Origin of the sequence: Massilia sp. Root335, from assembly GCF_001425685.1 — a bacterium.
GTDB classification, from domain to species: domain Bacteria; phylum Pseudomonadota; class Gammaproteobacteria; order Burkholderiales; family Burkholderiaceae_D; genus Telluria; species Telluria luteola.
Genome location: NZ_LMCY01000015.1, coordinates 57,978 through 102,403, shown reverse-complemented (window position 1 = coordinate 102,403; position 44,426 = coordinate 57,978). Strand labels below are relative to the sequence as shown.

Below are 44,426 nucleotides of genomic sequence, written 5' to 3'. Positions count from 1 at the left end.
GGCGGTGGCGCCGTACGGCGCGAGCCATTCCAGGCGCTCGATGTACGTGCTGGGGCGGAAATTGCCTTCGGCATCGAAGTCGGTGATGGGGAAGGACAGCAGGCCCGACGACATGACTTGCTTGAGTTCTTGCGGATTCATGGTAGCTCCAGTGGCGGATGAGGGAGAGTGGCTTTACTTGTCAGTCATCGTACAACTAAAGACGAGGCATCGCAAGAATTTTTTCGACGTCGATGCGCCGCCGTGGCCGTTCGGCCCGGATCTACGGGGAGGCATGCGAATCCGGGCAACCTGGGGCTGCCCGGAAATGGATGTCAAAAAGGCATGATGTCGTACAACTAGCCGCCAAACGTCGCCGGCAGGCGTGCCGCCGCGCGCCGGGCGGCAGGCACGTGCGGCGCGGTCGCGGCAGCCGGCGGCAGCTTGAACAGGCTGACGGTCGTGAGCAGGTTGCCGGCCTCGACGTTCAGTGCCTCGGCGGCGGCGGCCGACTCCTCGACGAGCGCCGCGTTACGCTGCGTCATCTCGTCCATCTGCGCGATGGCGCCGTTGATCTGCTCGATGCCCAGGCTCTGCTCGCGGCTCGCTTCCGCGATCTCGCCGACGATGCCGGACACGCGCTGCACGCTGTCGACCATCGCCTGCATCGAATCGCCCGCTTCCCTGACGAGGTGCGTGCCCGACACGACCTTGTCGGCCGAGTCGGTGATCAAGGCCTTGATTTCGCGCGCCGCCGTGGCGCTGCGCTGGGCGAGGGTGCGCACTTCGCCGGCGACGACGGCGAAACCGCGTCCCTGTTCGCCGGCGCGCGCCGCTTCGACGGCGGCGTTCAGGGCCAGGATGTTCGTCTGGAACGCGATGCCGTCGATCACGGCGATGATGTCGACGACGCGGCGCGACGAGCTGTCGATGGCGGCCATCGTCTCGACCATCCGGTCCATCACGACGGCGCCCGTCGTCGCCATCGTGGACGTCGTCTGCACGAGCTCGCGCGCCTGCGCCGCGTTGCCGGCCGTCTGCTGGACGGTGCTCGTGAGCTCTTCCATCGACGATGCCGTTTCTTCCAGCGAGCCCGCCTGCTGCTCGGTGCGCGCCGACAGGTCGGCATTCCCGAGCGACACTTCATGCGCCGTCGCGCCGATCGCCTGGGCGCCGCTGCGCACGGTGCACACCATCGCGGTCAGGCTCTCCTGCATGCGCGCGATCCCGCCCATCAGGCGGCCGATTTCGTTGTCGCCCGTCGCGGCCGCGTGCGCGGTCAGGTCGCCCTGGGCGACGCGGTCGAGGAGTGCCACGGCCTCGCCGATGGGCGCGATCACGACGCGCTTGAGGAAGAGGTGCACGGCGGCGACGAGCGCCAGCGCCGCCGCGATGCCGGCCGCGACGAGCCACAGCACCGTCGTGTATTCGCGCGCGCGCTCCGCCATCAGCCGCTCGCTGAGCGCCGTCTGCTGCTTCTGGAATTTCTCGAGCAGCGCGGAGAAGGCGGCGCCCTGCGACGTCAGCTGCTCGACGTTGATCTTCGTGTATTGCACTGCGTCGTCGTGGCGCAGCGCGTCGATGGCGCGGTCGAGCGTGCCGACGAGGCGCGCCGCGGCGTCGCCCAGTTCCTTGCGCAATTGCACGTCGGTGGCGGCGGGAGGCAGGCGCGCGACGAACGCCTGCAAGGCCGCGGCCGAGCGGCCCTGGCTCGTGGCCGCGCTGTCCAGACCGCTGCTGGCGGACGTGGCCTTGCCGTTTTCCTTGAAGTCGGTGTAGGCGCGCACCAGCGCCGAGCGGGTGCGCGTCGTGTCCTTGTAGATGTCGTTGATCGCCTGCGTGTCGGTATTCAGGCCGTAGGCGAGCGCGAGCGCGTTGTTCGAGCGTTGCAGGGTGAATACGCCCAGGCCGGCGCCGATCACGAGCATGACGGCGAACAGGCCCAGCGACGCCATCAGGCTGAAGCGGATCGTAATGTTTTTCATGGTTGAGTTTGCAAAAGGGGGAACGCTGCAGGCCGGAATCGACCTTGCGGCGGGGCGATCATCGCACGGCTGGTTGGTGCTGACTATTTCTTATTGGAAATTTTGTGAAAAACGTTGCGTCGATGCCGCTTCGTCAGCCGACGGTCCGCGTCGTCGCCCGCTCGACCAGCTCGAAACCCACGTCGACGACGTTGCCCGCCAGCGGCCGGCCTTCGATCCTGGCGATCAGCGCTTTCGCGGCCTGCGCGCCGATGGCCCGCTTGTCGATGTGGACGGAGGAGATGGGGGGATGGGTGAACGCGGCGAAATCGAAGTCGCCGAAGCCCATGATGCCGAGCGAATCGGGCACGGCGATGCCTTGCGCGGCCGCCTCGATCAGGGCGCCCTGGGCCAGCACGTCGGAGCTGCACACGACGACTTCCGGATCGTGGCCGGCGGCCAGGATCGCGCGCAGGCCCTCGCGGCCGAGATTGAGGACGGTCGGCGGCGTCGCCATGTGCGTGGCGACGGGCACCACGCCGTGGCGCCGCAGCTCCGCCTCGAGCGCCTGGCGGCGCCGGTTGGCGCGTTCGTCGCGGGCGCAGATCGATGCAAACCGTTTATACCCTTTGCCCAGCAAATACTGCGCGACCTTTTCGCCGATCCGTTCCTGCGAAAAGCCGATGGCGATGTCGATGGGGGAGGGCGTCAGGTCCCAGGCCTCCACCACGGGCACGCCGGTGGCGAGCAGCTTCTTGCGCACGCTGGCGTGGTGCTGGATGCCGGTGAGGACGATGCCGTCGGGCTGGCGCGACAGGATCGCCGTCAGCAGGTCTTCTTCCTTCTGCTGCGAATAGTTCGAGACGGACAGCAGCAACTGGTAGCCGTGCGCCGACAATTCGTCGTTCAGGCCCTGCACCATCTCGGCGAACATCGAATTGGACAGCTGCGGCACGATGGCCGCGATGAGCTGGCTGCGCTTCGTCGTCAGGCTGCCCGCCAGCATGTTCGGGATATAGCCCATCGCGGCCGCCGCTTCCTTCACGCGCGCGATCGTGTCCGGCTTCACGAGCTTGGGGTTGTGCAGCGCGCGCGACACGGTGATGGGCGACAGGCCCGCCAGCCGCGCGACGTCCTTGAGCGTGATGCTTTTCGGCCGTTCCGGGTACGTGTCGTCGTCGTTGTTGCGGTCGTGGTCGAGCGGCTCGGTCATGCGCGGGTCTGTTGGGTAAATGATCAGTTGTACGACATCCGACCACAAAACGCTTGCGTTCATGGATGATTGCGGTATCATACCAAACGTCGGTCAAGGATGGTGATTTTGCTCACTCTTGCGCGACTGGAAAAACGATGGCCGAAGAATGACCGGCCATATTTTTAAGATAAAAATGATTGCGGTGTCATTTGTGCGTGATGCACATGCGGCGCCGGTCCCGAACGTCAGGAAATGCAATGGCGGTTTTTTCGGGAGCGAAATGATTGCGCAATCATGAAGAATGCAGCGCCCGTAGATATGGAGACGATGATGACCATCCCCCGCACCATCCGCATGCACGAGAACGACAACGTCGCCATCGTCGTCAACGCCGGCGGCCTGCCGGAAGGCACCGTCTTTCCCGATGGGCTGACATTGAAGACGCGCGTGCCGGAAGGGCACAAGGTCGCCCTGCGCGACATCGCCCAGGGCGAGCCGATCATCCGCTACGACGTGACGATCGGCCATGCGCTTGCCCCGATCGCGCGCGGCACGTGGATCGAGGAATCGCTGGTCGGCATGCCGGCCGCGCGCGGCCTGGACGACCTGCCGCAACCGGTCCGCGACCGCGCGCCGCTCGCGCCGCTGGAAGGTTTCACGTTCGAGGGCTTCCGCAATCCGGACGGCTCGGTGGGCACGCGCAACATCCTCGCCATCAGCGAGACGGTGCAGTGCGTGTCCGGCGTCGTCGAATTCGCCGTCGAGCGCATCAAGAAGGAATTGCTGCCCAAGTACCCGAACGTGGACGACGTCGTCGCCATCGAGCACACGTACGGCTGCGGCGTCGCCATCGACGCGCCCGGCGCCGAGATCCCGATCCGCACCCTGCGCAACATCGCCCGGAACCCGAACTTCGGCGGGCGCGTGATGGTCGTCAGCCTCGGCTGCGAAAAGCTGCAGCCGGCGCGCATGTTCCCGCAAGGTTCGATCGCGATCCGGAACGCGCAGCAGGAACCGGACGTCGTATGCCTGCAGGACGCGGCGCACGTCGGCTTCGGCGACATGATCGAGTCCATCATGCGCACGGCCGAGACGCACCTGGCCGTACTGGACCTGCGCCGGCGCGAGACCGTGCCGGCGTCGGAACTGGTCGTCGGCGTGCAGTGCGGCGGCAGCGACGCGTTCTCCGGCGTGACCGCCAATCCGGCCGTCGGCTATGCGAGCGACCTGCTCGTGCGGGCCGGCGCCGCCGTCATGTTTTCCGAAACGACGGAAGTCCGCGACGGCATCGACCAGTTGACGGCGCGCGCCGCCGACGACGGCGTCGCGCAGGCGATGATCCGCGAAATGGCCTGGTACGACGAGTACCTCAAGCGCGGCGGCGTGGACCGCAGCGCGAACACGACGCCCGGCAACAAGAAGGGCGGCCTCGCCAACATCACCGAGAAGGCGATGGGTTCCATCATCAAGTCCGGCACGGCGCCCATCGCGGGCGTGCTGGCGCCGGGCGAAAAACTGCAGCGGAAGGGCCTGATCTACGCGGCCACGCCGGCCAGCGATTTCATCTGCGGCACGCTGCAACTGGCGGCCGGCATGAACATGCACGTGTTCACGACGGGCCGCGGCACGCCGTACGGCCTGGCCGCCGTGCCGGTCGTGAAGGTGGCGACGCGCGACGACCTGGCGCGCCGCTGGCACGACCTCATGGACATCAACGCCGGCCGCATCGCGACCGGCGACGCGACGATCGCGGACGTCGGCTGGGAGCTGTTCCACTTCCTGCTCGACGTGGCGAGCGGCCGCAAAAAGACGTGGGCCGAGCAGTGGAAACTGCACAACGCGCTCACGCTGTTCAACCCGGCGCCGGTGACCTGACCTCCGCGCGACCAAAAAAACACCGACAAACCAAGGAGACACCTTGAAAAAAGCAGCACTGATCGCCCTCGGCCTGGCCGCGGGCGCGGGCGCGCACGCCCAGACGAACGTCACCATCTACGGCATCGTCGACGCCGCCCTCGTGGGCGAAAACGGCGGCAGCGCCGGCCATGTCACGAAGGTGACGAGCGGCGCCGCCTCGGCGTCGCGCATCGGCTTCCGCGGCACCGAGGAGCTGGGCGACGGCCTGGCCGCGTTCTTCACGCTGGAGACGGGCGCCAGGATCGATACCGGCGAAGTCGACGCGGCCGGCACGATCTTCAACCGCCAGGCGTTCGTCGGCCTCAGGACGAAGGCCGGATCGGTCGCCCTCGGCCGCCAGTACACGCCTTACCACACGACCCTGACCGCGGTGGCCGATCCGTTCGGCACCGGTTACGCGGGCACGTCGAAGAACCTCTTCCCCGACAACGGCACCAACGTCCGCGCCAGCAATACGATCACGTACGCGTCGCCCAGGGTGAACGGCGTGAACGTCGACCTCGCGTACAGCGCGGGCGAGCAGACGGCATTGGCGGCGGGACGCCAGTTCGGCGGCGCGATCGGCTATGCCGCGGGACCGCTGACGGTGCGCCTCGCGTACAACAGCAAGAACACGGACGTCGCGGCGACGGGCACGAACCACGACCTGGGCCGCAACACGCTGCTGGGCGCGAACTACGACTTCAAATGGGTCAGGCTGTATGCGGCGTACGGTATCGACAAGGGCTTCAACAGCGCCACGCTGGGCAACGCCAACAATCCGTACGGCGGCGTGAAGCCGACGCCGTCCATCGACGGCCGCGACATGCTGCTGGGCTTCCGGGCGCCGGTCGGTCCGGGCACGCTGATGTTCTCGACGATGCACAAGGACGACCGCACCCACTTCAACCAGGACGCCACCTCGTGGGGCATCGGCTACCTGTACGAGCTGACGAAACGGACTGGCCTGTACGCGGCCTACGCGCACATCAATAACAAGAACGGCGCCGGCTACACCGTCGCCAACAATTCGGAGTCGGGCTCGGGCAACACCGGCTACGACCTGGGCATCCGCCACACGTTCTGACCGCGGCGGACGCACCCCACAACCTTGGAGGAAACATGGAGCACACAACGACCGCCGCCATGCCGGCGCTTGCTTCGAAACTCGCGTCGCGCACGCGCTGGAGCATTCTCGCGATCCTGTTCATCGTCACGACGATCAATTACGCGGACCGCGCCTCGATCTCGATCGCGGGACCCGAGATCCGCAAGGCCCTCGGCCTGTCGCCCGTCGAAATGGGCTTCGTGTTTTCCGCGTTCGCCTGGTCGTACGTGATGGCGCAGCTGCCGGGCGGCTGGCTGCTCGACCGCTTCGGCTCGAAGATCACGTACTTCTTCAGCATCTTCCTGTGGTCGCTGTTCACGATGCTGACGGGCGCCGTCGGCTTCATGACGGGCGCCGCCGCCGTGGCCACCCTGTTCGCGCTGCGCTTCGTCGTCGGCGCGGCCGAGGCGCCTTCGTTCCCCGGCAACAGCCGCATCACGTCGGCCTGGTTCCCCACGCACGAACGGGGGCTCGCGTCGGCGCTGTTCAACTCGGCCCAGTATTTCGCGACCGTGCTGTTCGCGCCGATCATGGGCTGGCTGGTCCACAGCTACGGCTGGCAAAGCGTGTTCGTCGTGATGGGGAGCCTGGGTATCGCGATGGCCTTCGTCTGGCTCAAGACCATCTACGGCCCCAAGGACCACCCGTCCGTGAGCGCCGGCGAACTGAAATACATCGAGGAGGGCGGGGCGCTCGTCGACCTGGACGGCGCGCAGCGCAGCACCCAGCCGCCGGCCGTCGACACGTTCGCCTGCGTCAAGGAACTGCTGGGCAACCGCATGCTGCTGGGCGTGTACATCGGCCAGTACTGCATCAACACGCTGACCTACTTCTTCCTCACGTGGTTCCCGGTGTACCTCGTGCAGGAGCGCCACATGACGATCCTGAAGGCGGGCTTCGTCGCCTCGGTGCCCGCCATCGCCGGCTTCCTCGGCGGCGTCGTGGGCGGCACCATCTCGGACCGCCTCGCGAAGGCCGGCTTCTCGCTGTCGATGTCGCGCAAGGTGCCGATCGTGGCGGGCATGCTGCTGTCGATGAGCATGATCGCCTGTAACTACATCGAGCAGGACATGTTCGTCGTGGCCGTGATGGCCCTGGCCTTCTTCGGCAAGGGCGTCGGCGCGCTGGGCTGGGCGGTCGTGGCCGACACGTCGCCGAAGGAAGCGGGCGGCCTCTCGGGCGCGCTGTTCAACACCTTCGGCAACATCGCCGGCATCACGACGCCGATCGTCATCGGCTACATCCTGCAGGGCACCGGTTCGTTCGCGGGCGCGCTCGTGTACGTGGGCGCGAACGCGGCCGTCACGATCTTCAGCTACGTCTTCATCGTGGGCGAGATCAAGCGCGTGAAGCTGGTGAAGTCGCTGGTTGCGCACTGACGCATCCGGCCAGGAAGCGCAGCAGGTGGTCGGTGAACGCCGGCGCCGCTTCCAGGTTCGAGATGTGCGACGCCGGCACGACGGCCAGCTGCGCCCCGGCGATCGCCGCCGCGAGCCGTTCGCCGTCGGCGACCGTCGTCACCGGGTCGGCGGCACCCGCGATGACGAGCGTCGGCGCGCGCACCCGGGCGACGTCCATCCGCAGGTCGGCCTGGGCCAGCGCGTCGCAGCAGGCCGCGTAGCCTTCGGCATCCTGTGCGCGCAGGGCCGCGACGAGGCGGTCCACCAGCGGGCGCTCGCGGTCGATGAAGCCTTGCGTGAACCAGCGCGCGGCCGCGCCGTCGGCGACCCCGTCCATTCCTGCGCGCCGCACCTGTTCGGCGCGCGCCGTCCAGCTTGAGGCCGTGTCGATGCGGGCCGCCGTATTCGCGAGCACCAGGCTGGCGATCCGGTGCGGCTGGTGGATGGCGAGCCACTGGCCCGTCATGCCGCCCATCGAGATCCCGCAGAAGTGCGCCCGCGCGATGCCCAGCGCGTCGAGCAGGCCGGTCACGTCGAGCCCCAGGCGTTCCAGCGTCACGCTCGCCGTGCCGCGTCCCGACCGGCCGTGGCCGCGCGCGTCGTAGCGCAGCACGTAAAAATCGCGGGCCAGGCGGGCCGCCTGCGGCTCCCACATGGCGAGGTCGGTGCCGAGGGAATTCGAGAGCACGATGCAGGGCCGCGCCGGATCGCCGTCGGCCCGGTAATGCAGGCGCACGTCATCCACTTGTACGAAGCGCATGGCGTCACCCCTGGTCGCCGCCGCCCACCGGCAGCACGGTGCCGGTGACGTACGACGCTTCGCTTGACGCGAGGAACAGGATCGCCGCGACCTGCTCGTCGACGGTGCCGTAGCGGTGCATGAAGCTCGATGCCAGGGTCTGGTCGACGATGCCCTGGTACCACGCCTGTTCCCGTGCGTTCAAAGGTTGCGGATTGCGCGGCACCCTGCGCGGCGGGGCGTCCGTCCCGCCCGTGGCGACGGCGTTGACGAGGATGCCGTCCTGCGCATGTTCGAACGCGAGGCTCGCCGTCAGCGCGTTGACGCCGCCTTTCGCCGCCGAATAGGGCACGCGGTAGATGCCGCGCGTGGCCACCGACGACACGTTGACGATGGCGCCGGCCCTGGCTGCGATCATGGCCGGCAGCACGGCGCGGCAGCACCACAGGGTCGGGAACAGCGAACGGCGGATTTCGGCTTCGATCTGCGCCTCCTCGTATTCCTGGTAGGGCTTGGCCCAGATCGTGCCGCCGACGTTGTTGACGAGGATGTCGATGCGGCCATGGTCGGCAAGGGCGCGGGCCGCCAGCGCGGCGGCGCCGGCCCACGTTTCGAGATCGGCCTCGATGGCGACGACCTGCGCGCCGCAGGCGGCAGCTTCCTGCGCCACCTCGTGCACGAGCGGCGCGCGGTCCGCCAGCACGAGCCGGGCGCCTTCGCGCGCGGCCGCCAGCGCCACGCCGCGTCCGATGCCCTGGGCTGCGCCGGTGACGATCATGACCTGATCCTTGAAGCGGTCGGGATGGATCATGCCGCACCTCCGGTCGTGCTGGCCGCGGCGAACTTCTCGAAGTAGAAGCCGTGCGGCGCGATGCCGACGCCGTCCAGCCAGGCGCGCACGGCGTCGACCATCGCGACGGGGCCGCACAGGTAGACGTCGACGTCGCCGCCGTGCATCCAGCCCGGTTCGACGTGCGCGGTGGCGTAACCCTTGCGCGGATGGCTGCTGGCCGCATGCGCCACGCACGTCACGTACTGGAACTGGGGATGCGCGGCCGCGATGCGGTCCAGCCGGTCCAGTTCGACGAGGTCGTGGTCGTGGGTGACCGCGTACACGAGGCGGACCGGGTGCGCGAAGCCGTGCGCGGCGAGGACGTCGAGCATGGACAGGAACGGCGCGATGCCGGTGCCGCCCGCCAGCATCAGCACGGGTCGTTGCACCGGGCGCAGGTAGAAGCTGCCGTACGGGCCGGAGAACGCGACCGGCTGCCCCGGCTGCGCGTGCTCCGTGAGCCAGGTGCTCATCACGCCGTCCGGCACGTTGCGCACGACGAAGCCGGCGTGCGCTGCGCCGGGGGCGGAGCTGAACGAGTACGAGCGGGTCTGGTCCGTGCCCGGCACGCGCACGTTGACGTACTGGCCGGGAAGGAAGTCCAGTTGCGCCGGCGCGTCGAGCGCGACGGAGAACGCGATCGTCGACGGCGACAGCTGCGCGACCGCGGCGACCTTGCCTGCGAAGTCGCCGACGCCCGTCTTGCATGCGGCCGACGTGGCCGGGATGCGCACGACGCAGTCGGAGGTCGGGCGCATCTGGCAGGCCAGCACGTGGCCGGCCGCGGCGTCGCGCGCGTCGAGGGCGTCCTCGATATAGCCGTCGGCGGGCATGTCGTAGCTGCCGGACTCGCACAGCCCGCGGCACGTGCCGCAGGCGCCGTCGCGGCAATCGAGGGGGATGTTGACCTTCTGGCGATAGGCCGCGTCGGACAGTTTTTCGTTGGGGTTGCAGCCGATGAAGCGCGTGACGCCGTCCTCGAACTGCAGTGCGATCGTATGGCTCATGACCGGCTCCTTTAGATGTGATAAATGTCGATCACCTGGCTGATGTAGTCGTTCTTCAGGACGACGTATTTGTCCAGGATGCGGGGCGCCGGACCGGAAAAGTCGATCACGTAGCGCGACATGCCGAAATAGCTGTGGGTCGTGTGGTAGCGGTGGCTCAGCGTGTGCCAGTTGAAGCGCACGGTGTGCAGCGCGCCGTCGACCCGTTCCAGTTCCACGTTGGCGATGTTGTGGCTCGTGCGCGTGTCCGGAATGGTCGCGCTGGAGCGCTCCGTCCTGATGCGGAACACGCGGTCTTCCAGGCCCTGGCGGCTCGCGTAATAGATCAGCGAGATCTCGCGCTCCGGGTCCGCGACCAGCGTGCCGTCGTCGTCCCAGGACGGCATCCAGAACCGCGCGGCCACGTCGTAGCAGGCGAGCCAGTCGTCCCACCGTTCGTCGTCGAGCAGGCGCGCTTCGCGGTACAGGAAGGCCTGGATGTCCTGCATCGTCACCGCGCTCATGTCGCGTCTCCCGGCGCGGCCAGCGCCCGCTGCATCACGTCGAGCCAGTAGCGGTGCTGGATGGTGTACAGGCCCTCGTCCTCGGTGCGCACGCCGCTCAGCACGGGGGCGAGGCCGATGGCCTGCGCCGCCGCGTCCGCGCCCTTCACCCAGTGCCTGGCGCCGCGGCACATGTCGTTCCACTGCATGGCCGCGCCGTTGTAGCCCTGCTGGCAGGCGCGGAATTCTTCCAGGTCGTCCGGCGTCGCCATGCCGCTGACGTTGAAAAAATCTTCGTACTGGCGGATGCGGTGGGCGCGCGCCTCGGCCGATTCGTCCCTGGGCGCGATGCAGTAGATCGTCACCTCGGTCTTGTCCACGGCGAGCGGGCGCAGCACGCGGATCTGGGAGCTGAACTGGTCCATCAGGTACACGTTCGGATACAGGCACAGGTTGCGCGAGCGGCCCACCATCCAGTCGGCCGTCGCGCGGCCGTATTTGTCCGCGTACTCCGCGTGGCGGGCAAAGTTCGGGCGGTCCTCGGGATTGGCCCACTCCGACCACAGCAGCATGTGCCCGTGCTCGAAGGCGTAGAAACCGCCGCCCTGGCGGCCCCAGTTGCCGGCGTCCATCGCGCGGATGTCGTCCGCGCCGGCCGCCTGCTCCTCCTTGCGGCGGTTCGTCGTGGCCGCGTAATTCCAGTGCACGGCCGTCACGTGGTAGCCGTCGGCGCCGTTCTCGGCCTGCAGCTTCCAGTTGCCGTCGAACGTATAGGTCGACGCGCCGCGCAGCACTTCCAGGCCGCCCGGGGACTGGTCGACGATCATGTCGATGATCTTGCCGGCCTCGCCGAGGAAGGCTTCCAGCGGTTCGACGTCCGGATTCAGGCTGCCGAACAGGAAGCCGCGGTAGCTGCCGAAGCGCGCCAGTTTCTTGAGGTCGTGCGAGCCTTCCTTGTTGAAGCAGTCCGGATAGCCCGCGCCTTCCGGGTCCTTCACCTTCAGCAGCTTGCCGCTGTTGTTGAAGGTCCAGCCGTGGAACGGGCAGGTATAGGTGGCCTTGTTGCCGCGCTTGTGGCGGCACAGCTGGGCGCCGCGGTGGCTGCACGCGTTGATGAACGCGTTCAGTTCACCGTTGCGGTTGCGGGCGATGAACACCGGCTGGCGGCCGATGTGCGTCGTGTAGTAGTCGTTGACGTTGGCGACCTGGCTCTCGTGCGCCAGGTAGACCCAGTTGCCTTCGAAGATATGCTTCATCTCGAGGTCGAACAGGGCCTCGTCGGTGAAGGCGCTGCGGTGCAGGCGATAGTCGCCCGTCGCGGCGTCCTCGATCAGGTAGCCGTCGAGGCTCGTCGGCGTGAATGCGTCGACCGGAACGATGGGAATCATGGCGTGTCCTCAGGCGGCGGCACGGGGACGGTCGACCAGCGTGGCCGGGGCGGCGTCGGTGTCGCGGTACAGGTGGAAGTCGAAGTCGATCGACGCGTACGGCTTGTCCAGGCGCAGGGCGTCGAGGCGGGCCGGGTCGTCGATGCGCTGCACGGGCGGCACGAGGCCGGCGCGGCTGGCGAACGCGAAGTCGTCCCACAGGTATTCGTCGCCGTCGATATTGATCTGCGTGGTCAGCTTGCGCCGGCCGGGGTGGCTCACGAAGAAGTGGATGTGCGCGGGGCGGCGGCCGTGGCGGCCCAGCAGGTCGAGCAGCTGCTGCGTCGTGCCGTCCGGCGGGCAGCCGTAGCCGACCGGGATGATCGAGCGGAAGCGGTAGCGGCCGTTGTCGTCGGCGACGATCGTGCGGCGCAGGTTGAAGTCCGGCTGGGTGCGGTCGAAGAACGAGTAGTTGCCGAGCAGGTTCGCGTGCCACACCTCGACCTTCGCGCCCGGCAGCGGGCGGCCGTCCTGGTCGAACACGGTGCCCTGCATGAACAGGACCTCGCCGCGCTCCGTTTCGGTGCCGTCGTCCAGGCGGGCGAAGCCGACGCTTTCCGGCGCGCCCGCCACGTACAGCGGGCCTTCGATGGCGCGCGGCGTGCCGCCCGCCAGGCCGGCTTTCTGTTCGGCTTCGTCGGCGCGGATGTCGAGGAAGCGCTCCAGGCCGAGGCCCGCGGCCAGCAGGCCCAGTTCGCCCGCGGCACCGGCGGCCGCCAGGTACGACACGCCGTGCCAGAATTCGGTCGGGGTGACGTCGAGGTCCTCGATGGCCTTGCACAAATCGCCCAGCAGGCGCAGCACGACCTGCTGCACGCGCGGGTCGGCGGGGCGGTCGGCGGCGTCCACGACCCAGCTCCGGGCCAGTCGTTCGATGTCTGCGTGGTTCATTTCTGTCTCCTTGTGGTGGATGGTTAGCGGTCGTCGTCGCGGACGGACGACGGGTGGCGGCACAGCGGCATCACGTCGATCTGCATGTAGGGGAACAGCGGCAGCGATGTGAGCAGCGCATGCAGCTCCTCGGCGTCGGCGACGTCGAAGATGCTGACGTTGGCGTACTGGCCGGCGATGCGCCACAGGTGGCGCCATTTGCCTTCGCGCTGCAGGCGCTGGGCGAGGTCTTTCTCGGCCTGCCTGAGCGCCGCCGCGTCGGCGCTCGCCAGCGACGCGGGCAGGTGGACGTTCATTCGTACGTGGAACAGCATGGTGGTCTCCGTGGTGTCATTGGCGCCGCAGGCGGCGCAACTTGTCGGTGTCGATGTCGACGCCCAGGCCCGGACCGGTCGGCACCTGCAGCGCGAAGTCGCGGTACACGAGCGGCTCGCTCAGCACTTCCTCGGTCAGCAGCAGGGGGCCGAACAATTCGGTGTCCCATGCGAGGTCGGCGAACGTCGAGCACACGTGGGCCGTGGCCGCCGTGCCGATGCCGCCTTCCAGCATCGTGCCGCCGTACAGGCCGATGCCGGCCAGCCGCGCGACGGCGGCCACGTCGAGGGCCGGCAGCAGGCCGCCGGACTGTGTGATCTTGACGGCGTACACACCGGCGGCGTCCATGCGGGCGAGCAGCATGGCGTCGTCCGGGCCGTGCAGCGCCTCGTCGGCCATGATGGCGACGTCGAAGCGGCGCGTGAGCCGCGCCAGCGCGGCCGTGTTGCGGGCCTTGACGGGTTGCTCGACCAGGTCGATGGCGCCGTCCTGCAGCCTGGCGATGGCGCGCACGGCGTCGGCCTCGCTCCAGGCCTGGTTGACGTCCACGCGCACGCTGGCCCGGTCGCCCAGGGCGCGCTTGATCGCGAGGACGTGCGCGACGTCGGCGTCGACCTCGCGCAGGCCGATCTTGAGCTTGAAGATGCGGTGGCGGCGGATGTCCAGCATGTGCTCCGCTTCCGCGATGTCGCGCGCCGTGTCGCCGCTGGCCAGCGTCCAGGCCACGGGCAGCGTGTCGCGCACGCGCCCGCCGAGCAGCTCGGACAGCGGCACGTCCAGGCGGCGCGCCTGCGCGTCCAGCAGGGCCGTCTCGAGCGCGCACTTGGCGAAGCGGTTGCCCTGGATGGTCCGGCGCACCTTCGCCATCGCTTTCGCCGGCGCGCCGGCGTCCATGCCGAGCAGCAGCGGGGCGATGTGGGTGTCGATATTGACCTTGATGCTTTCCGGGCTCTCGTCGCCGTAATTCAGGCCGCCGATGGTCGTGGCCTCGCCCCAGCCCTGAATGCCGTCGGCGCAGCGGATGCGCACCAGGACCAGGGTTTGCGTGTTCATCGTCGCGACGGACAGCTTGTGGGGCCGGATCGTCGGGACGTCGAGCAAGAAGGTGTCGATAGTTTGGATCATATTCGGTGCGTATAATTCGGTGGAGTGATGCCACGATATTCCTGCGAATAACGGGCGTCCAACACTGTTGTGGTATCAAGTCCATACCTGAGAGGTATTGAAATGGAATTGCGGCACCTGCGTTACTTCGTCGCCGTGGCGGAAGAGCGGAATTTCACCCGGGCGGCCGAGCGCCTCCACATCGCCCAGCCGCCGCTGAGCCGGCAGATCCAGCAGCTGGAGGAAGACCTGGGCGTGGTCCTGATCGAAAAAGGCGTGCGGCCGCTGCGCCTGACCGAGGCCGGCGCCTTTTTCCTCGCCCACGCCAGGACGCTGCTCGACCAGGTGCGCGACTTGCGCACGATGACCCAGCGCATCGGCAAGCTGGAACGCACGCTGTCCGTCGGCTTCGTCGCCTCGACCCTGTACGGCCTGCTGCCCGACATCATCCGCCGCTACCGCGAGCGCCATCCCGAGGTCGACATCGCGCTGCACGAGATGACGACGGTGGAACAGCTCAAGGCCCTCAAGGAAGGCCGCATCGACGTGGGCTTCGGGCGCCTCAAGAGCGCGGACCCGAGCATCCGCCGCATCCGGCTGCGCGAGGAGCCGATGGTCGTGGCGCTGTTCCCCGGCCACCGCCTCGCCGGCGGCGCGGGCGGCCTGCGCCTGACGGAACTGGTCCACGAAGCGCTGCTCGTGTACCCGAAAGCGCCGCGCCCGAGCTTTGCCGACCAGGTGCTGGCCGCCTTCAGCGAAGCGAACCTGACGCCGGAACACGTGACCGAGGTGCGCGAACTGCAGATCGCGATGGGACTCGTCGCGGCCGGGCAGGGCATCGCCATCGTGCCGGAAAGCGTGCAGGGCATGCATCACCGGAACGTCGTGTACCGCCCGCTGGACGAGCCGCACGCGGTGTCGCCGATCTTCTTTTCCGTGCGCCACATGGACCGGTCGCCCGAGCTGGAAAACATCCTGGCGGCCGTGTACGCGGTCTACGACGACCACGGGATCGCGCACGGCGGCGAAAAACTGTGAATCGCTGAATCCGGTGCCGCCGCGGCCGCGTATATGAGGGCATGGACGGGGCATGGCGACCGCACGCTTGCAATCGGCACCCCGCCAGTGGCTTGTCGCGCTACAATGTTTTCATTAAATCAATGAAAAGGGCGCCGTGAGCGAGGAGACCGACCAGGACGACCGCCTGTACCACCTGCTTGCCGCCGTGGCCCTGCAGGACCGCAAGGCGTTCCGCGCCCTGTACGACGCCACGTCCGCGAAACTGTTCGGCGTCGCGCTGCGCGTCCTGCGCAAGGACGAGCTGGCGGAGGACGCCGTGCAGGACGCCTTCGTCGCCATCTGGCACGCGGCGTCCGGCTACCAGCCGCACCTGGCGGCGCCGCTCACGTGGATGGTGACGATCGTGCGCAACAAGGCGCTGGACATCCTGCGCCGCGCGCGGGCGGGCGGCGCGGACGCGCAGGTGGAACCCGACGATGCCGACGGCCTGGCCGACACGGCCGCCGGACCGTACGAGCTGGCGCAGGCGTCGCGCGACGCGCGGGCGCTGGCCGATTGCATGGACACGCTCGCGGGCCGCCAGCGCCAGGCGATCGGCATGGCGTATCTGCACGACCTGTCGCACAGCGAGGTGGCGGGGCGCCTCGGCCTGCCCATCGGCACGGTCAAGACGTGGATCCGGCGCGGCCTCGAGCGGCTGCGCGAGTGCCTGGCCAAACGGGAGGCTGCATGAACATCCGGGACAATCCGGCCCTGGCCGACAAGCTCGCGGCCGAATACGCGCTGGGCACCTTGCGGGGCGGTGCGCGGCGCCGTTTCGAGACGTGGCTGCGCGACGACCGCCGGCTGCGCGCCCTGGTCGCCGACTGGCAGGGACGGCTCGCGACGCTGGCCGAGCTGGAACGGCCCGTGACGCCGCCGGCGCGCGTGTGGGCGGGCATCGAGCGCCGCCTCCACCCCGCGCCCGCGCCGTCCCCGTCGTCCGCACCGTGGTGGCAGTTCTGGCGCACCGCCGCGGCGCGGCCGTGGGGCGTGCTGGCGCTGGCCGCGAGCGCGGGCCTGCTCGTGCTGGCCGTGCGCATGGCCGCGCTGAACGAAGCGGGCGCGCCGCCGCAGCAGATCGCGGCGCTGTCCGACGCCCAGTCGCACACGGCGCTGGTCGTCACGGCCGACACGCGGCGCGGCAAGCTCCGGGTGCGCGTCGCGGCCGACGTCCACGTGCCTGCCGACCGCACGCTGCAGCTGTGGGCGATCACGCAGGCAGGCAAGCCGCGCTCGCTCGGCATCCTGCCCGGCAACCGCAGCACCGACCTGACGCTCGACGCGCGCGCCACCGATCCGGACGTGGCGCTGCTCGCGATCAGCCTGGAGCCGAAAGGCGGTTCGCCCGATCCGAACGGGCCGACCGGCCCCGTGCTGTACAAGGGCAGCTGGGCGCGCCTGTGATTCCACCCATTCATTCATCGTCGAGGTCTGGCATGCGCATGTTCGTCGTCCTGTCCTTTTGTTGCCTGACCGGCGCCGCGCACGGGCAGGATGCGGCACCGGACATCGTGCCGCGTCCCGCGCACCTGCAGCGCGGGAGCGGCGAATACGTGCTGACGCCGGCGACCCGCATCGTCGCGAGCGGCGCGGCGCTGCCCGAGGCGGCGATGCTGCGCGACTACCTGCGCCCGGCCACCGGCTTCGATCTGCCCGTCGGCGCGCACGACGGCGCGAACGCGATCCGCCTGCGCCTCGATCCGAAAGCCGATACGGGCAGCGAAGGCTACCGCCTCGTGAGCGACGCCGCCGGCGTGACCATCGCGGCCGCGCAGCCCGCCGGCCTGTTCTACGGCATCCAGACCTTGCGCCAGATGCTGCCGGCGGATATCTACCGGCAGGCGCCGGTGCGGCGCACGTGGGCGCTGCCGGCCGTGGCCATCGAGGACGCGCCGCGGTTCTCGTGGCGCGGCAGCCACCTGGACGTGGCGCGCCACTTCATGCCCAAGGCATTCGTCATGAAGCACATCGAGCTGCTGGCCCAGCACAAGATGAACGTCTTCCACTGGCACCTGACGGACGACCAGGGCTGGCGCATCGAGATCAAGCGCTATCCGCGCCTGACCCAGGTCGGCGCGTGGCGGCGCGACAGCATGGTCGCGTACTCGCCCCCACGCTACGACGGCAAGCCGCACGGCGGCTTTTATACGCAGGACGACATCCGCGAAGTGGTCGCGTGGGCGGCCGCGCGCCACGTGACGATCGTGCCCGAAATCGAAATGCCGGGCCACGCGCTGGCTGCCATCGCCGCGTATCCGGCGCTGGGCAACAACCCCGGCCGCCAGCTGGAAGTGGGCCGCGACTGGGGCGTCATCCCGCACGTGTTCAACGTGGAGGACGGCACCATCGTCTTCCTGCAGCACGTGCTGGACGAGGTGATGGACCTGTTTCCGGGACCGTACGTGCACGTGGGCGGCGACGAATGCCCGAAGACGGAATGGGCGCATTCGCCGGCCGCGCTGGCGCGCATGAAGCAGGTGGGGCTCGTGCCCGCGACGGCGACCTTGCAGGACCTGCAGGATTACCGGGATGCGCAGGGCCGGCCGGCCGCGCATCCGGCCCTGCATGGCTTGCAGAGCTGGTTCATCGGCCGCATGGATGCCTATCTGGCGCAGCACGGGCGCCGCCTGGTCGGCTGGGACGAGATCCTCGACGGCGGCCTCGCGCCGGGTGCCACGGTGATGAGCTGGCACGGCGAGGCGGGCGGCATCAAGGCGGCCGGCGCCGGGCATGACGTCGTCATGACGCCGGAGCGCGAGACCTATTTCGACTTTTACCAGGCCGCGCCGGGCAGCCCGGGCTTCCGCGAGCCGATGGGCGTGCGCGACGTGACGACGCTCGCGCGCGTGTACGCGTACGACCCGCTGCCCGCCGCGCTGCCGCCGGGAGAGGCGAACCACGTGCTGGGCAGCCAGGCGCAGTTGTGGACGGAGTACATGGCGACGCCGCGCGACGTCGAATACATGGCCTGGCCGCGCCTGCTGGCGCTGGCGGAAGGCTTGTGGACGCCGCCGTCGCGCAAGGACTACGGCCGCTTCGAACGGGCGATGCCGGCCGCGCTGGACCGGCTGCAGGCGCAGGACGTGAACTACCGCCCGCTGGATGGGCCGCGCGGCCCGCGCTGACGGTCCCCGCGCGTCAGGGGTGGCGCAGCACCGCGACCCGGTCCGGCGTGACGTCGGCGGGCAGGTCGCCCCAGGTGGCGCGCAGGTAGTTGACGAGGGCGGCCACGTCGGCGTCGCTCATGCCCTGCGCGAAACCGGGCATCGGCTGCATGTTTTCCAGTCCGCCCAGTTTTTGTTCCGGCAGGCCGTCGAGGATGGTGACGATGAGGTTGTGCGCATTCGCCTCGCGCACCGTCGTATTGCCGCGCATGGCCACGGCCGTGTGCGGCCTGCCCGCGCCGTCGACGGCATGGCAGCCGGCGCACACGTTCAGGTAGATGCGGCGCCCGGCATCGACCTTGCCCTGTTCCACGGCGGCCTGGCGGCGCGCCGGCGCGGCGGGGGGCGGCTCGCCCAGCAGGTAGATGGTCAGCGCCTTGATGTCGGCATCGTCCAGGTGACGCGTGCTCAGGTTGACGACTTCATACATGTCGCCGAACGCGGAACCCTGCGGCGCCACGCCCGTCTTCAGGAAGGCCTGCAGGCCGCCGGCGGTCCAGCCCCGTTCCGCCAGGGCGGCCGGGGTGATGTTCGACGAGAACCAGCGCGTCAGCGCGAAGCCGGCGAGCGGCCGGTCGAGGTCCAGCTGTCCCAGCCTGCCGCGCGGCGTATGGCATTCGTTGCAGTGGCCGAGGACGTTCGCCAGGTAGCGCCCGCGCACCCAGTCCGCCGACTGGCCCTGCGAACTGGCGGGCAGGGTGCCCTTCAGGAACAGCATGTTCCAGAACACGAGGCCGAAGCGCAGGTTGAACGGAAAGTGCAGGTCGTTCTGCCGGTTGGCCAGTTTGACGGGCGCCAGGTGCATCAGGTAGCCGTAGATCGCGTCGCTGTCGGCGCGCGCCATGCCCCGGTACGACGTGTAGGGCATCGCGGGATACAGGTGGCCGTGCGGCGATTTGCCCGCGGTCAGCGCCTGGTAAAAATCGTCGCTGCTCCAGCGCCCGATGCCGGTGTCGGGATCGGGCGTGATGTTGGTGCCGTAAATGGTGCCGAAATTCGTCTTCAGCGGTACGCCGCCGGCGAACGGCGCCCCGCCCGGCGCGGTATGGCACGCAACGCAGTCCGCCGCCGCGGCCAGGTATTTGCCCCGGGCGAGCTGCGCGGGCGTGGCGGCGCTGGCGGTGGCGGCGGCGGCCGGCGCGCGGTCGGGCTGCCGGCCGCATGCCGCCGCGGCGAGCGCCGCGAGGCAGAGCGCCGCCGTCGTGCGCATCGTCTTCATGATCCGGCCTTCACCAGGCCGGGCGTCGACAGGATCACGTCCTTCACGGCTTCGTAATAGCGCACATAGCCGGTACAGCGGCAGATGTGCGGGTTCAGCGCGGCCGAGATGGTCTGCTCGACCTGGTCGCGCGCGACCGGTTCGCGCTTGAGCCGTTCGACCAGCACCGTCGCGCCGTTGACGAAACCGGGTGTGCAGTAGCCGCACTGGAAGCTGTAGTGTTCGAGGAATTTCTGCTGGATGGGCGACAGTACGACGACCTCGCCATGCTCGTCGTACTTGGCATGGCCTTCCACCGTGCGGATGGTCTTGCCGTTGAAGAAATGCGCGCCCGTGATGCAGGTGCGGATTTCCTCGCTGCCCCCGGCGCCGTCCAGGATCACGACGCAGGCATGGCAGACGCCGATGCCGCAGCCGAAACGCGACCCGGTCAGATCGGCATACTCGTGCAGGAAGTCCACCATCATCAGGCCTTCGGGCACGTCGACCGGTCCGAACGCCTTGCCGTTGATCGTCAGCGCGAGTGGCCGCATGGTCAGGCTCATGACAGTACTCCTTGAATCTTCTCCGCCGTGATGGGCAGTTCCGTGAACCGGTGGCCGACCGCATGTGCGATCCCGTTCGCGATGGCCGCGACGACGGGAATCATGACCACTTCCGCGATGCCTTTCGACGGGTCGGTTGCCGACAGGGGCGGCAGGACCTCGCCGGACTGCTTCCACACCGCGACGTCGCTCGCGCGCGGCAGGTGGTAGCGGTTGAAATTCCAGGTGCCGTTGCCGGGACCGTCCTCGTACAGCGGCAGGTATTCGTGCAGCGCGTGGCCGATGCCCATCGCCAGTCCGCCCTGCAGCTGGCCGGACACCAGCTGCGGCACGATCTGGTTGCCGCATTCCATGATCGAATGATGCGACAGCAGTTCGATCGCGCCGTCGGACCGGCCGACCGCGAGCTCGACGAGCGTGCCGATCGCGCTGTAATAGGTCACGCCGGCGTTGTTGCGCTGCGCGGCCGGAAAGAAGACGTTGCGCCGCCCGATGACGGTGAATGTGTCGGCGCCGCCGTAGCGCACCGCGAGGCCGTCGAGCGGACGGCGCACGGTCTCCCCATGCACGTCGAAATCCGCCTCGGCCCATTGCCAGCGGTTGAACGCGTGGCCGACGGCGGCCGTCACCAGCTGGAGTTCGTGCGCCTTTTTGGCCAGCTGCTCCAGCGACAACGGTTCCATGCCGTTGGCGGTGAGCTTGCCGTTTTCCCAGCGCGCATCCGCGCGCCGCACGACGTACGACGCCGCCTGCCCGCCGGCGTAGCCGCCCGACCAGATGGCCAGCGCGGCCGGCCAGATCCCGTGTTCGAACACGACCCTGGCCGTCTCGCTCGTGCCGTGCGAGAAGAAGTACGCCGAGTTCGATGCACTGGACGGCGACACGGCCGCGGGCGTCCACATCGGGTCCCTGGCGAACTTGTCCTGTTCCGCCTGCTTGATCAGGTAGGTGTCGCCGCTGGTCGTCAGCGGCAGCTCGTCCCACTCGGTGACGGCCGTGCGCACGCTGTCGGCCGGCCGCCCCAGCCAGCGCGCGCACACGACGGCCTGGGACGTCGCCATGCCGGTGCCGATATCGACGCCGATGTGATGCAGCGCGATGCGTCCTTCGGGCGACAATTCCACGCGCGCGAAGATCGCTTCGGCGCCGGTGCCGAAATCTTTTTGCACGCACGCGAAACCGACGCCGTAGCGCTGGCCCGGATGGGCGAGCTCGTAGGCCTGCTTGCGCTTCACCCGTTCGGTCCACAGCGGATGCAGGCGCGCCCGTTCCAGCACCTCGTCGGCACGCACGGCGCCCGCGGGAACGGCGCCCTGCGTGTTCTTCATGCCCGATTTCAGCACGTTCTTCAGGCGCAGCTCGATGGCGTCGATGCCCAGCATCTGGGCGATTTCATCGACCGCCATTTCGGTCGCATTCATGCTTTGCAGCGTGCCGTAGCCGCGCGCCGAGCCGGCGTCGACGGCGCGCGAGTAGACGGCCGTCGTCGTGCAGTCGTTCTTCGGAAAATAATAGATCGATTGCGCGGCGGTCGCGGCGACCATGGCGACCGACGGCGAGAAATTCGCGCGCCCGCCGCCGTTGGCTTCGAAATCCGTCCTGAGGGTCTGGAACAGGCCCGTTTTCCGGTCGACGGCGATCTCGTAATGCATCCTGAAGCTGTGCCGCTTGAGCGCCGTCTGAAAATGCTCGAAGCGGTCGTTGGCGAAACGGACCGGGTTGCCGTCGCCGTACAATGCCGCGACCAGGCCGTAATACGGGACGTTGCAATGGTCCTTCGAACCATAGCCGACCGTATAGCAGGGATGGATGAACAGCTGCTTGAGCGGAAACCGGCTTTTCTTCACCATGTCGACCGCCGCGGTCATCACTTCCTGCGGGGACTGCGTGGCCAGCACGAGATGCAGCGATTGCGTCGCGGCGTCGTACCAGCCGTTCGCGTTGTCCGGTTCGAGGGCGGACGTATCGGTCGACTGCGAAAAGTAGTCGCGTTTCAGGATCAGCCAGTCGCCCGGCGGCGCCGCCAGTTCCTGCGCGATCCGCTCGCCGTAGGCAATGCCGTCCGGCCCCTGGTCCTTCAGGGTCACATCGGTCTTGCGCGGCACCTTTTTTTCGGAGGGAAAAAGCGGGCTGTTCTCGAGACTGGAAAACGCATCGTCGTCATAGGGCGTGCTGCCGCCCACGCGCACATAACGGAATGCGCCCCACGGGGCGCGCTGCTGCGGCGCGACCGGATCGCCGTACACGACGACCCGGTCCTGGAATTGCACCTTGTTCTTGGCGAAGCGAAAACGGTTGAAATCGTGATAGATCAGGATCGCGACCGCATGGCCCAGATAGGCCGCCTGCCTGCCCGCCGGGAGCAGCATGTCGTCGCCGTAAAAGTCGGGAAAGCGCAAGCCGTCGCGCGCGAGATCTTCCGCGGTCACGACGCGGTCCGGCTTGAGGTCGGGGTCGAGCAGGGCGAGATCGATGCCGGTGAACAGGCGATCGGTACGCGTGGCGCGCACGAAGAACGCGTGGGCCTGCCGTTGCGGCCAGTGCGGCATGTTGCGCGCGCGGATATCGTAGGCAAATACCTTCTTGCCCGTCACCTTTGCCGTGCCGTCGATCCGGAAACGTGCCGGACCGGCGGCGCCAGCCGGCTTCACCGGCGTGAGGATGTTTTCCTCGAACAGCGCGGAGAGGGCATCGCCGTGCAACGGCGCCAGCCAGACGCCGACGCCGGAGATCACGGTGAACTTGACGAATTTTCTACGGGAAGATCGAACACCATTATCCATGACCGCGCGCCCGCCAGGAATGCCAGCTCGTTTTTTCTGGGTAACTCGTTTTGGTAGAAAGTATATTCACAACGAATTTGAACGGGCGCACGGCTGATGCGGTCATTGCATGAACCACCCGTGGCTGACGACGATGGACTGGCCCGTCAGCGCGTTCGACGGGAAGGTCGCGAGGAACAGCGCCGTGTGCGCGACATCCTCGACGGTCGTGAATTCGCCGTCGACCGTCTCCTTCAGCATCACCTTTTTCACGACGTCGTCTTCGCTGATCCCGAGTTCCTTCGCCTGCTCCGGGATCTGCTTTTCGACCAGCGGCGTGCGCACGAAGCCGGGGCAGATCACGTTGGCGCGCACGCCGTGGGCCGCGCCTTCCTTGGCGACGACCTTGGCCAGCCCGACGAGGCCATGCTTGGCCGTGACGTACGGCGCCTTCAACACGGACGCTTCCTTCGAGTGCACGGACCCCATGTAGATGACGGTGCCGCCGCGGCCCTGCGCATACATCCGCTTCAGGCAGGCGCGCGTCGTGAGGAACGCGCCGTCGAGATGGATCGCGAGCATCTTCTTCCAGTCCGAGAACTTGAATTCGTCGACCGGCGCGACGATCTGGATGCCGGCGTTCGACACCAGCACGTCGATGCCGCCCAGCTTGTCGGCCACGAGGGCGATGCCGGCGTCGACCTGCTCTTCGTTGGTCACGTCCATCGCGACGGCGACGACGCGCGCGCCGGACGGATCGAATTCGCGCGCCACGGCCTGCGCGGCGGCGAGATTGAGATCGGCGATGGCGACCTTCGCGCCGTGGTCGAAATAGGTCCTGGCGATTTCCTTGCCGATGCCGCTGGCGGCGCCGGTGACGACGGCGACTTTATCCTGCATGTTCATGGTTGTCCTTGTCGGAAGAGGGTAGGGGGATGGGGTGGCTGGGCGCCGTCAGGAAATCGTGGACGGCTGGATTGTCCTCGAGGCGCGGCAGCCGGAAGATTTCCTCGTGGGCCAGCGTCTTCGTGGCGTCCGCGTAGCCGGCCTGCCAGTGTTCCGTCATGGTCCGGCGCGAGAATTCGAAGTCCTTGTACTGGCCTTCGTAGGTGGGCGAGCGGTACACCAGTTCGACGATGTTGTAGAGCGCGCGGTCGGACGCCGCCGCCAGCAGCTTCGCCTGCGGCGTAGCGGCGAGCGCCGGCGGCATCTGCGCAAGCAGTTCGTTGAACGCCGTGCGCAGCTTCTCGGTGCGGCGGAACGCGTCGGTGGCGTTGCGCGTGCGGCTCGAATACTGGATCTCCTTCATGCGCGTGGCGACGCCGGCGAGATCGTTCGGCACGTCGCCGCGCGCGCTCCACAGGTCCACCTGGAACACGAGCGTGTGCAGGCGCGAGCGCGCCGACAGCACCCAGTCGAGCGGCGTGTTCGACACCATGCCGCCGTCCCAATAGCGCTCGCCGTCGATCTCGACCGCGTCGAAGCCGGGCGGCAGCGCGCCGCTGGCCATCACGTGTTCGGGGCCGATGCGGTCGCTCGCGTTGTCGAAGTAGGCGAAGTTGCCGGTCCTGACGTTGACGGCGCCGATCGACAGGCGCGTCTCGCGCGCGTTGATGCGGTCGAAGTCGACGAGGCGTTCCAGCGTCGCGTGCAGCGGCGCCGTGTCGTAGAAACTGGTCGCGCCGGCGCCGGGCCACGTCAGGAACGGCGGCGGCAGGCGCGGCTCGAAGAAGCCGGGCACGCCCTGCACGAGCACGCGGCCCGCCGCGAGCTGGTTGACCCAGGCATGCAGCGTGTCGACGAGCGGCACGCCGGTCCACGTATCGCCGACGATGGCGTCGCCGCCCCCGCTGACCAGTTCCCAGAATTCGCGCAGCCGGGGCACGCGGTCCTGGCGCGCATTGCCGGCGATGATCGCACTGTTGATGGCGCCGATCGAAATGCCGGACACCCACGTGGGCTCGACGCCCGCTTCCAGCAGCCGCTCGTACACGCCGGCCTGGTAGGCGCCAAGCGCGCCGCCGCCCTGCAGCACGAGGGCGATGCTGTCGAATTCGGTGGCGCAGGCTTTGCGCGTTTCGGCGGGCGCGCGCGTGCCCTCGTGCAGCACGCTTTCGTCGCGCTTATTCACGCCCGGGCACCGGCATGGGGGAGATTGTTTGTGTGGCGCCGGGTTCGGCGGATCGGATCGGTGGCTGGCGCAATTCATTCCTCGCTATGTCAATATGAAGGGCGAGGCAACGGCGGTAGCGCGTGCATCGCGTCGCCTCGTCCGCCATTCTGGCCGATTGCGGACGAGGCCGCCGTTCGTTTGGATGATGCACGCCATGTTTACGCGGCCGCGCTGCTATAGTCGGCGCCATCGCAACGACGCTCGACACGGACATGAACGAGACCTGGACCTGGCATCCGCAACCGGACGACGACGGCCGCAAAGTGCGCCTGCACGCGCCGTCGTGCGAAGCGAACCTCGACGGCCTGGCCGATCCGCAGGCCGCGCTGACCTTCGTGCCCGGCAGCGTGTGCGCCGGCATGCTCGGCGGCGTGCCGCTGGCCCCGTGCGCGCGGGCGACCGTCGACGACGCATGCCACCGCGCGGGCGCCGCGCCGGCGTTCGACGAGCCGCCCTTCGTGCTGCCGACCGGCAAGCACGCGGCGGCCGGCGCCGTCGTGCGCGAGGCGGACGGCCGGCTCTGGCTCGTGGCGCCATCGAACGCGTTCGGCGGTTACACGGCCACGTTTCCCAAGGGGCGCGTCGAACCGGGGCTGACACTGCAGGCGACCGCCATCCGCGAGGTCTGGGAAGAATCCGGCCTGCACGTGGAACTGACGGCCTGGCTCGGCGACTTTTCCCGCACGCAGACGTTCACGCGCTTCTACGTCGCGCGCCGGATCGGCGGCCACCCGGCGCAGATGGGGTGGGAATCGCAGGCGGTGCACCTCGTCACGCCGGCGCAGGCGCGCCTGTTGCTGAACCGTGACACGGATCGCACCGTGCTGGACGCGCTGCTCGGGGAGGGAAGCCGGTGCGTTTGAGTTAGGTCAAAAGTGATGAGGGAGCCGCAAGACAAGCTCAGCCTTTCCAAATTGTAATGTTCGCGGTGGACATCTTAATTTTCGCCTCAGTTTCGCGGCGTACCGTGATTGTTGCGTATCGGAAGCATTTCTTGCCCTTTCTCTCATCTTTTTTAGAGGCCGTTGCACCGTGAAGTTAGCCGCGTTCCCGGAACTTGCCCCGCCGCAAACAGGTGGCCTTGACCTCATCCCGGATGATCCCGTGCAGCGCCGCCAGGTACTGGACAAGCTGGATGAGCTCGCTTTACTGCCTTATCTCGCCCCCACCGGGCCCGGCCGCGGATTCGCGTTGTCGACGGAGGCCGCGCACGCCCTCGTCGACGATGGCGACACGCTGAACCTGTGCCGCGACCTCGGCCTCGACACGGCCGCGAACCTCGTCCACCTCGAACGCGAAATCGTGCTGGCACTGCTTGCCGCGCCGCGCACGCTGCGCTTTGCGAGCGCCGCCGAATTCCTGTCTGCCGTCGCGATCCGCCGCGACATCGTCGTGGCGGCGCGTGCCACCCAGCTCGCGTTCGGTACGGCCGAAGCGAACCGCCCGCAGAGCCACTGGACGTATGACGAGGACCGCGGTTTCACGATCCTGCCCGGACAGTCGTTGATCGAGGCGCTCACGCTCGCCACCCAGCCGGACGCGGGCAATGGACAGATGTACGCGTTTTCCTGCTACCGCGCGAGCGAGTACGTGATGCTGCTCGGGATCGCGCGCGAACTCGAACGGGTCAACCCGCCGCTGCTGACCGCCCTGCAGCGCCAGTGGGAGACGAGTGCCATCCAGTCGGGCGCCTTCCACGACGTCTTTTTGGTCGAATACGGCTCCCTCGAAGCGCCGCTGCCGCCGCGCTACTACGTGCCGGGCGATCGCGTGTGGTTCCGGAATCCGGATGCGCTGTCGTCAGATGCGTCGGGCTATGAAGGTTCGTGGGTCATTTACCTCGGCAATGGCCTGTTCAGCAATTTCTGGCAGCGCGACCGGCCCTACAGCCTGGTCGCCAAGTGCCTCGAAATGTATCACTGGCGCCACGGCACCTATGTCGATGCGGAGGGCGACCTGCGCATGAACGAGGCGATCGTCGACGCGAAGGTCGCGGAAACGGCGGCCAACCCTGCCGCGCTGGCAACGGTCGTCGCGCGCATGTCGCGCCTGCGCGATGGCCGCGGCATTTATGCGGACGGCGGCTGCATCGATTTTTCGCGCGAATTTGCGCGCAATGTCTGTCCGGGAACGGCAAGCATCGCCTTGCCGGACTGACGCCCGTCCGGCCCGCGTCCATGGCAGGAAGGGCGCCGATGGCCGGAAGCGCGCCGCGGCGGGGTGCGCAGCCGATGTGCGCGTCGGCCAGGCTCATGGCTGCAGCACGTAGTGGCCAGGGGCGTCGCGCAGGCTGCGGCCTTCGGGCGGCGGCGCCACCCAGGGACCGGCGAGCCGCGCCAGCCAGTGTTCCCAGGCCGGCCACCAGCTGCCTTCACGTACACGGGTTTCGGATTGCCAGCTGTCGGGATCGACATAGGGACCGTCGTGTTCGTGCGTACTCATCTGGTAGCTGCGGCCCAGCTTGCCAGGCGGCGATACGACACCGGCGTTGTGGCCGCCCGAGGTCAGCAGGAACGTCACCTGCGTGTCGCTCAGCGGAATGATCTTGTAGACGGAACGCCACGGCGCCACGTGGTCCGTCATGGTGCCGACCGCGAGGATGGGGACGTGGATGTCGGTCAGCGATACGGGGCGCCCATCGACGAGGTAGCGCGCGCTGGCCAGGCTGTTCTGCAAAAACAGGTTGCGCAGGTATTGGGAATGCATGCGGAAGGGCATGCGCGTCGCGTCCGCATTCCACGAGGCCAGGTCGTTGTCCTTGTCGGGAATGTCGAGCAGGTAGTGGCGCAGGCGGCGCGACCAGATCAGGTCGTTCGAGCGCAGCAGCTGGAAGGCGCCGGCCATCTGGCGCGTGTCCAGATAGCCCTGCTGCCACATCACGGCTTCGAGAAAGCTGACCTGGCTCTCGTCGATGAACAGCGACAGCTCGCCCGGCTCCGTGAAGTCGACCTGGGCCGCCAACAGCGTCATGCTGGCCAGCCGCTCGTCGCCGTCGCGCGCCATCGCCGCCGCGGCGATCGCCAGCAGCGTGCCGCCCAGGCAATAGCCGCACGCGTTGACCTGGGGCGCGCCGGTCTCGCGCGCGACCGTGGCCAGCGCCTCCATCACGCCGTGGCGGCGGTAATCCTCCAGCGACAGGTCGCGGTCGTCGGCCTGCGGATTCTTCCAGGAAATCATGTAGACCGTATGGCCGTGCTCGACGAGGTAGCGGACGAGCGAGTTCTGCGGGGAGAGGTCGAGGATGTAGTACTTCATGATCCAGGCCGGCACGATCAGCAGCGGCACGGCGTGGACCTGCGGCGTCACGGGATCGTAGCGCAGCAGCTCGACGAGGTGGTTTTCCATGACAACCTTGCCGGGCGTGACGGCGACGTCCCGTCCGGGACGGTAGCTGACGGGCGCCGTCGTGCCGGCCAGCGCGCGGCGCGTGTCGGTGCCCGCGCGGGCCAGGCCATGCACGAGGTTCTGGCCGCCGCTGGCGAAGGTGACCTGCTGCACCACCGGATTGGTGGCGATGAAGTTCGACGGCGCGACGCCGTCCAGCAACTGGCGGGCGACGAAGGTGACGACGTCGCCATGGTGCGACGATACGCCGCGCACGTCGCTGGTGGCGCGGTGCCACCATTGTTGCGACAGCAGGAAGCCCTGGCTGAGCTGGTTCCAGGGCCACGCATGCCACAGCGGATCGTTGAAGCGCTTGTCCTGCGCCAGCGGCTGCACGGGCTCGGCCGGCGTGCCGAACATGGCGCTGGCGCTGTATTGCAGCCAGCGCTGCATGTTGTTCACGGCCTGCACGCCCAGCTCCATCTGCTTGGCGGGCGACAGCAGCAGGTGGCTGGCCCAGTCGAACCAGGCGCCGGCCAGCGCGGCCGGCGAGACGTAGCCGGTCACGCGGCCCAGCGCGGCGTTCAGCGCCAGGTCGACGTGGGCGTGCTCGACGCTGGCCTCGGGATAGCGCGGCCGCGGCCCGCCCTGCCACGTGCTGGCTTCGCGCCGCTGCTCGCTCGGCGGGATCTCGGACAGAATGTTCATGGCGTGCGGGTTCCTTTCGAAGGTACATGACCGTTTGACCGGGATTCCGCCGCTTGGTGCCGTGCGCGGGTGTGAGATTGTTTGATGCAGCGCAGGCAGGAACGCAGCGATACACGTACCATCTTTTTCGGCGAGGTAGCAAAGCGGTTATGCGACGGCTTGCAAAGCCGTTCAGACGTGTTCGACTCACGTCCTCGCCTCACGATTTCCCTCTGCGTGCCTGACATCCGCCACGAACGGGACCGCGTCGCTCACGGGGCCCGCGGCGCTTTTCGATCACGTGCGAGACATCCAGGCCTCGCGCGATCCGACACTCCGGAACCCCGCCGGCCGCACAGCAACAACCCGACAGTCCTTCGCCCCCGGGCCCCGCAAACATGTTGACCACAGCGAAAAAAGCCGATAGCATCCCGTTAAATGACAACGATGGACATTTTGCTGTGGCGCGAAGCGGCCACGGTGGAGTGCGCCGCATTCGAAGGCCCATCGGGCCAAAGAGGAGACGAGGTGTCGACCATTCACGATGTCGCCGAAAAAGCCGGCGTATCGATCAAGACCGTGTCGCGCGTGCTGAACGACGCGAACAGCGTGTCGGAAAAAACGCGCAAGCGGATCGAGCACGCCATGCAGGCGCTCGATTTCGCGCCGTCGGCCGCCGCGCGCATGTTGCGCGGGCGCCCGACCGACCTCGTAGCCGTCATCGCGGACAAGCTCACCACCACACCCGACTCGTCCGAGATCATCAAGGGCATCCAGTCCGTGTGCGAGGACCTGGGCAAGATGCTCCTCATCGGCGAGACGGGCGGGCAGGCGCATGTCGCCAGCCGCCTGGTGGCCGACATGCGCACCCACCGCGTCGAGGCGATCATCTTCGCCACGACCTTCCATCGTCCGGTGACCCTGAACGAGACGCTGGGCCAGACGCCGGCGGTGCTCGCGAACTGCTTCGAGGAGACGTCCCGGTTCGCGGAAGTCATACCGGACGACGAGGGCGGCGGCTATGCGGCGGCCGAGACCGTGCTGCGGGCCGGGCACCGCAAGATCGCGTTCCTGCAGCTGATCGACGGCATGGTCGCGACCCGCCTGCGCCTGCACGGTTTTCGCCGCGCCATGCAGGACCACGGCGTGCGGCCGAACGAGGCCTGGCTGCTGCACGGCGCCACGCCCGACAGCGACGACGAATTCGCGCAATTGAAAACGACGATCGAAGGCCTGTTCGCGGGCGCCGATCGTCCCACCGCCATCCTGTGCGGTAACGACAAGATGGCGATCCGCGTGATCTTCCTGCTGCAGCGGCGCGGCCTGCGGGTGCCGGAAGACGTGTCGGTCGTCGGCTTCGACGACTTCCGCCTGCTCTCGGAAGCGTCCGATCCCGGCCTGACGACCATCACCCTGCCATACCGCGAAATCGGCGCGCTGGCGGCGCGCCGGGCGCTCGGCAAGGATCAGGAACCGGGCATCGTGCGCGTGCCGTGCCGCGCCGTGATGCGCGGGACCGTGACGGCGCCGCGGGCAGGGAAGGCGGGCAAGTGATGAAACGGGCGCTGCTTCCGGTCCTCGCCATGGTGGCCGCGCGCGCGCTGGCGGCGCCCGTCGAGATCACCGTGTGGCGCCACGATACCGGCGACGCCGAAATGGTCGCGAGCCGGAACATGGTCGACCGGTTCAACCGTTCCCAGGACAAGTGGAAGGTCGTCGTGGAGGCGATCCCGCAAGGCACGTACACGGAATCGATCACGGCGGCGTCCCTCGTCGGCCATCTGCCCTGCGTGATGACGATCGACCAGCCCGCGGTGCCGAACTTCGCCTGGGCCGGCAACATCCGTCCCCTCGACGGGCTGCTGCCGGCGTCGGTGGTGCGGCCGCTGCTGCCGGGCGGGCGCGGGACGTACCAGGGGCGGCTCTACAGCGTGGGCCAGTTCGACGTCGTGCTGGCCATGTTCGCGCGCCGGTCGAAGCTGGCGGCCGAAGGTGTCCGCGTCGCGACGATCGAGCATCCGTACTCGGCGCGCGAGCTGTATGACATCCTCCGCAAGGTCAAGCAGTCCGGCCATTACCGCTATCCGATCGACTTGAACGGCAAGGCGCACGGCGAATGGATCAGCTACGCTTATTCCCCGTGGCTCGAGAGCGCCGGGGCGGACCTGATCGATCGCACTGACTACCTGCGCGTCGACGGTGTGCTCAACAGCGATGCCGCCGTGGGTGTCGCCCGCTACTACGCGCGCCTGTTCAAGGACCGCCTCGCCGAACGCAATCCCGCCGACGAGAAGGGCTTCGAACAGGGGCGCTCGCTGATCCAGTACACCGGGTCGTGGAAGGCGCGCGACTACAGCGAACGCTTCGGCGACGATCTCGTCGTGATGCCGCCGCCCGATTTCGGCCATGGGCCCCGGGTCGGCGCCGCGTCGTGGCAATGGGCGGTATCGAGCAGCTGTCCATACCCGGCGGGCGCCGCGGCGTTCCTCACGCACGTGCTGTCCGCGTCGGAGATGGCCGAGTTCTCGCGCATGACCGGCCTGGTGCCCGTCACGGCGGACGCCGCGGCGTTGACGAAGCACTACCGGCCGGGCGGCGACTGGCGCATCTATTTCGACTTCGCCGCGCGCTATGCGCTGCCGCGGCCCGCGACGCCGGCCTATCCCGCGATCTCGGCGGCGTTCGAAAAAGCCATGGCGGACCTCCGCGCCGGCAAGGATGCGGCCGAGGCGATGGACGAGGCGGTCGAGACGATCGAACACGATATCGCCCGCAACGACGGCTACGGTTTTGCCCGGCCCAACACGGCGGCCCGCCAATGAAGACGCTGCTCGGCCGCGACAATCCGTGGGCGATCGCCGCCTTCGCCGGCCCGGCGCTGCTGCTGTTCGGCGTCTTCATCCTGCTGCCGCTGCTGCTCGCGCTGGGGGCCACGTTGACCAATCACCGGCTCGTGTCGCCGGAACCGACCCGCTACATCGGCCTGGAGAACTACGAGCGCCTGCTGGCGCTGCTGGTGGTCGAGGTCGGGCCCCTGCGCGATCCCGCCGGCGCGGTGCTGCGCGACGAGGAGGGCGTGCGCTTCCCGACGTGGCGCCAGGTGCGCCGCGCGCGGCCGGGGCTGGCGGATTACCGGCCGGCCTGGCAGTTCCAGGCGGGCGCACGCAGGTTCGTGCTGGCGGCGACCGACCCGCTGTTCTATCGCTCCCTCATCAACACCTTCCTGTTCGCGCTGCTGGTGCTGCCGCTGCAATGCGGCGTCGCGCTCGGCCTGGCGCTGCTCGTGAACCAGCGCATCGGCGGCCGCATCTTTTTCCGCACCGTGTACTTCGCGCCCGTCGTCACGTCGATGGTGGTGGCGTCCATCGTCTGGTCGTTCATGCTGAATACCGACCGCGGCATGATCAACGAATTGCTGCGCGCCGTGACGGGCGATCCGAACGTCGGACCGGACTGGCTGGGCGAGAGCCACTACGCGCTGCCCGCCATCGCCATCATGTCGGCCTGGCAGGGCGCCGGATTCCAGATGCTCGTGTTCCTGGCCGGCCTGCAGTCGATCTCGCCCGAGCTGTACGAAGCGGCGACGCTGATGGGGGCGAATGCGTGGCAGCGCTTCGTGCACGTCACGCTGCCGGGGCTGCGCAACACGATCATCTTCGTGGTCGTGTCGACGATGCTGATGGCGTTCGGCCTGTTCACCCAGGTCGACGTGATGACGCAGGGCGGACCGCTCGACTCGACGACGACCGTCGTGTACCACGCGGTGCGCACGGGCTTCCGCCAGCAGGACATCGGCTACGGCTCGACGATCACCATGGTCTTCTTCGGCATCGTGCTGCTGGTCTCCGTGCTGCAGCGGGTGCTCGTCGCGAAAGGGGCGGACGAATGAAGCGCCCGGTCCGCACGCTGCTGCTGTTCGTCGCCATGTGCCTGCTCGGGGTCGTGTTCGCGGCGCCGCTGCTGTTCATGTTCGCGTCGTCGTTCAAGCGCGACGACGCCATCTTCGCCAACCTCACCAGCTGGTCGGCCTTCGTGCCGGATGCGGGATGGTCGACGGCCAATTATGCGGCCATCTTCGAGCGCAGCAACCTGCCGCTGTTCCTGCTGAATTCGACCGTCATCGCGGCGTGCGTCGTCGTGGGCGGTGTGCTGGTCAACAGCATGCTCGCGTTTTCCCTGAGCCGCATGCGCTGGCGCGGCCGCCGCGCGGTCCTGGCCGTGGTCGTGGCGCTGATGATCATCCCGTTCGAAGTCATCGCGATTCCGCTGCTGTCGCTGGTGGCGCGCCTGCCATGGCCGGGCCTGGAGCAGGGCGCGCTGACGTGGCACGCGGGCTGGTTCAACAGCCTGCACGTGCAGATCATCCCGTTCCTCGCCAATGCCTTTTGCGTCTTCCTGTTCTACCAGTTTTTCCGCGACATCCCGCGCGAACTGGACGAGGCGGCCAAGATGGACGGCGCCGGACCCTGGACCCTGTTCTTCCGCATCATCCTGCCCAACAGCCGCCCCGTGATCGCGACGGCCGCCATCGTGCTCTTCATCGCCGCGTGGAACCAGTACCTGTGGCCGATCATGGTCGTGCAGGGCGAAGCGGCGCGTCCCGTGCAGCCGGGCATCCAGCAGTTCTTCGGGCGTTCCAATTCCTGGGGCCAGATCATGGCGTATGCGTCCGTGGTCACGCTTCCCGTGCTCGCCGTGTTCCTGGCCTTTCAACGGCAGTTCGTCGCCTCGGTCGCGGGCGCCGGCATCAAAGGTTAAACCCAATCATCATGACACTCAAACTCGACGACAAATACATCTGGGACTTCTGGCACGTCGCGCAAGGCGGCGAGCAGCACCTGTTCATGCTGCAGGCCGACCGCGCCATCGGCGACCCGAACCTGCGCCACTGGAACGTCTCCATCGGCCACGCCGTGTCGCCCGACCTGCGCCACTGGGATTACCGCGGCACCGTGTTCGGGCCGTCCGCGCAACCCGCGTGGGACGATTTCACGACGTGGACCGGCTCCGTGATCCATGCCGAAGGCCGCTACCACCTGTTCTACACGGGCACGTGCCGTGCCGAGAACGGCCTGCGCCAGCGCATCGGCCACGCGACGGCGGACAGCCTCGACGGCCCTTTTACCCGCGTCGGCGACGGCCTCGCGCTCGACCTCGACGAACGCTTCTACGAAGAACACGCGGAAGGCCGCTGGCACGACCGCGCCCTGCGCGACCCGTGGGTGCTGCCGCACAGGATCGACGGCATGTACCACATGTTCTTCACGGCGCGCCGCAACGACGGACCGAAGTACGAACGCGGCGTGATCGGCCACGCCGTCTCGCCCGACCTCGTGCATTGGGAAGCGACGGCGCCCGTGTACGAAGGCGGCCATTACGGCCAGCTGGAAGTGCCGCAGGTGTTCGAGCGCGGCGGCCAGTGGTTCTGCACCTTCTGCAATGTGCGCGAGCACTGGTCCGAGGCGCAGCGCGCGCGCCTGGACGGCGGCGTCTCCGGCACGCACTACCTCGTGGCCGACCATCCGCTCGGTCCCTGGCGTCCGGCCGAAGGATTCCTGGACGGCGACGTCCCGTGCAAGCGCTACGCCGGCAAGATCCTGCACGACCCGCTGACGGGCGCGGATTGCCTGATGGCCTTCCTCGATACCGGCGCGGACGGCGCGTTCGTCGGCCAGATCAGCGATCCGATCCCGCTGCGCCTCGAACACGGCCGCTACCGGCGGGACGATTTTTCGGCCCTCGAATGACAACGATGGACAACGGCTAGCCGGCGCGACGACCGGTCCGCACAACGATCAAGGAGACACCGTGATTCCCTTCAACCAGACAAGCCGGACGTGGCGGCGCAGCGTGGCCCCCGCGATGCTGCTGGCGCTGCTCGTGTCGGGCCGCGCCGCGGCGGGCGCCGACATCGCCGCCTGGACGCTCGACGACCGGCACGGCAGCGGCGCCCTCGAAGCGGTGTCGGGCCGCCGCGACGCCGTGGCCTACGTCTTCAACCATGCGCGCTTCAAGCCGGATTCCGATCCGCAGTGGCGCCCGGCCGCCGCGTGCATCAAGGGCGGCTGCCTGCTGTTCGACGGGTATTCGACGGACATCACGGCACCCGCCCTGACGGCCGCGCAGCTCGGTGCCGGCTGGACGATGAGCGCGTGGGTCGCGCCGCATGCGTTCGAATGGGGCGACGGCGGCCAGTACTCCGCTTTCCTGAGCCAGTTCGACGAAGCCACTCGAACCGGCTTCGCCTTCGGCATGTACCGCTTCGGCACGTGGGGCATCAAGCTGGGCTTCGGCGGCGCCGTGTTCGACCTGCGCGCCGATGACCGCAGGCTGCCGAAGGACACGTGGTCGCACGTGGCGGCCAGCTACGATCCGCACGGCCGGACGGTCCGGCTGTTCCTCGACGGCGAGCAGGTGGCATCCGGCACCGGTCCGGCGGAAGGCAGCCTCGCGTTGCCGCCGCGCGCGCTGACGATCGGCCGCTACTCGCAGCCGCGCATGGTGGCCGGCACGTTCCAGCTGAATACCTTCCTCGGCCTGATGGACGACGTCCGCATCACGGCGGGCGCCGCGACGGGCGACGACGTGGCGCGCCGCGTGCGCGCCGACCTGGCGGCGCATGGCGGCAAGGCGCCGGCGCTGGCGCAGGCCGACGTCACGATCGCCGCGAGCACCTTCGCCGGGGACCGCCATCGCCCGCAATATCACGCGATGCCGGATGCCGGCTGGATGAACGAACCGCATGCGCCGTTCTACCAGGACGGCCGCTACCACCTGTTCTTCCAGAAGAATCCGTTCGGCCCGTTCTGGCACCAGATCCATTGGGGGCACTGGGTCAGCCCGGACATGGTGCACTGGCGCGAGCTCCCGATCGCGCTGGCGCCGGAAGACGACGGCCTGGCGCCGGACGGCATCTGGTCCGGCAGCGCCACGCACGCGAAGGACGGCACGCCGGTGCTGTTCTTCACGGCGGGGAACGACAAGGCGCCCAGCCACGAGCGCGTCGGGCTCGCGCGGCCGGCGGACCCGTCCGATCCGGACCTGCGGCGCTGGACCAGGTATCCCGTGCCGGTGACCGAACAGCAGCCGGGGCCGGGCCATACGGGCGATTTCCGCGACCCGTTCGTGTTCCGCGACGACGCCGGCGACCGCTGGTTCGAGCTCGTGGCGTCGCGGGTGCCCGGCGGCAGCGGCACGGCGCTCGTCCACGAATCGTCCGACCTCGTGCACTGGCGCTACCGCGGCCCGCTGTTCACGCTCGATGCGCAGCGCTATCCGGGCTTCGACAAGACGTTCGAACTGCCCGTGCTGCTGCCGATCGGGAAGGGCGGCGATGGCCGGCCGCGCCACGTGTTCCTGACGGACGTGGGGGCGCAGGCGTATTACTGGATCGGCGTGTTCGATCCCGCCAACGCGCGCTTCGTCCCGGACAGCGAGGCGCCGCGCGTGTTCGACCTGGGCGACCACCATTTTTCCGGTCCCAGCGGCTTCGTCGATCCGAAGACGGGACGCACCATCGTCTTTTCGATCGCCCAGGGCGAACGCAGCGCGCGCGACGAATGGGCGAGCGGCTGGGCCCACAATGCCGGCCTGCCCGTCACGCTCGCGCTCGGCCCGGACGGCGACCTGCGGCTGGCGCCCATCGACGAACTCAAAAGCCTGCGCCGGGACCTGTTGCTCGATCTGGCCGACGTGACGCCAGCCGCCGCCGCGGCCCGGCTGGCCGGGGTCGAAGGCGATCTGCTGGAGGTGGCGCTGGAAGTGAAGCCGGCACCGGGCAACGATGCGCGCCGCGGGCTGGTCGTGCGCAAGACGCCCGACGGCGCCGAGCACACGGACCTCGTCGTCGACGCCGCGCGCAAGCGCTTCGAGATCGACCGCACGCACACGACCCTCGATCCGGACGCGCGTTCGCGCGGCGTGCAGGGCGGCGTATTCGATCCGCGCGGCGGGAACCTGCGCCTGCGCGCATTCCTGGACCGTTCGATGGTGGAAGCTTATCTCGACGAACGCAAGAGCATCACGAGCCGCATGTATCCGTCGCGGCCGGATGCGACGGGACTGGGCTTGATCGCGGCGGCTGGCGACCGCGTCGTGAGGCTCAAGGTATGGCGCATGGGCGCGCTGGATGCGGAGGCTGCGGCATGGCATCCATCGCGTTGAACGGCGTGGGCAAGACCTACGCGGGCAAGAGCGCCAGCCCGGTCCTGCAGGACATCTCGTTCGCGGTCGCGGACGGCGAATTCGTCGTGCTGGTCGGGCCGTCCGGGTGCGGCAAATCGACCGTCCTGCGCATGATCGCGGGACTGGAAGAGGCGAGCGGCGGCGAGATCCGCCTCGACGGCGTGCGCGTCAACGAGACGCCGCCGGCCCGGCGCGGCCTCGCGATGGTGTTCCAGAGCTATGCGCTGTATGCGCACATGAGCGTGTTCGAGAACATCGCCTTCGGCCTGCGCCTGGCGCGGGTGCCGAAGAAGGACCTCCACACATCCGTGCACACGGTCGCGCGCATGCTGCAGCTCGAGCACCTGCTGGACCGCAAGCCGCCGCAATTGTCGGGCGGGCAGCGCCAGCGCGTGGCGATCGGCCGCGCCATCGTGCGCAAGCCGCGCGCCTTTTTGTTCGACGAACCGCTGTCGAACCTGGACGCCGCGCTGCGCGCCGACATGCGCGCCGAGATCGCCCGCCTGCACAAGCAGCTGGGGGCGACGATGGTGTACGTGACCCACGACCAGGTCGAGGCGATGACGCTGGCCGACCGCATCGTCGTGCTGGGGCCGATGGGCGTGCAGCAGATCGGCGCGCCGATGGCGTTGTACGAGCGTCCTGCGAACGTGTTCGTGGCCGGCTTCATCGGCATGCCGAAGATGAACCTCGTCGAGGGCGCGGTCGACGCGCACGGCCGGCTCGCGCTGGGCGGCGTGCCGCTGGACTGGGAGAATGCGGCCGCCTGCGGCAGCACGGTGACGGTGGGCCTGCGTCCGGAGCACCTGGTGCCGGATGCCGGCGGGGCGATCCGCGGCACCGTCGCTCTCGTCGAGCGGCTCGGCGCCGATTCGCACGTGCACCTGGAGGTGGAGGGGCTGTCCCGGCCGCTCGTCGTCTCGATCAAGGACGCGCCGCCGGCACCCGGCAGCGCCTGGGCCGTCACGCACGCGGCGGGCGCGCTGCACGTGTTCGGCGCGGACGGCGTACGGATCGAACCGCGGCAGCCGGCGCCGGCCGGCAATCAAATCAACATTATTTCGGAGGCAGCATGATCGTCGTTTGTGGGGAAGCGTTGTTCGATGTGTTCGCGACGCAGGAGAGGGCAGCCGCCATCGACCTGGCGGCATGCCAGGGCGGTTCGCCGTTCAACCTGGCGACCGGCGTGGCGCGGCTGGGCGGCGCCGCACGGTTCTTCGGCGGCCTGTCGCACGACGTGTTCGGCCGCAAGCTGTACGCGGCGCTGCAGGCCGAGGGCGTGGACCTGTCCGCGGCGCCGCGGCCGGACGCCCCGACCGCGCTCGTGATGGTGAGCGTCGACGCCGGCGGCGTGCCGGTCTACACGTTCTACGGCAGCGGCACCGCGGAGCGCGCCGTGCGCCTCGCCGACCTGGAGCGGGTGCCCGCCGACGCGCAGGCCGTGCACGTGGGCTCGTACTGCATGGTCGTCGAGCCGGTGGCGTCCACGCTGCGCGCGCTCGTCGAGCGCCAGCATGGCCGCAGCCTGATCGTGTACGACCCGAACGTGCGCCTGACGATCGAGCCGCGCGCCGACGTCTGGCGCGAGACGCTGTGCTGGATGATGCGCCGGACCGACGTGCTGAAGGTCAGCGAGGAGGACATCCACGCGCTGTATCCGGGCCGCCGCATCGACACGTTCATCGCCGAGGCGCTGGATGCCGGCGTGGCCCTCGTGGCCGTCACGCGGGGCGAGCGCGGCGTCGTCGCGGCCACGCGCACGCTGGCGGCGGTGGAGCTGCCGGCCGTGCCGGTCGCCGTCGTGGACACGGTCGGCGCGGGCGACACCTTCCAGGCCGGCCTGCTGGCCTGGCTCCAGCGCGCCGGCTGCCTCACGCGGCGCGCGGTGGAAGGCCTCGGCCGCGACGAACTGGTGGAGGCGTTGCGCTTCTCGGCACGCGCGGCGGCCATCACCTGTTCGCGCCGGGGCGCCGACCTCCCTTACACCAGCGAGCTGGCCGGCGCGGAGGCGCTGGACATGCCGCAACCCTGATCCGTCTATTTTTTCACAAGAAATGACAACGATGGACATCCGGTTTACGAGACCGGCGGCTGGAAAAACGAAGTGAAAGAAGTCAATATCAACTACAGGAGATTCGTACGTATGCGCTACTCGCTCACCCCCTATATCGGCCGCTCGGCCGCCCTCGCCATCGCGCTGGCACCCGCGCTCGCGTTCGCCCAGCAGCAGGCCGGCGCGCAGGCGGAGCAGCCCCCGGCCGCCGCCGCGCAAGCCACGCAAGCCGCGGCCAACGCCGACGAGCCGAACAACGTCGTCATCGTGACCGGCGTGACCCGGACGACGACCAAGAAGAACGCGACCTTCTCGATCAACACGCTGAGCGCCGAGGACATCCAGCGCCTGGCGCCGATGAGCACGGCCGACCTGCTGGGCAACCTGCCGGGCATCTATGCCGAGGGCAGCACGGCCGGCGAGGCCAGCAACAACATCACGGTGCGCGGCCTGCCCGTGGTCGGCGGATTCCGTTTCGCGCCGCAGCTGATCGACGGCCTGCCGGCGTACGAGGAACCGGAAGCCCCGTTCATGAACAACGACGTGTTCGTCCGCGACGACCTGATGACCGACAGCGTGGAAGCGGTCAAGGGCGGTCCGGGCGGCATCCTGTATTCGAACGGCCTGGGCGCGACCATCAACCACATCACGCGCACCGGCGGCGACCACCTCGAAGGCGGCTACAAGCTCGAATACGCGGACTACGGCTTCATCCGCCAGGACGCCTTCGTATCGGGCCCGCTGAACAAGAACCTGACCGGCGCCGTCGGCGGCTACTACCGCCGCAGCAAGGGCATCCGCGACACCGGCTATACGGCGGACCGCGGCGGCCAGGTCCGCGGCAACCTCGTCTACACGAGCGACGACCGCAGGACGACCGCGCGCGTCGACGCCCTCGTGATCGACGACCGCACGGCGTTCTACCAGAACCTGCCGATCTCGGTGCCGCGCTTTACCCAGTCCGGCACGCCGGCCAATCCGACGGTGCTCAGCCAGGACACCATCCAGCCGCTGGGCATCGACTTCGCGCACGGGACGACGGCCTCGCCCTACAACCGCCGCTTCGGCATGATCGGCGAATACGGCACCCGCACCATCGACCAGGCCGACGGCATCCATCCCGACTTCAAGATGTTCACGCTGAAGCTGGACCACGAGTTCGCATCGGGCCTGAAGCTCTCGGCCGGCCTGCGCCACACGGGCGGCAGCAGTGGCTTCAATTCCGTCTTCACGGGGAACGACACGGCGACGGCGGCGACCTTCCTGAACGCGCGGCTGCAGAACGACGTGATCTCGCCGGCGCATGCGGCGGCCTTGAGCTGCAACCTGGGTAACGCCAAGTTGATCGGCTACTTCAACGTCCCCTCGAACGGCGCCTGCGCGCAGTTCGCCAACATCAGCCGCGAGGACTTCGTGGCCAAGTACGCGAAGGGCGTCGGCGTGGCAGGCACGTACCTGAACGACGGTTCGCGCGTGGCACCGACGGCTTACCTGAACTTCCTGACGCCGTTCATCGCCCAGACCGACGCCGCCAGCACGGTGCTCGACCTGAAGGGGCAGAAGACGTTCAAGGCGGCCGGTACGCACGACCTCACGTTCGGCGTGTACCGCAGCCACTACACCTACGATCCGAACTTCCAGGCCGGGCTGCTGGTGTCCGAGACCGCCGAGCGTTCGCGCCTGGTCGACCTGACGGTGGTCGACGCCGCCGGCAACCAGGTGGGACCGTCGCTGACGACGGGCGGCGCCATCCTGCCCGGCTGGTTCGGCTTCGTCAGCCACATCAAGGCCGACGGCCATGCGGCCTACCTGCTCGACCACTGGGAAACGTTGCGGGGCAAGCTGAAGATCGATGCCGGCGTGCGCTGGCAGGACGTGCGCGCCAACGTCGACCGCCGCGACCGCAATACGACGACCGACCTGACGCCGGCGAACGTGGTGGTCGGTTCGACGCAGGACACGGCGGCGGACAACGAGATCCAGTTCCCGGGGCAGCCGAACCTGCTGAACAAGACCTATCACGGCATGGGCTGGTCGCTGGGCGGTAACTACAGCATCATCCGGCCGCTGGCCGTGTACGCACTGGCGTCGTATTCGTTCCGCCTGCCGAGCCTCGGCGACCTGAATGACCTGAGCACCGCGGGCGCCGTGCTGGCGAACGGCAAACCCGTCGAGCTCAGCGCCGTCGAGCATATCCGCCAGTACGAGACCGGCCTGCGCTACCTGACGCGCGAGTTCGGGGCTTCCGTCGCGCTGTTCTACAACAAGTTCTCGCCGCGCAGCGCCGTCAACGTCTACAAGGATTTCCAGTCGCCGGCGTGCGCCGCGCTCGGCGGGGTCACGCAGATCAACTCGTGCCCGGACGTGGCCCAGTTGTACAAGCGCGGAGTGCGCAACGTCGGCACCGAGATCGAACTGACCTTCCGACCGCATATGATCGACGGGCTGGAACTGAAGGGTAACGTCGTGGCGCAGAATCCGAAGGTCGACGGCGCGCGCTACCAGATCACGCAGGAAGACAAGGACGCGCAAGGCGTGATCACGGGTTACCACTACGTGCAGATCAGCGAAGACGGCCGCCGTCCGCGCCGCCTGGCCAAGATCATGGCCAACTTCCAGCCGTCGTACGACCTGCTGGCGGCGACCGGCATTCCGCTGACCGTCTACGGGCAATACCAGTACGTCGGCGACCGCTACTCGGAAGCGACCGACACCAACGTGACCTTGCTACCGTCCTACCACATCATCAACATGGGGGCGCAGTACCAGATCTCGTCGCGCTGGATGGCGCAGCTGCACGTGGCCAACCTGACCAACCAGCTGTCGTTCACGGAAGGCGATCCGCTGTTCTCCGACCTGTTGTCGCCGGACGGCACCCGCAACCGGGGCATCGCACGGCCGCTGTTCGGCCGCACGATCCGCGCCAGCATCACGTACCGCTTCTGAATCGCCGACTTCTGAACAGGGGCAGGCCGCCGGCACGGCCGGCGCGCGCCTGCCCGTCTTCGACAACAACAAGGAACACCCCGTGGCTTTGACTTCCCGACTTCCCCTCCTGACCATCGGCGCGGCGCTGCTGTCCGCCGGCTGCGCCAGCCGGTCGCCCGCGCCCGCGCACGCGCCCGCGCACGACGAACCGTTTCGCCCGCAGTTATCGTTCTCCCCGCAGCGCAACTGGATGAACGATCCGAACGGCCTCGTGTACCTCGACGGCGAATATCACCTGTTCTACCAACACAACCCGAACCAGAACACCTGGGGCGACATGTCCTGGGGCCACGCGGTCAGCACCGACCTGCTGCACTGGACCGAACTGCCGCTGGCGCTGCCCGTCGAAAAGGACGCCGGCGGCAAGATCACGCAGATGTTCTTTTCCGGCAGCGCGGTGGTCGATCACGCCAATACCAGCGGCTTCGGCCAGCCGGGCAAGCCGGCCATGGTGGCGATCTACACGGCCGTGTTCCCGCAGGCGCGCACGCTGAACGGCAAGCTTGTCCGCGCCGGCACGCAGGCGCAGTCGATCGCCTACAGCCTCGATCGCGGCCGCACCTGGACGCAATACGCCGGCAACCCGGTGATTCCCGCACCGCCGGCGCAATACGCGGCCGAGTACCGCGAATTCCGCGACCCGAAAATGTTCTGGTACGAGCCGGGGCACAAGTGGGTGCTGGCGACCGTGGCGGCGCAGCGGCACAAGGCCCTGTTCTACAGCTCGCGCGACCTGATCCACTGGGAGTGGACGGGCGAGTTCGGCCCGGCCGGCGCGGCCGGCGGCGTGTGGGAATGCCCCGACCTGGTCGAGCTCCCGGTCGACGGCGATCCCGCGCGCCGCAAATGGGTCCTCATCATCAGCCTCAATCCGGGCGGCCCGGCCGGCGGCTCGGGCATGCAGTACTTCGTCGGCGACTTCGACGGCAAGACGTTTACGCGCGACCGCGCCGCCGGCACCGACGCCGACGCGCCCCGGTGGCTGGACTACGGCGCCGACTTCTACGCCGGCGTCACCTACAACGATGCGCCCGGCGGACGCCGCCTGCTCGTCGGCTGGATGAACAACTGGCTGTACGGCGAAAAGGTGCCGACGGCGCCATGGCGCAGCGCCCAGGCGCTGCCGCGCGAACTCGGCCTGCGCACGGTGAACGGGCACGTGACGCTGGTGCAGCAACCGGTCGCGGAAGCGCAGCGTCTGCGCAGCCGCCTGCTGTTCGGCACGCCGGCGCAGACCATCGCGCGCGGCGCGCAGGCCGTGCCGCTGGCCGGCGCCGCGCGCGCGCCGCTCGAACTGCGGATGATCCTGAAGCCGGGCACGGCGACGCGCGCCGGCGTCCGGCTGGGAAAGGACGCGGTCACCGAGATCGGCTACGACGCCGCGCAGGGCGTGGTGTACGTGGACCGCACGCGCTCGGGCGCGACCGGTTTCCATCCGCAGTTCGCGGCGAGGCATACCGCACCGGTCGCGCTGCCGGAGGCCGGGCTGCCGCTGCGGATCCTCGTCGACCGCGGATCGGTGACGGTGTTCGCCGGGGAAGGCGAGGCGGTGCTGACCGACCAGGTGTTCCCGACGACAGGCGTGGACGGCGTCAGCCTGTTCAGCGTGGACGGGGACGCGCACGTGCGCGACCTGAACGTCTGGTCCCTGAATTCGATCTGGAAGGAAGCGCAATGAATACGCTGTTGAAGGGAACACTGGTCGGCGGCCTGGCGGGGCTGCTGTTCGGATTCGATACGGCGGTCATCGCCGGCACCACGCAAGGCCTCACGCAGGCGTTCGGACTCGATCCGGGTGGCCTCGGCATGACCGTGTCGAGCGCGTTGTGGGGCACCCTGCTGGGCGCCCTGTTCGCGGGGCGCCCGGGCGACCGCTTCGGGGCCCGCAACTGCCTGCGCGCCATCGCCGCGCTGTATGTCGTGTCG

At 68.5% G+C, this 44,426-nt stretch carries 36 protein-coding genes, 1 tRNA gene and 1 pseudogene (1 of these 38 only partly in view); 21 read left to right on the top strand and 17 right to left on the bottom strand.

The window, feature by feature from the left end:
- The 3 genes and pseudogenes from ASC93_RS30605 to ASC93_RS10525 all read right to left on the bottom strand — a co-directional run.
- Positions 1-141 (bottom strand): annotated as a pseudogene (locus ASC93_RS30605) (5-dehydro-4-deoxyglucarate dehydratase); the annotation flags it as partial.
- A 197-nt stretch (positions 142-338) separates the two neighbouring features.
- Entirely contained in the window at positions 339-1,964 is a 1,626-nt protein-coding gene (locus ASC93_RS32590; protein ID WP_082547916.1) for a methyl-accepting chemotaxis protein, read from the bottom strand.
- A gap of 133 nt (positions 1,965-2,097) precedes the next feature.
- A complete protein-coding gene (locus tag ASC93_RS10525; RefSeq protein ID WP_056440892.1) occupies positions 2,098-3,156 on the bottom strand; it encodes a LacI family DNA-binding transcriptional regulator in 1,059 nt (352 codons plus the stop codon).
- 312 nt (positions 3,157-3,468) lie between these two features.
- Between ASC93_RS10525 and garD the strand changes: the two genes are divergently transcribed.
- Genes garD through ASC93_RS10510 form a run of 3 tightly spaced genes read left to right on the top strand, consistent with a single transcriptional unit; the run spans position 3,469 to position 7,521 of the window.
- Complete coding sequence (garD, locus tag ASC93_RS10520; RefSeq protein ID WP_229412674.1) at positions 3,469-5,013, top strand: galactarate dehydratase; 1,545 nt, start codon at positions 3,469-3,471, stop codon at positions 5,011-5,013.
- 43 nt (positions 5,014-5,056) lie between these two features.
- Positions 5,057-6,121, top strand: a complete 1,065-nt coding sequence (locus ASC93_RS10515) for a porin (RefSeq protein WP_056440886.1) — start codon at positions 5,057-5,059, stop codon at positions 6,119-6,121.
- Between the two features lie 35 nt (positions 6,122-6,156).
- On the top strand, positions 6,157-7,521 hold the full coding sequence (locus ASC93_RS10510; RefSeq protein ID WP_056440884.1) for an MFS transporter: 1,365 nt from the start codon (positions 6,157-6,159) through the stop codon (positions 7,519-7,521).
- Here ASC93_RS10510 and pcaD read toward each other — a convergent pair.
- Genes pcaD through ASC93_RS10470 form a run of 8 tightly spaced genes read right to left on the bottom strand, consistent with a single transcriptional unit; the run spans position 7,481 to position 14,360 of the window.
- A complete protein-coding gene (gene pcaD / locus ASC93_RS10505) occupies positions 7,481-8,302 on the bottom strand; it encodes a 3-oxoadipate enol-lactonase (protein WP_056440879.1) in 822 nt (273 codons plus the stop codon). The two genes, ASC93_RS10510 and pcaD, sit on opposite strands and share 41 nt — an antisense overlap.
- A gap of 4 nt (positions 8,303-8,306) precedes the next feature.
- Positions 8,307-9,092 carry a 1,6-dihydroxycyclohexa-2,4-diene-1-carboxylate dehydrogenase gene (locus ASC93_RS10500; RefSeq protein ID WP_056440873.1) on the bottom strand — a complete coding sequence of 262 codons (786 nt, stop codon included), beginning with the start codon at positions 9,090-9,092 and terminating at the stop codon, positions 8,307-8,309.
- Entirely contained in the window at positions 9,089-10,120 is a 1,032-nt protein-coding gene (gene benC / locus ASC93_RS10495; RefSeq protein ID WP_056440871.1) for a benzoate 1,2-dioxygenase electron transfer component BenC, read from the bottom strand. The genes ASC93_RS10500 and benC overlap by 4 nt, the downstream gene beginning before the upstream one ends.
- 11 nt (positions 10,121-10,131) lie before the next feature.
- Positions 10,132-10,623 carry a benzoate 1,2-dioxygenase small subunit gene (gene benB / locus ASC93_RS10490; protein ID WP_056440867.1) on the bottom strand — a complete coding sequence of 164 codons (492 nt, stop codon included), beginning with the start codon at positions 10,621-10,623 and terminating at the stop codon, positions 10,132-10,134.
- On the bottom strand, positions 10,620-11,990 hold the full coding sequence (gene benA, locus ASC93_RS10485) for a benzoate 1,2-dioxygenase large subunit (RefSeq protein WP_056440864.1): 1,371 nt from the start codon (positions 11,988-11,990) through the stop codon (positions 10,620-10,622). The genes benB and benA overlap by 4 nt, the downstream gene beginning before the upstream one ends.
- 9 nt (positions 11,991-11,999) lie before the next feature.
- Positions 12,000-12,920 carry a catechol 1,2-dioxygenase gene (gene catA / locus ASC93_RS10480; protein WP_056440862.1) on the bottom strand — a complete coding sequence of 307 codons (921 nt, stop codon included), beginning with the start codon at positions 12,918-12,920 and terminating at the stop codon, positions 12,000-12,002.
- Between the two features lie 23 nt (positions 12,921-12,943).
- A complete protein-coding gene (gene catC / locus ASC93_RS10475) occupies positions 12,944-13,234 on the bottom strand; it encodes a muconolactone Delta-isomerase (protein ID WP_056440860.1) in 291 nt (96 codons plus the stop codon).
- A 16-nt stretch (positions 13,235-13,250) separates the two neighbouring features.
- A complete protein-coding gene (locus tag ASC93_RS10470; protein WP_056440857.1) occupies positions 13,251-14,360 on the bottom strand; it encodes a muconate/chloromuconate family cycloisomerase in 1,110 nt (369 codons plus the stop codon).
- A 102-nt stretch (positions 14,361-14,462) separates the two neighbouring features.
- On the opposite strand from ASC93_RS10470, the gene ASC93_RS10465 reads away from it, so the two are divergent.
- From ASC93_RS10465 to ASC93_RS10450, 4 genes are all read left to right on the top strand, one after another.
- Positions 14,463-15,377, top strand: coding sequence for a LysR family transcriptional regulator (locus tag ASC93_RS10465; protein ID WP_056440854.1), 915 nt, complete (start codon positions 14,463-14,465; stop codon positions 15,375-15,377).
- Between the two features lie 136 nt (positions 15,378-15,513).
- The gene (locus ASC93_RS10460; protein WP_056440851.1) at positions 15,514-16,092 is read left to right on the top strand and encodes a sigma-70 family RNA polymerase sigma factor; all 579 of its coding nucleotides are present in this window, start codon (positions 15,514-15,516) and stop codon (positions 16,090-16,092) included.
- A complete protein-coding gene (locus ASC93_RS10455; protein ID WP_056440846.1) occupies positions 16,089-16,805 on the top strand; it encodes an anti-sigma factor in 717 nt (238 codons plus the stop codon). The genes ASC93_RS10460 and ASC93_RS10455 overlap by 4 nt, the downstream gene beginning before the upstream one ends.
- Positions 16,806-16,837: 32 nt before the next feature.
- Entirely contained in the window at positions 16,838-18,526 is a 1,689-nt protein-coding gene (locus ASC93_RS10450) for a beta-N-acetylhexosaminidase (protein ID WP_200958304.1), read from the top strand.
- A 13-nt stretch (positions 18,527-18,539) separates the two neighbouring features.
- Here ASC93_RS10450 and ASC93_RS10445 read toward each other — a convergent pair whose 3' ends face one another.
- The 5 genes from ASC93_RS10445 to ASC93_RS10425 form a co-directional block, all read right to left on the bottom strand.
- A complete protein-coding gene (locus tag ASC93_RS10445) occupies positions 18,540-19,784 on the bottom strand; it encodes a cytochrome c (protein WP_056440843.1) in 1,245 nt (414 codons plus the stop codon).
- Positions 19,781-20,329, bottom strand: a complete 549-nt coding sequence (locus ASC93_RS10440; RefSeq protein ID WP_056440839.1) for a (2Fe-2S)-binding protein — start codon at positions 20,327-20,329, stop codon at positions 19,781-19,783. The genes ASC93_RS10445 and ASC93_RS10440 overlap by 4 nt, the downstream gene beginning before the upstream one ends.
- On the bottom strand, positions 20,326-23,112 hold the full coding sequence (locus tag ASC93_RS10435) for a xanthine dehydrogenase family protein molybdopterin-binding subunit (protein ID WP_056440836.1): 2,787 nt from the start codon (positions 23,110-23,112) through the stop codon (positions 20,326-20,328). The genes ASC93_RS10440 and ASC93_RS10435 overlap by 4 nt, the downstream gene beginning before the upstream one ends.
- 102 nt (positions 23,113-23,214) lie before the next feature.
- The gene (locus ASC93_RS10430) at positions 23,215-23,997 is read right to left on the bottom strand and encodes a 3-hydroxybutyrate dehydrogenase (RefSeq protein ID WP_056440831.1); all 783 of its coding nucleotides are present in this window, start codon (positions 23,995-23,997) and stop codon (positions 23,215-23,217) included.
- A complete protein-coding gene (locus tag ASC93_RS10425; protein ID WP_200958303.1) occupies positions 23,981-25,222 on the bottom strand; it encodes a patatin-like phospholipase family protein in 1,242 nt (413 codons plus the stop codon). The genes ASC93_RS10430 and ASC93_RS10425 overlap by 17 nt, the downstream gene beginning before the upstream one ends.
- Positions 25,223-25,476: 254 nt before the next feature.
- Here ASC93_RS10425 and ASC93_RS10420 point away from each other — a divergent pair, with 254 nt between their 5' ends.
- Positions 25,477-26,127, top strand: coding sequence for an NUDIX hydrolase (locus tag ASC93_RS10420; protein ID WP_056440828.1), 651 nt, complete (start codon positions 25,477-25,479; stop codon positions 26,125-26,127).
- A 241-nt stretch (positions 26,128-26,368) separates the two neighbouring features.
- The gene (locus tag ASC93_RS10415; RefSeq protein ID WP_056440825.1) at positions 26,369-27,421 is read left to right on the top strand and encodes a hypothetical protein; all 1,053 of its coding nucleotides are present in this window, start codon (positions 26,369-26,371) and stop codon (positions 27,419-27,421) included.
- 93 nt (positions 27,422-27,514) lie between these two features.
- On the opposite strand, the gene ASC93_RS10410 is transcribed toward ASC93_RS10415, so the two are convergent.
- Complete coding sequence (locus ASC93_RS10410; RefSeq protein WP_056440821.1) at positions 27,515-29,296, bottom strand: alpha/beta hydrolase; 1,782 nt, start codon at positions 29,294-29,296, stop codon at positions 27,515-27,517.
- Positions 29,297-29,425: 129 nt separating this feature from the next.
- On the opposite strand from ASC93_RS10410, the gene ASC93_RS10405 reads away from it, so the two are divergent.
- The 12 genes from ASC93_RS10405 to ASC93_RS10350 form a co-directional block, all read left to right on the top strand.
- Positions 29,426-29,496 (top strand) — tRNA-Cys (locus tag ASC93_RS10405).
- A gap of 226 nt (positions 29,497-29,722) precedes the next feature.
- Positions 29,723-30,829: a LacI family DNA-binding transcriptional regulator gene (locus tag ASC93_RS10400; protein WP_056440818.1), complete on the top strand. Its 1,107-nt coding sequence runs from the start codon at positions 29,723-29,725 to the stop codon at positions 30,827-30,829.
- Entirely contained in the window at positions 30,829-32,097 is a 1,269-nt protein-coding gene (locus tag ASC93_RS10395; protein WP_056440815.1) for an extracellular solute-binding protein, read from the top strand. The genes ASC93_RS10400 and ASC93_RS10395 overlap by 1 nt, the downstream gene beginning before the upstream one ends.
- Complete coding sequence (locus ASC93_RS10390) at positions 32,094-33,164, top strand: carbohydrate ABC transporter permease (protein WP_056440813.1); 1,071 nt, start codon at positions 32,094-32,096, stop codon at positions 33,162-33,164. The genes ASC93_RS10395 and ASC93_RS10390 overlap by 4 nt, the downstream gene beginning before the upstream one ends.
- Complete coding sequence (locus ASC93_RS10385) at positions 33,161-34,033, top strand: carbohydrate ABC transporter permease (RefSeq protein WP_056440810.1); 873 nt, start codon at positions 33,161-33,163, stop codon at positions 34,031-34,033. Before ASC93_RS10390 ends, ASC93_RS10385 begins: the two co-directional genes overlap by 4 nt.
- An 11-nt stretch (positions 34,034-34,044) precedes the next feature.
- Complete coding sequence (locus ASC93_RS10380; protein ID WP_056440807.1) at positions 34,045-35,022, top strand: family 43 glycosylhydrolase; 978 nt, start codon at positions 34,045-34,047, stop codon at positions 35,020-35,022.
- A gap of 61 nt (positions 35,023-35,083) precedes the next feature.
- Positions 35,084-37,438, top strand: coding sequence for a GH32 C-terminal domain-containing protein (locus ASC93_RS10375; protein ID WP_056440803.1), 2,355 nt, complete (start codon positions 35,084-35,086; stop codon positions 37,436-37,438).
- Entirely contained in the window at positions 37,420-38,535 is a 1,116-nt protein-coding gene (locus ASC93_RS10370; RefSeq protein ID WP_056440800.1) for an ABC transporter ATP-binding protein, read from the top strand. The genes ASC93_RS10375 and ASC93_RS10370 overlap by 19 nt, the downstream gene beginning before the upstream one ends.
- Positions 38,532-39,491, top strand: a complete 960-nt coding sequence (locus ASC93_RS10365) for a carbohydrate kinase (RefSeq protein ID WP_056440796.1) — start codon at positions 38,532-38,534, stop codon at positions 39,489-39,491. Before ASC93_RS10370 ends, ASC93_RS10365 begins: the two co-directional genes overlap by 4 nt.
- A 111-nt stretch (positions 39,492-39,602) precedes the next feature.
- Complete coding sequence (locus tag ASC93_RS10360) at positions 39,603-42,458, top strand: TonB-dependent receptor (protein ID WP_056440793.1); 2,856 nt, start codon at positions 39,603-39,605, stop codon at positions 42,456-42,458.
- Between the two features lie 82 nt (positions 42,459-42,540).
- The gene (locus ASC93_RS10355; protein ID WP_200958302.1) at positions 42,541-44,178 is read left to right on the top strand and encodes a glycoside hydrolase family 32 protein; all 1,638 of its coding nucleotides are present in this window, start codon (positions 42,541-42,543) and stop codon (positions 44,176-44,178) included.
- On the top strand, positions 44,175-44,426 hold the start of the coding sequence (locus tag ASC93_RS10350; RefSeq protein ID WP_056440790.1) for a sugar porter family MFS transporter. Its footprint extends 1,041 nt past the window's final position; only the first 252 of its 1,293 coding nucleotides appear in the window; the start codon lies at positions 44,175-44,177; its stop codon lies off the right edge, out of view. The genes ASC93_RS10355 and ASC93_RS10350 overlap by 4 nt, the downstream gene beginning before the upstream one ends.

Excerpts from the sequence above, each read along its gene's own strand:
- ASC93_RS32590 (WP_082547916.1), bottom strand. The coding sequence starts at position 1,964 with ATGAAAAACATTACGATCCGCTTCAGCCTGATGGCGTCGCTGGGCCTG.
- ASC93_RS10525 (WP_056440892.1), bottom strand. The coding sequence starts at position 3,156 with ATGACCGAGCCGCTCGACCACGACCGCAACAACGACGACGACACGTAC.
- garD (WP_229412674.1), top strand. The coding sequence starts at position 3,469 with ATGACCATCCCCCGCACCATCCGCATGCACGAGAACGACAACGTCGCC.
- ASC93_RS10510 (WP_056440884.1), top strand. The coding sequence starts at position 6,157 with ATGGAGCACACAACGACCGCCGCCATGCCGGCGCTTGCTTCGAAACTC.
- pcaD (WP_056440879.1), bottom strand. The coding sequence starts at position 8,302 with ATGCGCTTCGTACAAGTGGATGACGTGCGCCTGCATTACCGGGCCGAC.
- ASC93_RS10500 (WP_056440873.1), bottom strand. The coding sequence starts at position 9,092 with ATGATCCATCCCGACCGCTTCAAGGATCAGGTCATGATCGTCACCGGC.
- benC (WP_056440871.1), bottom strand. The coding sequence starts at position 10,120 with ATGAGCCATACGATCGCACTGCAGTTCGAGGACGGCGTCACGCGCTTC.
- benB (WP_056440867.1), bottom strand. The coding sequence starts at position 10,623 with ATGAGCGCGGTGACGATGCAGGACATCCAGGCCTTCCTGTACCGCGAA.
- benA (WP_056440864.1), bottom strand. The coding sequence starts at position 11,990 with ATGATTCCCATCGTTCCGGTCGACGCATTCACGCCGACGAGCCTCGAC.
- catA (WP_056440862.1), bottom strand. The coding sequence starts at position 12,920 with ATGAACCACGCAGACATCGAACGACTGGCCCGGAGCTGGGTCGTGGAC.
- catC (WP_056440860.1), bottom strand. The coding sequence starts at position 13,234 with ATGCTGTTCCACGTACGAATGAACGTCCACCTGCCCGCGTCGCTGGCG.
- ASC93_RS10470 (WP_056440857.1), bottom strand. The coding sequence starts at position 14,360 with ATGATCCAAACTATCGACACCTTCTTGCTCGACGTCCCGACGATCCGG.
- ASC93_RS10465 (WP_056440854.1), top strand. The coding sequence starts at position 14,463 with ATGGAATTGCGGCACCTGCGTTACTTCGTCGCCGTGGCGGAAGAGCGG.
- ASC93_RS10455 (WP_056440846.1), top strand. The coding sequence starts at position 16,089 with ATGAACATCCGGGACAATCCGGCCCTGGCCGACAAGCTCGCGGCCGAA.
- ASC93_RS10450 (WP_200958304.1), top strand. The coding sequence starts at position 16,838 with ATGCGCATGTTCGTCGTCCTGTCCTTTTGTTGCCTGACCGGCGCCGCG.
- ASC93_RS10445 (WP_056440843.1), bottom strand. The coding sequence starts at position 19,784 with ATGAAGACGATGCGCACGACGGCGGCGCTCTGCCTCGCGGCGCTCGCC.
- ASC93_RS10440 (WP_056440839.1), bottom strand. The coding sequence starts at position 20,329 with ATGAGCCTGACCATGCGGCCACTCGCGCTGACGATCAACGGCAAGGCG.
- ASC93_RS10435 (WP_056440836.1), bottom strand. The coding sequence starts at position 23,112 with ATGGATAATGGTGTTCGATCTTCCCGTAGAAAATTCGTCAAGTTCACC.
- ASC93_RS10430 (WP_056440831.1), bottom strand. The coding sequence starts at position 23,997 with ATGAACATGCAGGATAAAGTCGCCGTCGTCACCGGCGCCGCCAGCGGC.
- ASC93_RS10420 (WP_056440828.1), top strand. The coding sequence starts at position 25,477 with ATGAACGAGACCTGGACCTGGCATCCGCAACCGGACGACGACGGCCGC.
- ASC93_RS10410 (WP_056440821.1), bottom strand. The coding sequence starts at position 29,296 with ATGAACATTCTGTCCGAGATCCCGCCGAGCGAGCAGCGGCGCGAAGCC.
- ASC93_RS10400 (WP_056440818.1), top strand. The coding sequence starts at position 29,723 with ATGGACATTTTGCTGTGGCGCGAAGCGGCCACGGTGGAGTGCGCCGCA.
- ASC93_RS10395 (WP_056440815.1), top strand. The coding sequence starts at position 30,829 with ATGAAACGGGCGCTGCTTCCGGTCCTCGCCATGGTGGCCGCGCGCGCG.
- ASC93_RS10390 (WP_056440813.1), top strand. The coding sequence starts at position 32,094 with ATGAAGACGCTGCTCGGCCGCGACAATCCGTGGGCGATCGCCGCCTTC.
- ASC93_RS10385 (WP_056440810.1), top strand. The coding sequence starts at position 33,161 with ATGAAGCGCCCGGTCCGCACGCTGCTGCTGTTCGTCGCCATGTGCCTG.
- ASC93_RS10380 (WP_056440807.1), top strand. The coding sequence starts at position 34,045 with ATGACACTCAAACTCGACGACAAATACATCTGGGACTTCTGGCACGTC.
- ASC93_RS10370 (WP_056440800.1), top strand. The coding sequence starts at position 37,420 with ATGGCATCCATCGCGTTGAACGGCGTGGGCAAGACCTACGCGGGCAAG.
- ASC93_RS10365 (WP_056440796.1), top strand. The coding sequence starts at position 38,532 with ATGATCGTCGTTTGTGGGGAAGCGTTGTTCGATGTGTTCGCGACGCAG.
- ASC93_RS10360 (WP_056440793.1), top strand. The coding sequence starts at position 39,603 with ATGCGCTACTCGCTCACCCCCTATATCGGCCGCTCGGCCGCCCTCGCC.